The sequence below is a fragment of the Streptomyces sp. NPDC048182 genome, from assembly GCF_043202555.1.
Lineage (GTDB): Bacteria > Actinomycetota > Actinomycetes > Streptomycetales > Streptomycetaceae > Streptomyces.
In genome coordinates this window covers 56,171-112,413 of sequence record NZ_JBIDAQ010000018.1, presented here as the reverse complement: position 1 = coordinate 112,413, position 56,243 = coordinate 56,171, and the positions used below count along the sequence as shown (strand labels likewise).

The following is a 56,243-nucleotide window of genomic DNA, read 5'->3' as shown; positions in this document are numbered from 1 at the left end:
CCAGGTCGCCGACGGCTACCTCGGCGACCTGCGCCGCACCGCCGACCGCTTCGTCCCCGACCCCTTCGGCGACGACCCGGGCGCGCGGCTCTACGCCACCGGCGACCTGGGCCGCTACCGGCCCGACGGCGTCATCGAGTTCCTCGGCCGCGCCGACCGCCAGATCAAGGTGCGCGGCTACCGCATCGAGCTGGAGGAGGTCGAGTCGGTGCTCGCCCGGCACCCGGCCGTCCGGCAGGCCGTCGTGCTGCTCCGCGAGGACACCCCGGGCGCCGGGCACCTCGCCGCCCACTGCCTGGCCGCCCCCGGCGGGCCCGCCCCGGACGAGGCGGAGCTGCGCGCCTTCGCCGCCGAGCGGCTCCCGGAGTACGCGGTGCCGCACTCGGTGCGGGTCATGCCCGAGTTCCCGCTGATGCCCTCGGGCAAGGTGGACCGGGCGGCGCTCGCCGGCCTGCCGGCGCAAGTACCGGTGGCGGCGCCCTACTTGGCGCCCCGCGACGGCCTGGAGCGGATGGTCGCCGGGGTGTGGGCCGAGGTCCTCGGCGTGCCCCGGGTCGGCGTCCGGGACAACTTCTTCGACCTCGGCGGCCATTCGCTGCTCACCCTGCGGGTCCAGGCCGCGCTCGAGCGCGAACTCCGCCGCCGGGTACGGGTCGTGGACCTCTTCTCGCACCCGACCGTGGCCGACCTTGCCCGGCTGCTCGACACGGCCCAGGACACCCACGGCACCCCCGGCCCCGCCGAGACCGCCGGTGCCGACGGAGCGGCCGGCGCCGAGGCGGCCCGCGTCGAACGCCGCCGCGCCGCCCGCGACCGTACCGCCGCCCGCCGGACCGCGCACCGAGGAGCACCCCGGACATGAGCGACGACCTCCAGCAGCCCGACCCGTACGAGGCCCCCGGGCAGCCCGACCCGTACGAGGCCCTCCAGCAGCGCGCACCGCAGGACGCCCCCGAGCAGCCCGCCCCGTACCCGGAGTTCGGCATCGCCGTGATCGGCATGGCCGCGCGCTTCCCGGGCGCCGACACCGTCGAGGAGTTCTGGGACAACCTGGTCGCCGGCCGCGACAGCCTCACCCCGCTCACCGACGCCGACCACCTCGCCGCCGGCGGCGACCCCGCCCTGCTCGACGACCCGTACCACGTGCGCGTCGTACGGGAGATCCGCGGCGCCGACCGCTTCGACGCCGACTTCTTCGGCTACCGCCCCACCGAGGCCGCCCTGCTCGACCCGCAGCAGCGTGTCTTCCTCGAAGTCGCCCAGCACGCCTTCGAGGACAGCGGCCACGTCCCCGCCCGCCACCCCGGGCCGGTCGGTGTCTACGCCGGCGCCGGGCTGAGCCGCTACTACACCGCCAACCTCGCCCCCTGGTACGCCGGGCAGCCCGGCTCCCTCGACCAGATGGCGGCGCTCTCCGGGAACTCGCCCGGCACCCTGTCAACCCGCGTCTCCTACCTGCTCGGCCTCACCGGCCCCAGCGTCAACGTGCAGACCGCCTGCTCGACCTCGCTGGTCGCCGTCCACCTGGCCTGCCAGGACCTGCTCGCGCACCGCTGCGACCTGGCCCTGGCCGGCGGGGCGGCCGTCAACCCGCAGGCCCGGCTCGGCTACCGCTGGGTGGAGGACGGGCCGTACGCGCCCGACGGCCGGGTCAGGCCCTTCGACGCGGACGCCGCCGGCATGAGCCAGGGCGACGGCGCCGGGGCCGTCGTCCTCAAGCGCCTGGAGGACGCGCTCGCCGACGGCGACACCATCCGCGCGGTCGTCCTCGGCACCGCCGTCAACAACGACGGCGCCCGCAAGGTCGGCTTCTCCGCGCCCAGCGTCCAGGGGCAGACCGAGGTCATCCGCGACGCGCTCGCCGAGGCCGGCGTGCCCGCCGCGAGCATCGGCTACGTCGAGACGCACGGCACCGGCACCCCGGTGGGCGACCCCATCGAACTGACCGCGCTGCGCGAGGCGTTGGGCAACTCCCACGCCGGCGCCTGCCTCATCGGCTCGGTGAAGTCCAACATCGGCCACCTGGACGCCGCCGCGGGCATCGCCGGCTTCGTCAAGACCGTCCTCGCCCTGGAGCACGGCCTGGTGCCCGCCACCCTGCACCACCAGCGGCCCAACCCGCTCTTCGACTGGGCCGACGCGCCCTTCGAGGTCGCCACGGCGAACGGACCCTGGCGGACCCCGGGACCGCGCCGCGCCGCCGTCAGCTCCTTCGGCATCGGCGGCACCAACGCGCACGCCGTGCTGGAGCAGCCGCCGGCCACCGGCACCCCGGAGGTCCCGGAGGTCCCGGAGGACGACGCCCCCACCCTCCTCACCCTCTCCGCCCGCACCCCCGCCGCCCTCGACCGCGCCGCCCACGCCCTGGCCGCCCACCTCGACACCCACCCCGGCCTCGACCCGCAGGACCTCGCCCACACCCTCGCCACCGGCCGCACCGCCCACCCGCTGCGCCGCACCCTCGTCGTGGGCGGCCCGCGCGAGGCCGCCGAGCGCCTGCGCACCCCGCCCCGCACACCCCCGAGCCCTGCCGCCGAGCGCTCCCTCGCGTGGCTGCTGGCCGGCGGCGGCGCCCACCACGACGGCATGGGCACGGGGCTCTACGCCCACGAGCCCGTCTACCGGGACGTCATCGACGAGTGCGCCCGCATCCTGCGCCCCGTCCTCGGCCACGACCTGCGCACCGCGCTCTACGGCCCGCCGGGCGGCCACACCGGGCCGGGCGCGGGCACCGGGCCCGGCGAGCACACCGCCCGCCTCGACGGCACGGCCACCGGACTGCGCTCCGCCGCCTTCCCGGCCCTCGTCGCCGCCAACTACGCGCTGGTGCGGCTCCTGGAGAGCCACGGCCTCGCGCCAGCCGCCCTGCTCGGGCACAGCCTCGGCGAGTACACCGCCGCCTGCCTGGCCGGGGTCATCGCCCTGGAGGACGTGCTGCCCCTGGTCGCCGAGCGCGAGCGCCTGATGGGCTCGGTCGGCGGTCTCACCCTCAGCGTCCGGGCCGGCGCGGACCGGGTGGCGCCGCTGCTCGGCCCGGACACCGCCGTCGCCGCCGACAACGCCCCCGAGGCGTGCACCGTCGCCGGCACCACCATGGGCGTACTCGCCCTGGAGGAACGGCTGGCCGCGGCCGGCGTCGACCACCACCGGCTGCGCATCCCGTCCGCCGTGCACACCCCGCTCCTCGACCCCGTCCTCGACGAGTTCCGCGCCCTGGTCGCCGCCCTGCCCCTGAAGGACCCCCAGCTGCCCTACGTCTCCAACGTCACCGGCACCTGGGTCACCGCCGACGAGGCGACCGACCCCGACCACTGGGTCCGGCACTGCCGGCAGACCGTCCGCTTCGCCGACGCCCTGCGCACCCTGGGCGCCGGCGACCCGGCCCCGCTGCTCGTCGAGGCCGGACCCGGCGGCGGCCTCGGCAAGCTGGCCCGCCAGGTGCTCGGCCCGGACACGCCGGTCGTGCCGGCCACCCGCCACGCCTACGCCGAGCAGTCCGACGAGGTGTTCCTCCTCGAGGCGCTCGGCGCGCTGTGGCGGTACGGCGCCGACCCGGCCGGCGGCGCCTGGCGGCTCTCCGGCCGCCGCACCCGGCGGCCCCGGCCGGTGCCGCTGCCCGGCTACCCTTTCGAACGCCGCCGCCACTGGATCGACCCGCCGCCGGCCGGCCGCGTCCCGCAGGGCGGGCCCGTGCTGTCGATGCCGTCGGACGAGGCTTCCCACCACCTCGCCGCACCAGCCGAGTCCGCCGTCGGGGCACCCGTCGGCGACCACCGGCTGCGCCAGGTCATCGCCCGCTGGGAGCGCCTGCTCGGCATCGAGGGCATCGCCCCGGACGACAACTTCTTCGACCTCGGTGGCGACTCCCTGCTCCTCATGCGCCTCGCGGCCGAGGTGCGGGACCTGCTCGGCACCCGGCTCTCCGTGCGCCGCCTCTACCTCGACCAGCGGCTGACACCGGCCGGCTTCCTCGCCCAGGCGGACGAGCCCACGCCCGCCGCCTCCGACCCGCCCGCCTCGGACCCGCCCGCCCCCGACCTGCCCTCCACCGCCACCTCGGCCGACCAGGACAAGGACCACCGATGACCTCCTCGCCCTCCGCCATCCCGCCCCGCCTGCGCCTGATCGAGATCGTGTCGGCCGGCTGGATCTCCGCCGCCGTCTCCGCTCTCGCCGAACTCGGCGTCGCCGATCACCTGGACACCCCGAGCACCGCCGCCGAACTCGCCGCCCTGACCGACGCCGAGCCCGAGGCGCTCAGCCGCTTCCTGCACGCCGCCGCCTCCGCCGGTGTGCTGACCGTCGAGGAGGGCGAGCGGTTCGCGCTCACCGACGTCGGCCGGGTGCTGCGCACCGACAGCGCGGACAGCATGCGCCACATGTGCCGGCTGACCGGCCGCGAGGAGTTCGCCCGGACCTGGGGCAACGCGGCCCACACCGCCCGTACGGGGCTCCCCGCCTTCGACGCCGCCTTCGGCCGTCCCGCCTGGGAGTACATGTCCGACCCCGCCCACACCGACTTCTCCGGCGCCTTCCACCGCGCGATGGCCGAGTCGGCCGCCGGGGCGACGGTCAACGCCCGCTACGACTTCGCCGAGGGCGCCCACGTCGTGGACGTCGGCGGTGGCCGCGGCGCCATGCTGGCCCGGCTGCTCACCGAGCACCCCCGGCTGACCGGCACCGTCTTCGACCTGCCCAACGCGGTGCGCGGCGCCGACAAGCTGCTCGCCGACGCCGGGGTGGCCGACCGGGCCGCCGTCGCCGCAGGCAGCTTCTTCGACGGCGTCCCCGAGGGCGGCGACGTCTACCTGCTGTCCCGCGTCATCGGCAACTGGAACGACGAGGAGTCCGTCCGCATCCTGCGCGCCGTCCGCGCCGCCATGCGCCCCGACTCCCGGCTGGTCATCGTCGGCCACATGCCCACCGGCGAGGACCGCACCCACTACGTGCGCGCCCTGGACCTCTACATGTTCGTGCTGTTCCAGGCCCGGCTGCGCAGCCCCGAGCAGTACGGCGCCCTGTTCGAGCAGGCGGGCCTCACGCTCTCCCGCGCCGACCTCAACCCCGACGCCGAGTCGCTGATCGAGGCCCGGCCGGTCTGAGCCGGCGAAACCCCGAAGACCTCGAGCCAGCAGACCTCCAGGCGGAAAGGATCCTCATGGCGGACGGTTTCGTCCCCTGGCCGGCCCACGAGGCCGAGCGGTACCGGCGAGCGGGCCACTGGCGCGGCGCCCCGCTCGGCCGCCTGCTGCGCGACGCGGCGGCCGAGCACGGCGGGCGGACGGCCCTCGTCGACGCCGGCACCCGGCTCACCTTCGCCGCGCTGGACGCCGAGGCCGACCGGGTGGCCGCCGGTCTGGCCGCGCTCGGCGTCCGCTCCGGCGACCGGGTGCTCGTGCACCTGCCCAACCGGGCCGAGTTCGGGGTGCTGCTCTTCGCCCTGTTCCGCCTCGGCGCGCTGCCGGTGCTCGCGCTGCCCGGCCACCGGGAGAGCGAGCTGCGGCACCTGTGCGACCTGGCCGAGGCCGTCGCCTACGTCGGCGTGGCCGAACTCGACGGCGAGGACCACCGGCCGCTCGCCCGCGCCCTGCTCACCGCGTGCCCCTCACTGCGGCACCTGGTGACGGTCGGCGATACCGACGGCCTCGCCGGGGTGACCGCCTGGGCCGACCTGGCCCGCGACCCGGTGCCGCTGCCGGATCCCGACCCGTCGGGCCCGGCGCTGCTCCTGCTCTCCGGCGGCTCCACCGGCCTGCCCAAGCTCATCCCGCGCACCCACGACGACTACGCCTACAACGCCCGCACCATGGCCGCCCTGTGCGGCCTCGGCCCCGCCGACGTGCACCTCGCGGTGCTGCCGATCGGGCACAACTTCCCGCTGGCCTGCCCCGGCCTGCTCGGCGCCGTGACCGCCGGGGCGGCCACCGTGCTGGCCGGCAACGCCAGCCCGCCCGAGGTGTTCCCGCTGATCGAGGCCGAGCGGGTCACCGTCACCGCGCTGGTCCCGCCGCTGGCCGCGCTGTGGACCAAGGCCGCCGCCTGGGTCGATGCCGACCTGTCCAGCCTGCGCCTGGTCCAGGTCGGCGGCGCCCGGCTGCCCGAACCGGTCGCCCGGGAGCTGCCCGGCGCGCTCGGCTGCGACCTCCAGCAGGTCTTCGGCATGGCGGAGGGCCTGCTCTGCGCGACCCGCCCCGGCGACCCCGCGGAGACCAAGGCGACGACGCAGGGTCGGCCCGTCTCCCCGGACGACGAGGTGCGGATCGTCGACGCCGACGGGGTCGAGGTCCCCGACGGCGAGCCCGGCGAGCTGCTCACCCGCGGCCCGTACACCCTGCGCGGCTACTACCGGGCGCCCGAGCACAACGCCCGCGCCTTCACCCCGGACGGCTTCTACCGCTCCGGCGACGTGGTGCGGCGCATGCCCGAGGGGGGCCTCGTCGTCGTGGGGCGGGTGAAGGAGCAGATCAACCGGGGCGGGGAGAAGGTCTCCCCGGAGGAGGTGGAGCAGCACCTCCTCCACCACCCGGACGTGGCGCAGGCCGTGGTGATCGGCGTCCCCGACGACGTCCTCGGCGAGCGCGTCTGCGCCTGCCTCGTCCTCACTCAGGCCCCGGCCTCCGCCCCCGACCCCGCCGCGCTCGGGGAGTTCCTCCACGGCCGCGGCGTCGCCGCCTTCAAGTGGCCGCAGCAGGTCGAGACGGTCACCACCTGGCCGCTCACCGGCGTCGGCAAGATCGACCGCCGCGCGCTCACGGTGCTGGCCGCGGGACACGTCCGGACCACGCGCTGATACCACCCACCCCACAGCCAGGGAGTTCAGGGATGTCCACCACCCACCGCTACCGCACCAGCACCGTACCCGTGACCGGGGACCCGCTGGCGGCGGCCGTACGCGTCACCGAACGGGCCGGCGAGGAGCCCTCGGTCCTCTACGAACGCCGGGAGACCGCCTCGGTGGCGCTCGGCGCCCTCGTCGAGGTCACCGTCACCCCCGGCGCCGTCCACCGCACCGGGCCCGACGGCGAGCACACCCTGCCGTGGCGCGACGACCCCGCCCCGGCCCTGCGCGAACTCCTGGCCGGCGTGCCGGTCGAGGGCTGGCGGGCGTACGGCACCGCCGCCTTCGAACTCGCCCACGCCGGCACCCCCGCCCTCGCCGAACTCCCCCCGGACACCGTGCTGCTGCACCTCGTCGTGCCCCGCACCGAGATCCACGTGCACGGCGACACCGCCACCGTGCGCACCCTGGACCCCGCCCACGCGGCGCCCGCCGTCGAGGCCCTGGCCGCCCCGGACGCCCCGGAGCCGGGCCGGGCGGCACCCCTGGTGGAGGTGGACCTGGAGGACGAGGGGGAGCTGTACCGCAAGGCCGTGCACAGCGCCGTGCGGGACATCCGCGACAGCGCCCTGCGCAAGGTCATCCTCTCCCGCGTGGTGCCGATACCCGAGCCCGTCGACCTCGCCGCGACCTACCTCCGCGGCCGGCGCCGCAACACGCCCGCCCGCTCCTTCCTGCTCCACCTCGGCGGGCTGCGCGCCGCCGGGTTCAGCCCGGAGATCGTCCTCGCCGTCGACGCCGAACGCCGGGTGCGCACCCAGCCGCTGGCCGGCACCCGCGCCCTGACCGGCACCGACGAGGAGGACGCCCGGCTGCGCGGCGAACTCCTCGACGACCCGAAGGAGGTCTACGAGCACGCCGTGACCGTCCGGACCTCCTTCGACGAGCTGGAGGCGGTCTGCGACCCGGGCACCGTGCGGGTCTCCGAGTACCTGACCGTCAAGAGCCGCGGCACCGCCCAGCACCTCGCCTCCGACCTGTACGGACACCTCGCCCCGGGCCGGGACGCCTGGGACGCGCTGCGCGCCCTCTTCCCCGCGGTCACCGTCGCCGGCATTCCCAAGCCGGCGGCGTACGAGGCGATCCGCCGCTACGAGACCGAGCCGCGCGGCCTGTACGGCGGGGCCGTCCTCACCCTGGACCAGGACGGCTCGGCCGACGCCGCCCTGGTGCTGCGCTCGGTCTACCAGCGGGGCGGCCGCACCTGGCTGCGCGCGGGTGCCGGGATCGTCGGGCAGTCGGTGCCGGAGCGGGAGTTCACCGAGACCTGCGAGAAGCTGCGCAGCGTCTCGCGGAGCGTGGTCGCCGCGGTGGCCGCCGAACAGACGGCGCTGGGGCTGCCGGTGATGCTCCGCGACGTCGCCGAGGTGCTGCGCCGCCCCGAGGCGGAGATCGACCCGGCGCGGAGCCTGATCGCCCAGGGCCTCGACTCGGTCGGCCTGATGACGGTGGTCAGCAAGTGGAGCGCGTACGGGGTGCGGCTCAAGCTCGCCGACCTCGCCCGCGACCCCCGGCTCGACGCGTGGGCGGAGCGGGTGCGCGAGCAGCAGGCCGGCTGACGCCGTACCCCAGTGCCGGGGGCCGGGGCGCCCCCCCCCCCCCCCCCCGCGCCCCCCCCCCCCCCGGCGCGGGGGCCCCCCCCCCCCGGCCCCCCGGCGCCCCCACCCGGCCGGGCGCGGTCCCACGGGCAAGGCCCGAGTGCCCGTGGACCACGCCCGGCCCCTCACGGGGCGGCGACGGAGCGACCGCCGCCGCCCCGGTCCGTGGGCCCCGCCGCACCGCCGCCGGCGGGGGCGCGGGCGGTCAGCCCGTCCAGGACCAGGTCCAGCTTCCGGGCGAACCAGGCCCGCGGCTCCGCCGTCACCACGTCCTCGATCAGGCCGCGCAGCCGCGGGTCGAGCAGCGGGGCCGCCGCCGCGACGCGGGCCCTGCGGTCCTCGCCGCCCGCCCCGCCGTGCGGCTTGCCGGCGATCCGGCCGAGCAGGAACGTGTCCAGGGCCAGCTCCCCGACGACGTCCACCGCGAGCACCGCGTCGGCCGCGGCGAACCCCAGGTCGAGCAGGCGGGCCGCCGCGCCGTCGATGCGCCGGGTCAGCGCGGGCGGCGTGGTGGGCAGGGCGGTCACCGCCTGGGCGAGCCCCGGATGGCCGGCGTACACCTCCCACAGGCCCCAGGCGTGCGCCGCCAGGCAGCCGCGCCAGTCCGCGCCGTCCTCGGCGGCCGGCCCGGGCGGGTCCGCGAACCGCGCGTCCACCGCGTCCGCCAGCAGCTCCTCGCGGGTGGCGAAGTAGCGGTAGAGCGTGGACGGGCGCAGCCCGAGGCGCTGGGCGACGGAGGACACGGTGATCTCGTGGAAGCCCAGTTCCGCCACCGTGTCCAGGACCCGCTCCCGGTCCACCAGGCGGCGCCGGCCCGGCCGCCCGGGCCGGGCCGGGGCGGTCCGCCGGGGGGAGCCGCCCGCCCCGGCGGACCGCCGGTCCTCGTCCGGCGCGGGGCCGGTCACGCGCTGCCCTCCACGGCGAGCGGGGCCCGCGCCGGCTCCGGGTCCTGGTGGCCGATCCGCCAGTCCTGGGACCGGCCGCGCTCGCGCCAGAACTCGGCGTAGCGGCCGCCCAGCGCGAGGAGTTCGGTGTGCGTGCCGGTCTCGGCGACCCGCCCGCCGTCCAGGAAGACGATCCGGTCGGCGCCGACCACCGTCTGCAGGCGGTGCGCGACCACGACCAGGGTGCGCAGGCCGGCCAGCGAGTCCAGCGTCTGCTGCACGGCCGCCTCGTTGGCCGGGTCCAGCGAGGACGTCGCCTCGTCCAGCAGCATCACCGGCGCGTCCTTGAGCAGCGCCCGGGCCAGCGAGACGCGCTGGCGCTCCCCGCCGGAGAGCGCGGTGCCGCCCTCGCCGACCGGGGTGTCCCAGCCCTGCGGCAGCCGCGCCACGATCTCGTCCACCCGGGCGAGGCGCGCGGCCTCCTCGATGGCCTCGTCGGAGGCGTCGGGGCGGCCGAGGAGGACGTTCTCCCGGATGCTCGCGTCGAACAGGTACACGTCCTGGAAGACCATGGAGAACCGGTCCGTCAGCGTCTCCGAGGCCACCTCCCGCACGTCGGCGCCGCCGACCAGGACCGCGCCCTCGGTCACGTCCCAGAAGCGGGCGAGCAGCCGGATCAGCGTGGTCTTGCCGGATCCGGAGGGGCCGACCACGGCGGTGGTGGTGCGGGCGGGCAGCCGCAGGGACACGCCGTCCAGCACCGGCCGGTCGCCGCCGGGTCCGCCGGCGCCGTAGGAGAACCGCACGTCCCGCAGCTCCAGCGACCCGTCGGCCGGGATCCGCCCCGGGGGCGCCGGCTCCGGCAGCGGGGGCTCCGAGAGGACCTCGTCCAGCCGCTTGAGGGCGCCGCGCGCGGCGCGCAGGCTGCCGCCCAGCTCCGCCATCCCGGAGACGGGCTCCGCGAAGCGCACCACGAGGACCAGGAGCGCGACGAGTTCGGCGACGCCCACCGAGCCGTCCAGGCCGAGCGCCGCGCCGACGACCACGACGGCCGCGACCGCGAGGTGGACGACCGCGATGAACGCCGTGCGGCCCGGGGCCATGGCGGCGGACTGCCGGCGTCCGGCGGCGTCCTGCTCGCGCAGCGCCGACTCGAGGAGCGCGCGGCCCCGCGGACCGCTGCCGGTGCTGCGCAGCACCGGCTGGCTGCGGACGAACTCCACCACCCGGTCGTTGGCCTCCGCGCCGGCCTTGTCGGCCGCCTCGTCGGCCCGCGCGACGGTGCTCATCGCCCACCGGTAGGTGAGGTACATGACCGGCGCGCCCAGCGCCGTGGCCAGCGCGAGCCGCCAGTCGAGGAAGGCCATCGCCACCACCACGGTCAGCGGCGTCACCACCGCCGTGCACAGCGGCTGGAGCAGGTGCGCGAGCAGCGACCTGACCTGCGGCACCCCACGCGCCGCCAACTGGCCGAGTTTGCCGACCTGTTCGCCGGAGAACCAGCCCAGCGGCAGGGTGGAGACGTGGTCGCCGAGGCGATGGTAGAGCCGGTGCGAGGCGGCGAGGGCCACCTGGAAGCCGAGCATCTGCTGCGCGTAGTACGCCACCGCCGTGGCCAGCGCCACGCCGGCCAGCGCCCAGGCCCACGGCCAGGCGGCGTCGGCGTCCCCGTCGAGCAGGCGCCTGAGCACCGGGACGACCAGGACGAACGCGGCGCCCTGGAGCAGGCTGTAGCCGAGCAGGACGAGGAGCTGCGCGGTGAGCCGGCGGCGCAGCGCCGGGCCGACCACGTGGAAGAGCTGCCTGATCACCGGGTGACTCCGATCTGCTCGTGCCCGGCGCGCTCGCCGAGGTGCCCGGCGTCCGGCGCCGGCGTCCGGCCGTCCGCCGCCGCCGCGTGCCGCCGGTAGGTCCGCCACATGGACGCGTACAGCCCGTCCGCGGCGACCAGCGCCTCGTGCCGGCCCTGCTCCACGACCCGCCCCCCGTCGAGGACGACGATGTTGTCCGCGCCGGTGATGCTGCCGAGGCGGTGCGCGACCACCAGGACGGTGCGGCCGGCGATCAGCCGGGACAGCGCCCGCTGCACGGCCGCCTCCGACTCGGGGTCCGCGTATGCGGTGGCCTCGTCCAGGACGAGCACCGGCGTGTCGGCGAGCAACGCCCGCGCGATGGACAGGCGTTGGGCCTCGCCGCCGGACAGCAGGGCGTCCTCGCCGACGACGGAGTCGAGCCCGCGCGGCAGCCGGCCGATCCGCTCGTCCAGGACCACCGCCCGCAGTACGTCGGCGAGTTCGGCGTCGGTCGCCTCCGGGCGGGCCAGGCGCAGGTTGTCCGCGACGGAGGCGCGCAGGAAGCGCACGTCCTGGAGGACGAAGCCGATGTGCCGGTACAGCTCCTCGGAGGCGATCTCCCGCACGTCGGTGCCGCCGAGGAGCACCTGGCCCGACTGGGGGTCGGCGAAGCGCGGCAGCAGCCCCGCCAGGGTCGACTTGCCGGCGCCCGACGGGCCGACCAGGGCGGTGACGGTGCCCGCCTCCAGAATGGCGCTGACGTCGTGCAGGACGGGGGAGTCGGCGTCGTAGCCGAAGGTCACCCCGCGCAGCTCCACCCGGTTGCCGGCCGGCAGGCGCGGCGCGGCCGGCTCGGGCAGCGGGGCGACGGCCAGCAGGTCGCCGACCCGGCCCGCCGCCTGGCGGGCGCTGCGCAGCGAGTTGCCGGCCAGGCCGACCACCAGGACGGGCGCGGTCAGGCCGAGGCCGAGGGTCAGGAAGGGCACGACGTCGACCGCCGCGAGCCAGCCCCGGCTGACGAAGAGGGTGCCCGCGAGGGCGACGATCAGCAGGGTGGCGGCGGGGGAGAGCAGGCCGGTGCTGAGCGACTGGACGCGCAGCAGCGGGCGGTTGGCGGTGCTGAACGCCTCCAGGTAGTCGTCGGCGGCGCGGGCGAAGCGGTTGTGGGCGCGGCGGGTCTGGCCGAACGCCTTCACCACCGAGATGCCCTGCACGAACTCCACGACGGCGCCGTTGAGCCGGCCCATCGCGGCGCCGATCGCGCCCATCCGGGAGCCGGCCACCCGGGTCATGACGCGGTGCCCGACCAGGTAGCAGGGGATGCCGACCAGGCAGACCAGGGTCAGCCGCCAGTCCACGAAGGCCAGGTAGACGACGGCCGCCAGCGGGGTGGAGACGGCCACGACGAAGTCCGGCAGGGCGTGCGCCACCAGGTAGTGCATGTCCTCGACGTCGTCCTGCAGGGTGCTCTTCAGCCGCCCCGCGCCGCGCTCGGAGATCCAGCCGAGCGGTGCCCGGGACAGGCGCTCGGCCATCGAGCGGCGCAGCAGCAGCTGCATCTCCATGTCCGCGCGGTGCGACAGCGACACGGCGGCGCCGTGGCAGAGGAACTGCGTGACGACCGAGGCGAGCGTGATGCCGACGATCCACCACACCTCGGTGTGGTCGGGCTCGGCCGCCGAGAGCGCGATCGCCAGCCGGTACACGGCGACGAACGGCACCAGCGAGGCCAGGCCCGCGACCGCGGCGAGCACCGAGGCGGCGACGACGCGGGGGCGCACCTCGGCGGTCAGCTCGCCGAGCGTGCGGGGGGCTCCGCCGCCGCCCTCCGGCGGACCACCGGACGGAAGGGACTCCTCGGGCATGGGGCAACTCCTCGGCGACAGAGCGTGGATCGGCGGGCGCCCTCAGTTTGCAACATGCCGTCATTAATAAGCAAGGGAACCCTTGCTAGGGTGGTGTCCCGGCGCGTCCGGAGGGGGCGCGCCCCCGGCCGCCCGGAGGGACGCCGCCATGAACCGTCCGATGCTCTCCACCGCCCTGCACGTCGTCGGCGCCACCCGGGTCACGCCCCGCATGCGGCGCATCACCTTCGCCGGCCCCGGACTGGCCGGCTTCGCGTCGGTGGCGCCGGACCAGCAGGTGAAGCTGTTCTTCGCCCGGGACGGCGGCGTACCGGCGGTGCCCGACCCCGGGCCCGACGGAGACGTGGCCCGCTGGTACCGCGCCTATCTGGCGGTCCCCGAGCCCGAACGCCCCTGGATGCGCTCCTACACCGTCCGCCGGCACCTCCCGGAGACGGAGCGGCTGGAGATCGACTTCGTGCTGCACGACCACGAGGGGGGAGCGGGCCCCGCCACCCGCTGGGCCGCGCGGGCCCGCCCCGGCGACACCGTCTGGATGTACGGTCCCGCCGCGAGCCGCCGGCCGGCGCCCCCGCCGGAGACCGGCTGGAAACTGCTGGCCGGCGACGCCTCCGCGCTGCCCGCCATCGGGGCCCTGGTCGAGTCCCTCGCGCCGGGGGAGCGGGCCCTGGTCTGCGCGGAGGTGGCCGACGCGGGCGAGGAGCAGAAGTGGGAGAGCGCGGGCGACGTGGAGGTGCGCTGGGCGCACACCGGCGGCCCCGGCCTCCTCGACACCGTACGGTCCGCCGGCCTCCCCGCCGACGCACCGGGCTACGCCTGGCTCGCCGGCGAGGCGTCCCTGGTCCGGGCGCTCCGCCGCCACCTGATGGACGAACGCGGCCTGGACCGCCGCACGGTCGCCTTCACCGGCTACTGGCGCCGCCACCTCACCCAGGACGACGCCCTGACGGAGGAGGACGAGGCGGACCGGACGGAGGCGATGCGGCAGGACTAGGGCCTGTCCGGCGGATCAGGTCGCGGGTTAGGAACGGCGCCTGATCGGCGCCGGTGAGTGGGGTCTGGGGCGTCCAGCTGCAAGGCGGAGGAGGGCGGCGACGCGGTGGGGGTGCCCCCTGCTCGTAGAGCTTGGGGGAGTCGGCAACCGACGACAACGCCGCAGATGGGCGTCCCAGACCCCGCGTCCGCGACATGATCCGCCGGACAGGCCTTAGGAGGTCTCGGGGCGCCCCCTCCGTCAGCACGCACTGTCACCCGCCGGGACCGGCCCTGCGGGCGTCCTCCGTCAGGCGGCGGGAGATCGCGCGGGCCGTGGCCCGGACGGCGGGGCTGTAGCCCGCGTCGGGGAAGTCGGGGCTGGGCGCGACCACCGACAGCGCCGCCACCACCTCGTCGCCCTGCCGGACCGGCGCCGCCACCGTGGCCACCGCCCAGGGCCGGCTCTGGTGGCCCGAGGCGTGGTCGCCGCGCCGCACCTCCGCGAGGACGCGGCGCAGGTCGGCCGGGGTCCGCACGTCGTCGTGGCCCCGCCCCGGCACGTACCCCTCGACGGCCCGCGCCTGGACGTCGGCCGGCGCGAAGGCCAGCAGCACCAGGCCCACCCCGGTGGCCGTGAACGGCAGCCGGCCCCCGACCCGATAGAGCACCGGGCTCGCGTCCCGCGCCGACAGCCGCTCGACCAGCAGCGCCTCCTCCCCGTCCCGCACCGCGAGCAGCACGTGCTGGCGGGTGACGTGGAAGAGGTCCTCCATGTACGGCATGGCCACCGACCGCAGCCCGTGCCCGCGCGGCGCCAGCGACGCGGTCTCCAGGAGCCGCAGCCCCACCACGTACCGCCCGTCCTCCAGCCGCTCCAGCGCACCCGCCCGCACCAGCGACCTGGCCAGCCGCAGCGCGCTGCTGGGCGGGGTGCCGCTGCGCCGGGCCAGCTCGCCCAGCGGCAGCGCGCGGTGCTCGGCGTCGAACGCGCCCAGCAGGGCGAACGCGCGGTCGATCACCGGCTGCCCCTCGGCCGGCCGCCCGCCGCGCCGGGGCCGGCCACCCTCGCCCGGCGTCGCCGTTTCATTCATCGGAATCACCCATGCCGCTCAACGGTCCCGCTTCCTAGCGTGGCATGTGTCGTCACGGGCCTCACCCGCACCCGACCGAGCCGCACCAGGAGAGCCGCATGACCTCGACCGCACCCACCGGACTCGTGGACGTCCACGCGCACTTCGTCACCGAGGGCTACGTCGCCGCCGCCCGGGCGGCCGGCGTCGAGCACCCCGACGGCATGCCCGGCTGGCCCGACTGGAGCGTCGAGCGGCACCTGGACCTGATGGACCGCGGCTCCATCGCCAAGTCCTACCTCTCCATCTCCTCCCCGGGCGTGCACTTCGGCGAGGACGCCGCCGCCCGCACCCTCGCCCGCGAGGTCAACGAGTTCGGTGCCGGAGTCCGCGCGGGCGACCCCGGCCGCTTCGGCCACTTCGCCTCGCTGCCCCTGCCCGACGTGGAGGGCTCGCTCGCCGAGGCCGCCCACGCCCTCGACGTGCTCGGCGCGGACGGGGTGACGGTGGAGAGCAACCACCACGGCGTCTACCTCGGCGACCCCCGCTTCGAGCCGCTCTGGGCCGACCTCGACCGGCGCGGCGCCGTCGTCTTCGTGCACCCCACCTCGCCGCCCAACGCCGACGCGGTCTCCCTCGGCCGCCCCCGCCCGATGCTGGAATTCCTCTTCGACACCGCCCGCACCGCGAGCGACCTGCTCTTCCGGGGCGTCCTCGCCCGCTACCCCGGCATCCGCTGGATCCTGACCCACGGCGGCGGCGCCCTCCCCCTGCTCGCCGACCGGATGGAACTGTTCCGCGGCCTGCTCGGCGGCCCCGCGGACGCGCCGAGCACCGTGGAGCAGCTCGGCCGCGTCTGGTACGACATGGCCGGCACGCCCTTCCCGCGCCAGATCCCCGCCCTCGACGCCGCCTTCGGCACCGAGCGGCTGCTCTACGGCAGCGACGACTGCTGGACGCCCGCCGAGGCCGCCCTCGCGCAGGTCCGCTCGGTCGACGCGGCGCGGCAGCCGTCCGCCGACGACACCTGGCGCGACCTCACCACCCGCAACGCCGGACGCCTGTTCACCCCGGACGCCTGATGCCCGCCGCACCCGACGCGGCCCTGGTGCTGCGCTCCGCCGACCTGGTCCTCCTCGACGCCGACCCGGTCACGGACGTCTCCCAACGAAAGGCCAGAGGAATGACGGACATCGACGAGGTCACGCAGCTCGTGCTGCGTGAGCGACAGGGCCGGGACCGGGGCTGGTGGGACCAGATGCGGGCCTGCTACTGGCCCGACTCGACCGTGACCGTGAGCTGGTACCGGGGCGACGGGCCCGGCTTCGTGGACGGCTCCGAGGCCATGTCCGGCCGGGGCGACCTCAGCGTCCACCGCCTGTCGCCGCCGGTCGTCCAGATCGTGGCCGACCGCGCGTTCGTGGAGGTGCCGGCCGCGATCGAGGTGCGTACCGAGATCGACGGCGTCAGCGCCGACCTCGTCTCCTACACCCGCATCGTGTACCGCGCCGGGCGCCGCGAGGGCCGCTGGGGCATCCTGCGCCTGGACTGCGTCTACGAACGCGACACCGCGCAGCCCGCCGTCCCCGGCACGCGCCTCGCCATCCCCCCGGAGGAACTGGCCCCCTACCGTCCCCCGTACGCCATCCTCGCCCGGCAGCTGGCCCGCCGCGGCTACGACGTCAACACCGACCTGCTGGGCGACGACCAGCCGGAGCGCACGGCGGCCTTCTACGCCGAGGCGCTCCGCTGGCTGCGCGGCTGACCGAAGGGCACCCGATGAAGGCAGTCCGGTTCGACCGCTTCGGCGGCCCGGAGGTCCTCCGGCTGGCCGACCTGCCCGACCCGCGTCCGGGACCGGGGCAGATCCGCATCGCGGTCCGCGCGGCCGGCGTCAACCCGAGCGACTGGAAGAAGCGCCGGGGCCTGATGGACGAGGGCCTCCCGCAGACCCTGGGACACGAGGCGGCGGGTGTCGTCGACGAACTCGGCCCGGGCGTCACGGACATCGCGGTCGGCGACCCCGTCTTCGGCCTCTCGGCCGAGGGGGCGGCCCAGGCCGAGCTGGCGGTGCTCTCCTTCTACGCCCCCGTCCCGCCGTCCCTCGACTTCGCGACCGCCGCCGCGCTGCCGACGGCGGTGGAGACGGCGACCCGCGCCCTGGACCAGCTGGGCGTGGAGGGCGGGAGCACCCTGCTCGTCAGCGGCGCCTCGGGCAGCGTCGGCAGTGCGGCGGTCCAGCTCGCCGTGGCCCGCGGCGCGACGGTGATCGGCACCGCGAGCCCGCCCCACCACGCCTACCTCCGCTCCGTCGGCGCCCTCGCCACCGCGTACGGTCCCGGCCTGACCGAGCGGTCCGCGCCCTGGCGCCCGACGGTGCCGACCTGGCCCTCGACGTGGCGGGCAGCGGCATCCTGCCCGAGCTGATCGCCCTGACCGGCGCCGCCGCCCGCGACCTGACGGTCGCCGACTTCCAGGGCGCGCGGACGCACGGGGTGCGCTTCAGCAGCGGCGACGCCGGCCGCGCGGTGCACGCGCTCGGTGAGATCGGCGCGCTGATCGAGACCGGCCGCTTCACGCCCCCGGCGATACGGACGTACCCGCTCGCGGAGGTGGCGCAGGCGCACCGGGCGGGGGAGCGCGGCGGGGGCGGCGGAAAGCTGGTCCTGCTGGTCGACTGAGCCGGCTTCAGGGAGCCGGGACCGGCCCGCCGGGCCGGAACCGCTCCACCCCGACGATGTGCCGCACCTTGACCGGCCGCACGATCACCGCCACCCGCTCCTCACCCGGCATGATCCACTCGAACCGCTCGCTGCTTAGGTACTTGCGGGCCAGCCGGTCCATCCGCTCGTGCGCCTCGGCGCCCTCCACGAACCGCGAGACGACCCCGCTGATCTGCACGCGGTCGAAGGGGTCGGTGGCGTCGGCGTGCGAGAGGTACACGCGGCCGTCGTGCCGCAGGTTCTCCTCCTTCACCCGCCCCACGGAGGTGTTGAAGGTCAGCTCCCCGTCCCCCTCCAGATCGACCCACATGGGACTGACCTGAGGTGCCCCGTCGGGGAACACGGTGCCGACGTACCAGATGTTGGGCGCGAGCAGTCGGCCACGGACGGCTTCGTCGAACGTCGCAGTCATCCGAGCAGGCTAACAGCCATGATCACCACCGGGACCGCCCCCCGGATCCGACCGGGAACCGTCAGTCACCGCGGGCATGGCCTCCTGCTAGCGTCGTGCGGTGATCTCTCTGGGGGAGCCCGCGTTCTTCACCCGCCTGCGTGACGCGCGGCGGATTCTCGTCGCCGGGGCGGGCGGCGGCTTCGACGTGTACGCCGGACTGCCGCTCGCACTGGCGCTGCGGTCGGCGGGCAAGGAGGTGCACCTCGCCAACCTGTCCTTCGCCGACCTGTACGGTCTGAGTCCTGACGTCTGGGTGGCCGAGGATGTCGCGGCCGTCGGGCCCGACACCCCCGTGCGCGGTGACTACTTCCCCGAACGCACACTCGCCCAGTGGCTGGAGACGCAGGATCTGCCGCCGGTCGTCCACGCCTTCCCGAGCATCGGGGTGGGCCCGCTGCGGGCGGCATACCGGGCGCTGATCAAGCACCTCGGCGGCGTCGACGCGGTCGTGCTGGTGGACGGCGGGACCGACATCCTGATGCGCGGTGACGAGCACGGTCTCGGCACCCCGGAGGAGGACATGGCGAGCCTGGCGGCGGTGAGCGGGCTCGACGAGGTCCCGCAACGGCTGGTCGCCTGCCTCGGCTTCGGAGTGGACGCCTACCACGGCGTGAGCCACTCCCTGGTGCTGGAGAACCTGGCCGCCCTGGACCGGGAGGGGTCCTACCTCGGCGCTTTCTCACTGCTCGGGTCCGGGCAGGAGGGCGCGCTGTATCTCGACGCGGTGGCCCATGCCCAGCACCACACCGCAAGTCACCCGAGCATCGTGAACGGGTCGATCGCCGCCGCCGTGCGCGGTGACTTCGGCGACGTCCGGTTCACGGAGCGGACCAAGGGCAGCGAGTTGTTCGTCAACCCGCTGATGGCGATGTACTTCTGCGTCGACCTGCCCGGCCTGGCCCGCCGCAATCTCTACCTGGACCTGCTGGAACGAACAGCGCTGATGCGGCAGGTGAGTTCGGCGATCGAGGCCTTCCGCACCACGCTGCCCCACCAGCGCCCACCGCGGGCCTTCCCGCACTGAGCGTCCTCTGTTCCGGCCAGGTCGGCGAATGCCCCGGCCCCGCCGGCGTCCGGGAGGCGTGAGAGGGTCTTGGGCGTGAGTGAGACGCCGTCGAACACCCTGCAATACCGCTTTGACGGGCCGGAAGAGGCCCCCGTCCTGATCCTGGGCCCCTCCCTCGGCACCACCTGGCACATGTGGGACCGCCAAGTCCCCGAGCTGACCCGGCAGTGGCGGGTGCTGCGGTTCGATCTGCCGGGGCACGGTGGGGCGCCGGCGCGTCCGGTCGGGTCCGTCGCCGAGGTCGCCACGCGGTTGCTGGCCACGCTGGACGGGCTCGGGGTGCGGCGGTTCGGGTATGCCGGGTGTGCGTTCGGCGGGGCCGTCGGGGTCGAGCTGGCGTTGCGGGTGCCCGAACGGCTGGCCTCGCTCGCGCTGATCGCCGCCTCGCCGCGGTTCGGGACCGCCGACGAGTTCCGGCAGCGCGGGGTGATCGTGCGGACCAACGGGCTCGAGCCGATCGCCCGCAGCGCGCCCGAGCGGTGGTTCACCGGCGGGTTCGCCGCCGCGCAGGCTGCCATCACCGAGTGGGCGGTGCAGATGGTGCGCACCACCGACCCCGGCTGCTACGCCGCCGCCTGCGAGGCGCTCGCCGGCTTCGACGTGCGGGGCGAGCTGGGGCGGGTCGGGGTGCCGACGCTCGTGCTCGTCGGGTCCGACGACCAGGTCAGCGGGCCGGGGGAGGCCCGTACCCTCGTCGCCGGCATCCCGGACGCCCGGCTCGCCGTCGTACCGGGCGCGAGCCACCTCGTGCCGGTCGAGCAGCCGGCCGCCGTCACCGACCTGCTCGTGAACCACTTCGGCAGCGCCTGGGAGCCCGGCCCCGATCAGACCGTCGCCCCCGGCTTCCCCGCACAGCCCGCCATGACCCCGCCCCCGCCCCCACCGGCTCCCGCCGCGCCGGTCGCGGAGATCGCCGCCCCCGCCGACGTCCCCCCGCCGGCGCCCGACGCCTACGACGCCGGGCTCACCGTGCGCCGGGAGGTGCTCGGTGACGCGCACGTCGACCGGGAGCTGGCCGAGGCCGACGGCTTCTCCGCGGAGTTCCAGGGCTTCCTCACCCGTGTCACCTGGGGCGAGGTCTGGAGCCGGCCGGGCCTCGACCGCCGCACCCGCAGCTGCGTCGCCCTCACCGCCCTCACCGCCGCCGGACACACCGAGGACCTCGCCGACCACGTCCGCGCCGCGCTGCGGGGCGGGCTCACGCCGGGCGAGATCGAGGAGGTGCTGATCCAGAGCGCCGTCTACTGCGGGGTGCCGGCCGCGAACCGCGCCTTCCGGGTGGCCCGGCGGGTGATCCGCGAGGAGACGACCCTGCCGGACCGATCCGAGCGGGGCAGGATGGACGGATGAGGTTCATCAAGAAGTCGCACTCCTGCGTCCGCCTGGAGAAGGACGGCCAGGTGCTCGTCGTCGACCCCGGCGGGTTCAGCGAGGAGGACGCCGCCCTCGACGCGGACGCCGTCCTCGTCACCCACGAGCACCCCGACCACTTCGACGAGCTGCGGCTGCGCGCCGGGATGGAGGCCAACCCGGCCGCGCAGATCTGGACGCTCCGGGCCGTCGCCGAGCAGATCTCCGCCGCCTTCCCCGGCCGGGTGCACACCGTCGGGCACGGGGACACCTTCACCGCGGCCGGCTTCGACGTCCACGTGCACGGCGAGCTGCACGCCGTCATCCACCCGGACATCCCGCGCATCACCAACGTCGGCTACCTGATCGACGGCGGCAAGGTCTTCCACCCCGGCGACGCCCTCACCGTCCCCGACCACCCGGTCGAGACGCTGCTGCTGCCGGTCATGGCGCCCTGGAACAAGATCTCCGAGGTCATCGACTACGTACGGGAGGTCAGGCCGCACCGCGCCTACGACATCCACGACGCCTTGCTCACCGACCTGGCCCGCCCGATCTACGACCGCCAGATCGGCGACCTCGGCGGCGACGCGCGGCACCTGCGGCTGACGCCGGGGGAGTCCGCCGACCTCTGACGCCCGCGGCCGGCAGGGCGGCCGTGGCGGATCCGGCCGCGCTGTCGGTGGTGCCGGGTAGGTTGGACGGCATGCGCATCGCCACCTGGAACGTGAACTCGATCACCGCCCGCCTGCCACGGCTGCTCGCCTGGCTGGAGAGCAGCGGCACCGACGTGCTGTGCCTCCAGGAGGCCAAGGTCGCCGAGGAGCAGTTCCCCTTCGCCGAGCTGCGCGAGCACGGTTACGAGGCCGCGGTGCACGCCACCGGCCGGTGGAACGGCGTGGCGGTGCTCTCCCGCGTCGGCCTCGCCGACGTCGTCAAGGGCCTGCCCGGCGACCCGGGGTACGAGGGCGTGAGCGAGGCCCGCGCCCTGTCCGCCACCTGCGGCCCGGTCCGCGTCTGGTCGGTGTACGTGCCGAACGGGCGCGAGGTGGGCCACGCGCACTACGCCTACAAGCTGGAGTGGCTCAAGGCGCTGCGCGCCGCGGTCGCCGAGGACGCGGCCGGCGAGCGTCCGTTCGCCGTCCTGGGCGACTACAACGTGGCGCCGGCCGACGACGACGTCTGGGACCGCGCCGCCTTCGAGGGCGCCACCCATGTCACCGACGCCGAGCGCGCCGCCCTCGCCGAGCTGCGCGAGGCCGGCCTGTCGGACGTGGTCCCGCGCCCGCTCAAGTACGACCACCCGTACACGTACTGGGACTACCGCCAGCTCTGCTTCCCCAAGAACCGCGGCATGCGCATCGACCTGGTGTACGCCAACGCGGCCTTCACCAAGGCCGCCCAGGACGCCTACGTGGACCGCGAGGAGCGCAAGGGCAAGGGCGCCTCCGACCACGCGCCGGTCGTCCTGGACCTGGACCTGGACCCGGACCCGGCCGCGGGCCCGAGCGCGCCCGCGGAGGGCTGACCGTGCCGCCCTTCCCGCCCCGCTGGGGCCGGCGCCGCGCGGAGCCGCCGGCGCACGACGCCGAGGGCGTCGCCGAGCTGCTCGCCGACTGCGACCTGCTGCGCTCGCGGGCCGCGCGGGAGGGGGCCCCGCTCGACGACTCCCCGGAGTCGCTGGAGCGGCTCGACCAGCTGCTGCCGCGCTGGCGGGGCGACGCGGAGGCCGCCGACTGGCTAGGCAACGACGCCGGTCTGTACCTGGGCACGGTGCTCGTGCGCACCGTGCCCGGCGCCGCCTGGCACATCAGGGCCGACGGGCAGCCCGTGGTGCGGCTCGGCTCCGGCCGGGAGTTCGACGTGGTGGCGGCTGGCCAGGAGTGGGCCGCTGACGGTGTGCCGGAGCTGTCGCAGCTGTACGGCGAGGTCGCCGAGGCGTGAAGCTCTGGGGTCAACACGTGCGGTAAATAAGGCTTATGCCCGATTGGTGCGTGTCGGTGGCGGGTGCGCCGCTCACCCGGCTACGTTCGTCATCGGTCCGGGACACACGGCAGGCCCGGACCGGGCACACAGCAGGGCGCAGCCGGAGATCACTGCTCACGCGGCGGGCGGGACCCTCACGACGGGTCCGTCCGCCACGGAGGAGAAGGTCAGCTGCGCGCCGGTGCGGGGGCCGGCGGCCGGCTCGTCGCCGCACGGGTCACGTCGCCGACGAGTTCGACGACGTCCGGCCCGTACGCGTGCGAGTTGACCACCTTCAGCAGCAGCACGAAGGTGCGGGCGCCGTGCTTGCGGGCCAGCCGCTCGTGGTTGCGGGCGAGGTAGCGGGTGGCGGCCTGGTTGTCGATCGCCCGCTGCCCGCAGAACAGGAACGCCGGGCGGGCCTCGTGCCGGTCGCCCGCGGTGAGCCGGGCGAGCAGCACGTACTCCGTGATCCCCGGGTCCATCCGGTAGCGCTCGGCGCCGATCTGGAAGGCGCCGCGGTCCGGGCCCGGCTCCGGGTCGATGTTCATCCGCACGCCGGGCAGCATGGCCGCTATGTGGGCCAGCATGCGGCGATTCGACCCCGGCCCGCCCACGCAGAACTCCGTACGCTCCCCGAAGCCCTGGTGCACCGCGTCCTGCGTGATCACCTGGATGTGCGCGCCGCAGCTCTTGATCAGCGCGGACAGCTCAAGCAGCGCGAAGACGTCGAAGCGGTGCACCGCCGGCTCCGCAGCCGCCGGGTCCCGGTTGACGACGAGCAGCGACTCCGCGCCGTCCGGCAGCCCGAAGAACGCCTGCCGGCGGCGCAGCCGGCGCTTCCACAGGAAGGTACGCGCGAACCAGCCCAGCGCGGCGCTGATGCCGGACGCGGCCACTCCGAGGACGATGTTGCGTACGTCGTCAGTCATGGGCGCGCATGCTAGCGGCCCGCGGCGCACCCGTGTTCGAAACGCGCCCGGCGTTCGAAACGGGCGCGGCGGGGGAGACGTACCTGACGCGGCCATGACGGCCAACTAGGCTGCCCGGACGGCCTTTACCTGGAGGTGCGGATGCGTCGCCCTGTCGCACGGAATCTGACGGTCCTGGCGGTCTCGGTCGCCGTCGTCTCGGTGGGGGCCGCCGCGCCACCCGCGGCACCGCACAGAGCCGCCACCCCGAAGACCCCCGTCGCCGTCGGCTACGGCGGCGCCGTCTCCAGCGTCGACGCCGACGCCTCCGCGGCCGGCATCGAGGTGCTGCGCAAGGGCGGCAACGCCGTCGACGCCGCCGTGGCCACCGCCGCCGCGCTCGGCGTCACCGAGCCCTACTCGGCCGGCGTCGGCGGGGGCGGCTACTTCGTCTACTACGACGCCAAGTCCCGCACCGTCCGCACCATCGACGGCCGCGAGACCGCCCCGCGCACCGCCGACGAGCAGCTGTTCACCGAGAACGGCAAGCCGCTCGCCTTCGCCGACGCCGTCACCAGCGGCCTCTCCGTCGGCACCCCGGGCACGCCCGCCACCTGGCAGACCGCCCTCGACCGGTGGGGGACCCGCGGGCTCGGCTCCGTGCTGAAGCCCGCCGAGCGCCTCGCCCGCGACGGCTTCACCGTGGACGAGACCTTCCGCTCGCAGACCGCCACCAACGAACAGCGCTTCCGGTACTTCCCGGACACCGCCGAGCTGTTCCTGCCGCACGGGCGGCTCCCCGCCGTCGGCTCCACCTTCACCAACCCCGACCTGGCCCGCACCTACCGCGAGCTGGGCCGCGAGGGTGTCGGCGCGATCTACCGCGGCGACCTCGGCGCGGACATCCTCGATGCGGTGAACAAGCCGCCGGTCGACCCGGCGTCCGGCTGGAACGCCCGCCCCGGCGACCTGTCCCGGGAGGACCTCGCCGCCTACCGGGCGAAGGTCCAGGCACCCACCAGCACCTCGTACCGCGGCCTGGACGTGTACGGCATCGCGCCCTCCTCCTCCGGCGGCACCACCGTCGGCGAGGCGCTGAACATCCTGGAGCGCACCGACCTGTCCAAGGCGAGCCGGGCCCGCTATCTGCACCGCTACATCGAGGCCAGCCGCATCGCCTTCGCCGACCGGGGCCGCTGGGTCGGCGACCCGGCCTTCGAGGACGTCCCCACGAAGCAGCTGCTCTCCCAGCGCTTCGCCGACTCCCGGGCCTGCCTGATCCGCGACGACAAGGTGCTCACCAGCCCGCTCGCCCCCGGCGACCCGCGCCACCCGGCCGCCTGCGGCACCAAGGGCAAGGCGGCGCCCACCACCTACGAGGGGGAGAACACCACCCACCTCACGGTCGCCGACAAGTGGGGCAACGTCGTCGCCTACACGCTCACCATCGAGCAGACCGGCGGCAGCGGCATCACCGTGCCAGGGCGGGGCTTCCTGCTCAACAACGAGCTGACCGACTTCTCCTTCGCCCCGGCGAACCCGGCCGTCCACGACCCGAACCTGCCGGGCCCCGGCAAGCGGCCCCGCTCGTCCATCTCGCCGACCATCGTCCTGGACCGGCACGCGAAGCCGGTCGTCGCGCTGGGCTCGCCCGGCGGCGCCACCATCGTCACCACGGTCCTCCAGACCCTCACCGGCTTCCTGGACCGCCGCCTGCCCCTGGTGGACGCCATCGCCGCGCCGCGCGCCAGCCAGCGCAACGCCGCCCAGACCGAACTCGAACCGGCCCTCTACGACAGCGCCCTGCGCGGGCAGTTGGAGGCGCTGGGCCACTCCTTCAAGCTCAACCCGGAGATCGGCGCGGCGACCGGCGTGCAGCGCCTGCCGGACGGGCGCTGGCTGGCCGCCGCCGAGAAGACACGGCGGGGCGGCGGCTCGGCCATGGTGGTCCGCTCAGGGCACTGAGGCTCAGGACACCGGGTCAGGTCACAGCTCGGGGGCGGGCCGCTGCGGCTCCGGCGTACGGAACGCCAGCCGCCCGTCCTCGACGTCGACCACGACCCGGCCGCCCTCGCCGACCCGGCCGTCCAGGAGCAGCCGGGAGAGCTGGTTGTCGACCTCGCGCTGGATGGTGCGGCGCAGCGGGCGGGCGCCGTACTCCGGCTGGTAGCCGCGCTCGGCCAGCCAGTCCACGGCCGCGTCGGTGAACTCCACGCCGACGTCCTGCGCGTGCATCATGCGCCGGGTCTGCTCCAGGAGCAGGCTGGTGATCTGGCGCAGCTGGTCGCCGCTGAGCTGGCGGAAGACCACGATCTCGTCGATGCGGTTGAGGAACTCCGGGCGGAAGTGCTCGCGCAGCGGGCGCATCACCTGCTCGCGCCGGGCCTCCTCGTCCGCCTCCGTGCCGCCCTGGCCGAAGCCGATGCCGGCGCCGCGCCGGGTGATCGCCTCGGAGCCCAGGTTGCTGGTCATCACCACGACCGTGTTGGCGAAGTCGACCGTGCGGCCCTGGGAGTCGGTCAGCCGGCCGTCGTCCAGGACCTGGAGCAGGATGTTGAAGACGTCCGGGTGCGCCTTCTCCACCTCGTCGAGGAGCAGCAGCGAGTACGGGTGGCGGCGCACCACCTCGGTGAGCTGCCCGGCCTCCTCGTGCCCGACGTACCCGGGCGGGGCGCCGACCAGCCGGCTCACCGTGTGGCGCTCCTGGTACTCGCTCATGTCGAGCCGCACCATCCGGTCCTCGCTGCCGAACAGCGACTCGGCAAGCGCCCGCGCCAGCTCGGTCTTGCCGACGCCGGTCGGGCCGAGGAAGAGGAAGCTGCCGATGGGGCGGCCCGGGCTCGCCAGGCCCGCGCGGGAGCGCAGCACCGCGTCGGAGACGACGCGCACGGCCTCGTCCTGACCGACCACCCGCTCGTGCAGGTGCTGCTCCAGGCCGAGGAGACGGTCCTTCTCCTCCTGGGTGAGGCTGGCGACCGGGATGCCGGTCTGCCGGGAGACCACCTCGGCGATCGACTCGGTGCCGACGACCAGCTTCAGCCCCTCGTCGGCCTCGCCGTCGCCGGTGGCCTCCAAGACGCGCTGCTTCAGCTCGCCGATCCGGTCGCGCAGCCGCATCGCCTGCTCGTACTGCTCGTCGGCGACGGCCTGGTCCTTGTCCCGCACCAGCTGCTCGACCTCGCGCTCCATGGCCCGCACATCGGTGCCCTTGGTGCGGGCGCGCAGCCGGACCCGGGCGCCGGCCTGGTCGATGAGGTCGATGGCCTTGTCGGGGAGCCGGCGGTCGGTCAGGTAGCGGTCGGACAGCTCCACGGCCGCGACCAGCGCCTCGTCGGTGTAGCGGACCTGGTGGTGGGCCTCGTAGCGGTCCCGCAGGCCGCGCAGGATCTCCACGGCGTCGGCGGTGGTCGGCTCGGGGACCAGGATCGGCTGGAAGCGGCGGGCGAGCGCCGCGTCCTTCTCGATCCGGCGGTACTCCTCCAGGGTGGTGGCGCCGACGATGTGCAGCTCGCCGCGGGCCAGGGCCGGCTTGAGGATGTTGCCGGCGTCCATCGAGCCGCTCTCACCGCCGCCGCCCGCGCCGACCACGGTGTGCAGCTCGTCGATGAAGACGATCAGCTCGTCGGAGTGGGCGCGGATCTCGCCGACGATGGTGTTGAGCCGCTCCTCGAAGTCACCCCGGTAGCGGGTGCCGGCCACCACGCCGGTCAGGTCGAGCGCGACGACGCGGCGCCCGATCAGCACGTCGGGGACGTCGCCGTCGGTGATGCGCTGGGCCAGCCCCTCCACGATGGCGGTCTTGCCCACGCCGGCGTCGCCGATCAGCACGGGGTTGTTCTTGCCGCGCCGGGACAGCACCTCGACGGTCTGCTCGATCTCCTCCTCGCGCCCGATCACCGGGTCGATCCGGCCCTGCCGGGCCAGGTCGGTGAGGTCGCGGCCGTACTTGTCGAGCGTCGGCGTGCTGGACTCGCGGGCGGCGCCGTCCTGACCGCCCTTCGAGCGGGCCGCGCCCTCCTGCGCCTCCGGCGGCAGCCCCGAGGGCGCGAACCGGGCGGCGTTCAGGATGTGCCCGGCGGCCGAGTCGGGGTTGGCGGCCAGGGCGCTCAGCACGTGCTCGGGACCGATGTAGCCGGTGCCGGTGGTGCGGGCCAGCTCGTGCGCGTCGAGCAGGGCGCGCTTGACGGCCGGGGTGAGGGAGAGCGAGGTGGGCGGCGGGGCGTCGCCGGGGGCGTGCTGCGCCGGGCCGGTCCGCTCGTCGATCTGCGAGGCGATCGCGTCCGGATCGGCGCCGGCCCGGCTGAGCAGGCCGCGGGTCGGCTCGGTGCCGAGCGCCGCACGCAGCAGGTGCTCGGTGTCCAGGTCCCGGCTGCCGTGCTCGGCGGCGTACTGGGCGGCCCCGCGTACCAGCTCCCGGGCCGGCTGGCTGAGCAGCCGGCCGATGTCGATCTGCCTCGGCCGCGGGCCGCCGAAGAAGCGTGCCAGGAATTCCGCGAACGGGTCGCCCTCGGGGCCCATGAAGCCGCTGGTCATCGTGTCCGTTCCTCCGCTGCTTCGCTGATCGGCGTGCCGGGATCGGGTAACCCGGCCCGGGGGCGGTCATGCCCAACATGACACGTTCTGTGCCGGGGGGCACGTGGTGCGTGGGCCGTCCCGGCGGGGGCGTGCGGGGGCGCCGGTGGCAGGTCCTCGGCGCACTCGTCGGCGAGTACGGCGAGTACGCCTCCCGGCCTCGCCGCCGCCCCGGCGCACCCCGGCAGCCGGACCGCGCCCGCTTCCGTGGCCGGCGGCTCCGCGGAACGACGCCCGGCTCAGGGCTCCAGCCCCAGCTCGTCCTCGGATGTGAACCACCGCGGCACGGCCAGGCTGAGCGCGGCGACGGCGACGAGCAGCCCGACTTCGCGCTCTTCGGTGTGCTCGGCGACAGGTGACGCCCGCCGGGCGGACCTCTGTACCGGTATTTGAATCGGAGCGTAGACTCGCCGCATGGTACGCACCCCCCTGACTCCCGAGGAGCGCGAGCGCGGTGAGCGGCTCGGGCGGCTTCTCCGTGCGGCGCGCGGCCCGCGCAGCATGGTGGAGGTCGCCGCCGAGGCCGGTGTGTCACCGGAGACTTTGCGCAAGATCGAGACCGGCCGGGCCCCGACGCCCGCCTTCTTCACGGTCGCCGCGCTGGCCGGCGCCCTCGGGCTGTCCCTCGACGAGCTGGCCGGGAGCTGCGTTCCCGAGGTGGCGGCGGACGCGGCCTGACGATGTCGCCGCCGCGCGAAAAGCGGCCGTAGCGGCGGTGTAACACGGCTGGTGTTCCCTACCGACCTGAGACCGATGGGGGTCGGGAGCGGGGCGGGAGCCGAGCGATGTCCGTGGATCAACTGCCGGGTCCGGTGCGGGAGTTCGCCGGTCACCTCACCGAGCTGCTGGCCGGCCTCGACCAGGGCGCCGGCTGGTGCGGGGTGTTCTGGCGGCGCGACCCGGACGGCATGCGGGCCTGCGCCGCGGGGCGGGAGATACCGCCCTGGGACGTGGTGGAGTCCCTGCTCCAGGACCTCGCCGGACGCCCCGGTGCCGGGTGGCCGGCGGCCCGGACCGGCGCCCTCTACGCCGCCGCGTTGCGGGCGTACGACGCCCTGCCGGGCGCGGCGGACGCCCTGCGGGACCGGCTCGACGCGCTGCGCCGCGAGCAACGCCGCGCCGCCGACCGCCGGGCCCGCCTCACGGCCCTGCTGGCGTCGGCCACCACCCCGGAGGCGGCCGACGCCCTGAGCCGGGACCTGTCCTGGACCCAGGACGACCACGCCCGGGCCACGGCACGCTGCACGGAACTGGAGTCCCGCCTGGCCTCCCTGCCCGCGTCCTGGCCCCCGGCGACCGTGCCCGACGCCCAGGACCCGCCCCCGCCCGGCCCGGCGGTCCGGCAGCCCGCCGCCGCTCCCGAGCAGTACCACCCCGCGACCCGCCGTCCGGCGCAGCCGGACTTCCCCGCGCGGGCCCCGGCCCCCGCCCCGTACCGGAACGCCTCCGAGGCTGCCACCCTGCCCCCGGCCGCCCTCGACGCGCACACCCCGGCCCGACACCTGAACGCCTTCGACACCCACCGACCGGCCCCCGCCCCGTACGGGCCCGCCTCCCGCGCCTCCACCCCGCCCCCGACGGACGCCCCCGCGCCGGCCCCCGCCGCCCCCGAGCCGTCCCGCCGCCGGCGCAGGGGCGGTGCCCGGTTCGGGGGCGTCGTCGAGCAAGGGGAGGCCGTGCTGCCCTCCGTGGCCGTGCCGGAGGCGGGGGCCGGGGGCCCGACCCTCCGCGGGGCCCGGTTCGCCGGGGCGGGGGAGGAGGGGTCGGTGAGCGCGCAGGCCGACCCGCGTGCCGAGCGCGAGGCCGCCGCCGGGGTCGTCCGCGCGCTGGCCCGGCTGCGCGGCGAGGGGCGTGGCGGCGAGGCGCACGCGGTGCTGGTCGACGCCGCGCGGGGGCCCGTCGCCCGGCTGCCCCTGCTCGCCGCCGAGCTGGTGGCGGCCGGGCTCGGGGCCGACTGGGCGACCCTGCTCTGGGAGGCGGCGGCGCTGCCCGCCCACCGGCTGGTCGCCGCCGCCGACGCGCTCGCCGCGGCCGGCCGGGCGGGCGACGGCGAGCAGGTGCTCCGGCAGGGCGTCGTACGGCCCCCCGCCGAGCTGGGCCGTGCCGCGCTCGGCCTGCTCGCCGAGGGCCGCCGGGGCGAGGCCCGCGCGCTGCTCGGCGCCGGCCTGCGCTTCCGGGGCCCCGAGGAGGCCGCCGCCGTCGCCGAACCCGACCCGCCGGTGCTCGTACCGCTGCTCCTGGAGGCGGCGCGGGAGGTCCCGGCGGAGCGGCACGGCAGCCTCCTGCACGCCCTCCGCGTCGCCGGTCACGGCACGTGACGCCGACACCCCATCAACCCCACCGGCCCCACCTCTCACCCACCGGAGTGCGAATCGCCCCCGACACCGGGTGCGGGGCGACGATGGTCTTGGCAAGCCACCCGCAGGGGCTTACGTTCGTCCCTCTACGTCCCTGCTCTACGGGCGTAGAGGCTCTGACGTCACGTCGAAGGAGCAGCTCATGGCCAACGTCGTACGTGCCGCTCTGGTCCAGGCCACCTGGACCGGCGACACCGAGTCCATGGTGGCGAAGCACGAGGAGCACGCCCGGGAGGCCGCCCGCCAAGGGGCGCGGATCATCGGCTTCCAGGAGGTCTTCAACGCCCCCTACTTCTGCCAGGTCCAGGACCCCGAGCACTACCGCTGGGCCGAGCCCGTCCCCGACGGGCCGACCGTCCGCCGCATGCAGGACCTCGCCCGCGAGACCGGCATGGTGGTCGTCGCCCCCGTCTTCGAGGTCGAGCAGTCCGGCTTCTACTACAACACCGCCGCCGTGATCGACGCCGACGGCACCGTGCTCGGCACCTACCGCAAGCACCACATCCCGCAGGTCGAGGGCTTCTGGGAGAAGTTCTACTTCCGCCCCGGCAACGCCGGCTGGCCGGTCTTCGACACCGCCGTCGGCAAGGTCGGCGTCTACATCTGCTACGACCGACACTTCCCGGAGGGCTGGCGGCAACTCGGCCTCAACGGCGCCCAGTTGGTCTACAACCCGTCCGCCACCCACCGCGGCCTCTCCGCCCACCTGTGGCAGCTGGAGCAGCCCGCCGCCGCCGTGGCCAACGAGTACTTCGTCGCCGCCATCAACCGGGTGGGGCGTGAGGAGTACGGCAGCAACGACTTCTACGGGACCTCGTACTTCGTGGACCCCCGGGGCAAGTTCGTCGGGGACGTCGCCGACGACGCCGAGGAGGAACTGCTCGTCCGCGACCTCGACTTCGGCCTCATCGAGGACGTGCGCAAGCAGTGGGCCTTCTACCGCGACCGCCGCCCCGACGCCTACGAGGGGCTGGTGCGGCCGTGACCCGCGACCTGCTCGGCCGGCACCGGGCCGTGCTGCCCGACTGGCTGGCCCTCTACTACGAGGAGCCGCTGGAGATCACCCACGGCGAGGGCCGCCATGTCTGGGACGCGGCCGGCCACCGCTACCTCGACTTCTTCGGCGGCATCCTCACCACCATGACCGCGCACGCCCTGCCCGAGGTCACCAAGGCCATCAGCGAGCAGGCCGGCCGGATCCTGCACTCCTCCACCCTGTACCTCAACCGCCCGATGGTCGAACTGGCCGAGCGCGTCGCCCAGTTGTCCGGCATCCCCGACGCCCGGGTCTTCTTCACCACCTCCGGCACCGAGGCCAACGACACCGCGCTGCTGCTCGCCACCACCTACCGGCGCTCCAGCACCGTCCTCGCGATGCGCAACAGCTACCACGGCCGCTCCTTCAGCTCCGTCGGCATCACCGGCAACCGCAGCTGGTCCCCGACCGCCCTCTCCCCGCTCCAGACCCTCTACGTGCACGGCGGTGTGCGCACCCGCGGCCCCTTCGCCCACCTGGACGACCAGGAGTTCATCGCGGCCTGCGTCGAGGACCTGACCGACCTGCTCGGCCACACCCGCGCCCCCGCCGCCCTGATCGCCGAGCCGATCCAGGGCGTCGGCGGCTTCACCTCCCCGCCGGACGGCCTGTACGCCGCCTTCCGCGAGGTGCTGCACGAGCGGGACGTGCTGTGGATCGCCGACGAGGTGCAGACCGGCTGGGGCCGCACCGGCGACCACTTCTGGGGCTGGCAGGCGCACGGCAGCAGCGGCCCGCCGGACATCGTCACCTTCGCCAAGGGCATCGGCAACGGCATGTCCATCGGCGGCGTCATCGCCCGCGCCGAGATCATGAACTGCCTGGACGCCAACAGCATCTCCACCTTCGGCGGCACCCAGATCACCATGGCGGCCGGCCTCGCCAACCTCACCTACCTCCTGGAACACGACCTCCAGGGCAACGCCCGCCGGGTCGGCGGCCTGCTCGGCGAGCGGCTCAGGTCCGTCGGCGCCCAGGTCCCGCACGTACGGGAGGTGCGCGGCCGGGGCCTGATGATCGGCGTCGAGCTGACCCACCCCGACACCGGCGCCGCCGCCCCCGAGGCCGCAGCCCACGTCCTGGAGGAGGCCCGCGCCGGCGGCCTGCTCGTCGGCAAGGGCGGCGGGCACAGCACCAGCGTGCTGCGCGTCGCGCCGCCGCTCACGCTCACCGTCGCGGAGGCCGAGGAGGGCGCCGCGATCCTGGAGCGCGCGCTGCGGAGCCTGTGACCCGGAGAGACCCGAGGCCCGCCCGACCGGAGGGAACAGCATGAGCAGCCGTACCGTCGTCCGCGGCGGACTCGTCGTCACCGCCGCCGAGGAGACCCACGCCGACGTCCTGATCGAGGACGGCCGCGTCGCCGCCCTCGCGGCGACCGGCACGCACGCCGCCGAAGCCTTCACCGCCGAACGCGTCATCGACGCCACCGGCAAGTACGTGATCCCGGGCGGCGTCGACGGGCACACCCACATGGAGATGCCCTTCGGCGGCACCTACGCGGCCGACACCTTCGAGACCGGCACCCGGGCCGCCGCCTGGGGCGGCACCACCACCATCGTGGACTTCGCCATCCAGTCCACCGGGCACTCCCTGCGCGAGGGCCTGGACGCCTGGCACGCCAAGGCCGAGGGCAACTGCGCCGTCGACTACGGCTTCCACATGATCGTCTCCGATGTGCACGAGGAGACGCTCAAGGAGATGGACCTCCTGGTGGAGGAGGGCGTCACCTCCTTCAAGCAGTTCATGGCCTACCCGGGCGTCTTCTACAGCGACGACGGCCAGATCCTGCGGGCCATGCAGCGCGCCGCCGAGAACGGCGGGCTGATCATGATGCACGCCGAGAACGGCATCGCCATCGACGTGCTGGTCGAGCAGGCCCTCGCCCGCGGCGAGACCGACCCCCGCTTCCACGGCGAGGTCCGCAAGGCCCTGCTGGAGGCCGAGGCCACCCACCGCGCCATCCGGCTCGCCCAGGTCGCCGGGGCGCCGCTGTACGTCGTGCACGTCTCCGCCCGGGAGGCGGTCGCCGAGCTGACCCGGGCCCGCGACGAGGGGCTCAACGTCTTCGGCGAGACCTGCCCGCAGTACCTCTTCCTGTCCACCGACAACCTCGCCGAGCCGGACTTCGAGGGCGCCAAGTACGTGTGCAGCACCCCGCTGCGCCCGCGCGAGCACCAGGCGGCGCTCTGGCGGGGGCTGCGCACCAACGACCTCCAGGTGGTCTCCACCGACCACTGCCCCTTCTGCTTCACCGGCCAGAAGGAGCTGGGCCGCGGCGACTTCTCCAAGATCCCCAACGGGATGCCCGGGGTGGAGAACCGCATGGACCTGCTCCACCAGGCCGTCGTGGACGGGCACATCAGCCGCCGCCGCTGGATCGAGATCGCCTGCGCCACCCCGGCCCGCATGTTCGGCCTCTACCCGAAGAAGGGCACCATCGCCCCGGGCGCCGACGCCGACCTCGTCGTCTACGACCCGCACGCCGAGCAGGTGCTCTCCGCCGCGACCCACCACATGAACGTCGACTACTCGGCCTACGAGGGCCGCCGGATCACCGGCCGGGTGGAGACCGTCCTCTCGCGCGGCGAACCGGTCGTCACCGACCGGGAGTACACCGGCCGCAAGGGCCACGGCGTCTACGTCCCCCGCACCACCTGCCAGTACCTGACCTGACGGCGCCCAGCAACTCGGAGTGTTGCGCATGGACTTCGGACTCGTCCTCCAGACCGACCCGCCGGCCTCCCGCGTGATCAGCCTGATGAAGCGCGCCGAACGGGGCGGCTTCCGCTACGGCTGGACCTTCGACTCCGCCGTGCTGTGGCAGGAGCCGTTCGTCATCTACAGCCAGATCCTCGCCAACACCACCAAGCTCACGGTCGGCCCGATGGTCACCAACCCGGGCACCCGCACCTGGGAGGTGACCGCCTCCACCTTCGCCACCCTCAACGACATGTTCGGCAACCGCATGGTCTGCGGCATCGGCCGCGGCGACTCCGCGATGCGCGTCGCCGGGCGCCCGCCCAACACGCTGGCCCGCGTCAGCGAGGCCATGAAGGTCGTCCGCGCCCTCGCCCGGGGCGAGGAGGCCGACCTCGGCGGCACCGTGGTCAAGTTCCCCTGGGTCGGGCCCGGCGCCGAACTCCCCGTCTGGATGGCGGCGTACGGGCCCAAGGCGCTCAAGCTGGCCGGCGAGGAGGCCGACGGGTTCATCCTCCAGCTCGCCGACCTCTACCTCACCGAGTACATGGTGAAGGCGGTCAGGGACGCCGCCGTCGCCGCCGGCCGCGACCCGTCCGAGGTGACCGTCTGCGTCGCCGCCCCCGCCTACGTCACCGCCGACGACTCGCCCGAGGCGCTCGCCCACGCCCGCGAGCAGTGCCGCTGGTTCGGCGGCATGGTCGGCAACCACGTCGCCGACCTGGTCGCCAAGTACGGCGCGCACACCGGCGCCGTACCGGACGAACTCACCGACTACGTCCGGGCCCGCGAGAGCTACGACTACGCGCACCACGGGCGCGCAGGCAACCCCTCCGCCGACTTCGTCCCCGACGAGATCGTGGACCGCTTCTGCCTGATCGGACCGCCCGCGCGGCACATCGAGAAGCTCAGGGCGCTGCGCGCGCTCGGCGTCGACCAGTTCGCCGTCTACGCCATGCACGACGCCCGGGAGTCCGTGATCGACGCGTACGGCGCCGACGTCATCCCGGCGCTGAGCGACTGAAGCCACCGACCCGCACCCCGCACGGCCTCTCCCGTCCCACCGCACGATTGGCCTGCCCATGACCGACACCGCGCCCGGCGCGATACCGCCGTCCGCCGACCTCACGCACCCCGACGGCCGGGTGGAACCGGCCCCCGGCTCCGCGCCGCCCGACGGCCCCTACGCCAACGAGGACCTGCTGCCGGTCCCCGTCGAGCGGCGCACCTGGACCACGTACAACTTCTCCGCCCTCTGGGTCGGCATGGCCCACAACACCGCCTCCTGGACGCTGGCCTCGGGGTTGATCGCGGTCGGTATGGACTGGAAGCAGGCGGTGCTCACCATCGCCCTGGCCAACCTGATCGTGCTGGTCCCGATGCTGCTGACCGGGCACGCCGGGCCCAAGTACGGCATCCCCTTCCCGGTGTTCGCACGCGCCTCCTTCGGCGTCCGGGGCGCCAACCTCCCGGCCGTGGTACGGGCGTTGGTGGCGTGCGGCTGGTTCGGCATCCAGACCTGGATCGGCGGCGAGGCCATCTTCTTCCTGGCCGGCAAGCTGATCGGCGACGGCTGGAGCGACGCCGGGCGGATCGGCGGGTACGCCTGGACCATGTGGCTGTCCTTCGCCCTGTTCTGGGTGCTGCAGGTGGCCATCATCCTGCGCGGCATGGAGACCATCCGGCGCTTCGAGAACTGGGCGGCCCCCTTCGTGCTGGTCGGCGCCTTCGTGATGCTGTGGTGGATGAGCGACAAGGCGGGCGGCTTCGGGCCGCTGCTCGACCAGCCCTCCCGGCTCGGCTGGGGCGGCGACTTCTGGAAGCTGTTCTGGCCGTCCCTGATGGGCATGATCGGCTTCTGGTCCACGCTGTCGCTGAACATCCCCGACTTCACCCGCTACGGCAGGAGTCAGCGGGCCCAGCTGCGCGGGCAGGCCCTCGGACTGCCCACCACCATGACCCTGTTCGCCTTCGTCTCCGTCCTGGTGACCTCCGGCTCCCAGGCGGTGTACGGGGAGACGATCTGGGACCCGGTCCAGCTCGCCGCGCGGACGGACAACGTGGTCGGGCTGCTCTTCGCGCTGGTCACCGTGCTGGTGGCGACGCTGTCGGTGAACATCGCCGCCAACCTGGTCTCCCCGGCCTTCGACTTCTCCAACGTCGCCCCGCGCCGGGTGAGCTTCCGGGCCGGCGCGCTGATCACCTGCGTGCTCGCGGTGCTGATCCGCCCGTGGAAGCTCTACGCCGACCCGCAGGGCTACATCTTCACCTGGCTCGGCCTGGTCGGCGGGCTGCTCGGCACGGTCGCCGGCATCCTCGTCGCGGACTACTGGATCCTGCGCCGCACCCGCCTCGACCTGGGCGACCTGTACCGGGCGGGCGGACGCTACTGGTACGCGGGCGGCTGGAACTGGCGGGCGGTACTCGCCTTCGCCGTCGGCGGCGTGCTCGCCGTCGGCGGCGCCGACTTCCACCCGTTGATCGACGGCCGCCCGGTCCCTGCCCTGGAACCGCTGGCCGACTACGGATGGGCGGTGGGCCTGGGCACCTCCATGGTGCTCTACCTGGCGCTGACGCTCACCACCCGCGCCGGCGGGCGCCGGGCGGCGGAGTCCGCCTGACTCAGCCGTCCGCCGTCAGGGCGGCCACGGCCTCCTTGGCCGTCCTGATGGCGCCCTTGTTGATCTCGTCCGTGCTCGGCGCCTTCTTCGTCTCGAAGTCGCTGCCGTTGAAGGTGATGACGACCAGCGCGTTGGAGGCGCGGACCAGCACGGTGCCCTCGCGGGTCTGCTGGCCGTCCTCGGTGGTCAGGTTGACCACCGAGTAGCCCGCGTCGCCGACCCCGGGGACCGTGCCGCCGCCGGAGCGGTCGGTGACCCGGTCCGTGTACGACTTCTTCGCGGCCTCCTCGGACTTCAGCACCTCGAAGGAGACGTCCAGCCAGCGGTAGTCGTACCCCTTGAGCGCGTTCCAGGAGCAGGTGCGGCGCACCGCCGTGTCCGTGGACGGTATCTCCTTGCCGGCCGGCTTCGCCCCCGGCACCAGCGAGGCGACCGTCTTCGCGGCGACGGCGGTGCAGGGCGCCGGGGCGGCCTCGTACGCCTTCGACTCCGCCTCGGTGGCCGGCGCGGACGCCGACGGCCCGGCCGCGCTCGGCGACGCCTCCGGACGGGCGGTCGCGTCGGACTCCGGGCCGGAGGAGAGCGCCCAGCCCGCCGTGGCCAGTACGGCGACGGGGGTCAGGCGGGCGATCAGGGCGAGCGGCAGGGGCAGAGACGGCACGGCGCACTTCTCGGGGGGACGGTGCGGAGGGGGTCCGCCGCACTGCGGACGGGGACGCCAGTGTCACACGAGTCCCGGCGGGGCGGAAGGCCCGCTTCGGTGCGTGGCCGCGCGGTGACGCGGGGAGGGCGGGGCGTCAGCCGTGGGTCTGCGGGATGAGGTACACGTCCATCGAGACCCGCTGCTCGGGCCGCGCCGAGGGGAACGGCGTGAACTCGACGTAGTACGGCAGCGGGGGGCGCACCGGGGTCTGCACGCCCCGGGCGACCGCGCTGACGGCGAGGTCCATATAGGTGAAGGGGATCAGCTCGGGCGGCCCGGTGTGCCGCATCGCGATGCCGGCGGAGGCCGGCACCACCCGCACGCCGGCGTCGTCCGGTGGGTGCGCGGGGAGGTGGTCCGGCCCGGGGCGGCACCCTGTCCGGCGGACCCGGGCGCCCATGAGGTGGTCCGGGTCGTCGCGGCAGACGCCCAGGGCCTTGGAGCGGGCCGGGCAGTGGCCCTGCCCGGTGAGCCAGGAGCGCAGCTGGTCCCAGGCGGAGTGCGGGGCGTCCCGCGCGCCGAAGCGGGACCAGCAGGCCACCTGGCGCTGCGGGAAGGAGGCGGGCCTGACCTGTGTGCCGGTGAACCCGGCGAGCGGCCGGGACGCCTCGGCGGGGCGTTCGCGCAGGTCGGAGGGTGGGACGCCGTAGGTGGCGCGGAAGGCCCGGGTGAAGGCGGCGTGCGAGTGGTAGCCCGCGTCGACGGCGATGTCGAGTACGCCTCGGTCGCCGAACACCAGCCGGTAGGCGGCGAGCGACATCCGCAGCCGGCGCACGAAGCGGTGCGGCGGCTCGCCGACCTGGTCGCGCAGGACGTGCCGCAGGTAGCCGGGGGCGGTGTGGGAGACCGCGGCAAGGTCCTCGAGCGAGACCGCGGCCGTGCCGTCGCGCACCTGGGCGACGATGTGCGGGATCACCCGTAACAGGCGCTCGTCGTGGCGGGTGAGCGTGTCCACCTTCACGTGCCGCGGCCCCTTCTCGTGAACGGGCCGCCAGGGTAGGAGGGTTGCTCCTCAGGTGTCCAGCACGGGCTGACGCAGCAGGGTGCGCTGCCGTTCGGGCGCGGTGCGGGTGTGGTCGGTGAGGTACAGCTCGTGGTGGCGGCCCGACGGGGTCAACTCCCCTTCCGCGAGGTACCGGTGGAGCCTCGCGACCGTCTCCGGCTCGGTCTCGAACGTGCCCTTGTGCAGGAGCTGCACGCAGCGGCCCTCCGCGAACCGCTCCGTGCGGAGCGCCGCCGCGGGCTCCTCGCCGGCCTTGGCGGCGGCCTTCTCCCGGGCGGCGGCGAGCTGTCCGTCGGTGAAGGGCAGGGGCTGGCGGATCAGCAGGGTCCAGCGCCAGCCGGAGCGGTCCCGGAAGGCGCCGGCGTCTCCACCGGTGAGGTCGGCGTACCGGTCGGTGTGGTGCCAGAGCCCTTCCAGGGGGAGCACGCCGTAGTCGGTCCCGGTCTCGGCGCGGAGGGCGAACTTCAGGGCGTACGCGGCGGTGCAGAGCGCGGTGACGGCGGTGGCGAAGCGGGGGTCGCGGGGGTCGCCCTCGCCGTCCACGGCCAGGAAGCACAGCTCCGGGACGTCCAGGGCGGTCGGGCGGGTGGTGGCGTGGTACAGCTCCTTGTTCTCCCGGCGGTAGTCGATTCTGGTGGTGGTCATGGTGTGCCTGCCCTCGTGCGGTCTCCTCGGACGAGGCATTCAACGAGCCCGCTCCGGAATCGGCCACCCGCCCGTCCGTTCATGTCCAAGACGGTCAAACGCCCGGCGCGGGCCGTTGTTAGGTTCGAACCATGAAGAACCAGCCCGGCACCGGCTCCAGCAGCGTGATGGCCACCTACTGCGTCAAGCACGGCGCCGAGGCGCGGGCCCGCGACATCATCGCCCGGCACTGGCCCGTCCTGCGCTGGCACGGCCTGGTCACCGACGAGCCGGCCACCGTCTTCCAGGCCCGGAGCGAGCACGGACCCGTCTTCCTCGAGATCGTCACCTTCAAGGACACGGACGCGGCCGACCGGGCCCGCCACCTGCCCGAGGTCGACGCCCTGTGGCGGGAGATGAAGGAGATCACCGAGGCCCGCGGCGGCCGGCCGGCGGTGGACCGCCCGGTCGTCTCCCGCATGGACTACTTCGACGACGTGCCCGACGAGCCGGAGGAACGCGCCTTCACCGGTCTCGCCCTCTACCTGGTCCGCCCGGACGCGGTCGGCGACTTCCACGACCTGATGCGCCGCGACTGGCCCATCCTGCGCGACGAGGGCCTGGTCACCGGCGACCGCGGCCGGGTCTGGTACGGCGCGGACCGCGGCGGCCCGTTCTTCCTGGAGGTCGTGCGCTGGTACGACCAGCGGGGCCCCGGTGTCGCCTACCGCAACGACGCCGTCTCCAGGGTCTGGCAGGAGGTCTTCCGCACCACCGAGGGCCGCGGCGCCCGGCAGGCCAACGAGTACCTGTGGGCGCGGGAGCTTGAGTTCGCCGACCACCGCGAGCGATGACCCCGGTGACGTAGCGTCAGACCGGCGCCCGGGCCCCGCCCCCGTGGGTCCGGGCACCTCCGCCCCCCGGCCGCACCGAAAGGCGCCACCGCACCGTGCCCGAACAGTCCGTCACCGACCTCGCCGGGCAGCTCCGCGACCGCCTGGAGCACGCCGCGGTGCCCGGCCGCGCGGCGGCGGAGAAGCGCTACCTCAAGAGCGACCTCGACCACGTCGGCGTGCCGCTGCCCGCCATGCGCGCCTTGGTGCGGTCCTTCGTGCGGGACCACCGGGAACTGGACCACGGCCGGGCCACCGCCCTCGCCGCCGAGCTGTGGTCCCGGCCCGTGCACGAGCACCGCTCCACGGCGCTCCTCGTGCTGGCCGGCTACACCGACCGCCTGGGAGCGGACGACGCCGCCCTCTTCGAGGCGCTGCTGCGCCAGTGCCGCAGTTGGGGCCACGTCGACCTGCTCGCGCCGTTCGTCGTGGGCCGGCTGCTGCCGCGCCACCCGGGCCTGGAGGAGGCGGTGCGCCGCTGGGCGGCCGACCCCGGGCAGTGGGTGCGGCGCGGCGGCGTGCTCGGCTTCCTCATGGTGCTGCGGGAGGAGGACGACTTCCCGCGCTGGTTCCCCGTCTTCGCCGAGGTCGCCGACCCGCTCCTCACCGACGAGCGGTTCTTCGTGCGCAAGGCTGTCGGCTGGGCCCTGCGCGAGGGCACCAAGCACCACCCCGACAGAATCGCCGACTGGCTCGCCGAGCGGCTGCCCCGGCTGTCCGGACTGACGCTGCGCGAGGCGTCCCGGCGGCTGCCCGAGCCCCGGCGGGCCCATCTCGCCGCGGCCCACGCCGACCTGCACCGGCGAGGCCGCGGCCGCGCCGGCTGAACGGCCCCCCTTGAGGGGCGGCGCCCTCGCCTAGCGGGCCGAGCGCTCCGCCGCACTCATCTCCACGCAGAACTCGTTGCCCTCGGGGTCGAACAGCGTCACCCAGCCGGTGCCGTCCGCCCTGCGGCGGTCGCCCTGGAGCGTGGCGCCCAGCGCGAGCAGGCGCTCGACCTCCTCGTCGCGGGTGCGGTCCTGGGGCTGGAGATCGAGGTGCACCCGGTTCTTCACCGCCTTGGCGTCCTCGACCCGGACGAACAACAGCGTCACCGACGCCGACCTGACCAGGGCCTCCGGGTCGCCGGGCAGGTCGTCGTCGGCGAGCGAGCCGTCCAGGGCGCCGGCCCAGAAGCCCGCGAGGGTGTAGGGGTCGGCGCAGTCGACGGTCACGTGACGGATCAGGGTGCTCATGGAGCACACCCGATCACGCGATCCCTCCGGCCGTCCAGGGAGTTGCTCGGCAGGCGGGACTTTGCGGACACGCCCTAGACCGGATACGCGTGCGTCTGCGCCGCCTTCACCGCCGCCCACACCTCCGCGCCCGGACGCAGGTCCAGTTGGGCGGCGGCGACGGTGGTCAGGTCGGCGGCCAGGGGGAGTTCACCGGTGAGGTCGGCGCGGATCTGGTCGCCGTGCGTCTCCAGGCCGGCCACCTCGCAGCGCCAGACGTTGCGGGCGCTGATGTCGGCGGGCCGGTCCCCGTGCAGGGTGACGGCGACCGGCGGGAACGCCACGAAGACCGGGCCCGCCAGGGACTCCGTCACGGTGACCTCGGCGCCCGTGTCCAGGCGCACGGTGTGGCCGTCGGCCCGGCCCCGGTAGAGGTTGAGGCCGACGAGCTGGGCGATGTAGTCGGTGCGGGGGCGGCGGGCGGTCTCCGCCGGAGTGCCCTCCTGCACGACCCGGCCGTCCTCGACGACCACCAGCCGGTCGGCGAGCACCATGGCGTCCAGCGGGTCGTGGGTGACCAGCACCGCGACCGCCTCGAACTCGGCCAGATGACGGCGCAGTTGGGCGCGCACCTCCAGGCGGGTGCGGGCGTCCAGGGCCGCCAGCGGCTCGTCCAGGAGCAGCAGGCGGGGCGAGGTGGCCAGCGCCCGGGCCAGCGCGACCCGCTGGGCCTGTCCGCCGGACAGCCGCCGGGGCCGGGCGCCGGCGTGCGCGGTCAGCCCGAGCCGCTCCAGCCACCCGGCGGCCCGCTCGCGGGCCTCGGCCTTGGAGGCGCCCCGGCAGCGCGGCCCGAAGGCGACGTTGTCCAGGGCGGACAGGTGCGGGAAGAGCAGGTAGTCCTGGAAGACCACGCCGACCGGCCGGAACTCCGGCGGGACGCGCTCCAACTCGATACCGTCCAGGCGCAGATGCCCGTCGGTGAGCGGTTCGAGGCCGGCCAGGGCGCGCAGCGCCGTGGTCTTGCCCGCGCCGTTCGGGCCGAGCAGCGCGACCACCTCGCCGGGCGCCACGGTGAGCGCCACGTCCAGGCGGAAGGCGCCGCGCTCCACCACGAGCCGCGCGTCGAGCCCCTCCAGAGGCCCCTCCAGAGGCCCCTCCAGGGGCCCCTTCGGGGTGGGGCCAGTCCCGGTCGGGCGGCTCACGAGGCCGTCATCCAGCGGTCGCGCAGCCCCGCCAGGACCGCCACCGACACCGCGAGCAGCACCAGGCTGAGCGCGATGGCCGCCTCCGGGTCGCTCTGCAGGGCGAGGTAGACGGCGAGCGGCATGGTCTGGGTCCGGCCCGGGAAGTTGCCGGCGAAGGTGATCGTCGCCCCGAACTCGCCGAGCGCCCGCGCCCAGGCGAGCACCGCGCCGGCCGCGATGCCCGGCGCGATCAGCGGCAGGGTCACCCGGCGGAACGCGGTGAAGCGGGAGGCGCCCAGGGTGGTGGCGGCCTCCTCGTAGCGCGGGTCGGCGGCGCGCAGGGTGCCCTCGACGCTGATGACGAGGAAGGGCATCGCGACGAACGCCTCCGCGACGACCACGCCCGTGGTGGTGAAGGGCAGGGTGAGGCCGAACCAGTCGTCCAGCCATCTGCCCGCCACCCCGTTGCGCCCGAGCGCCATCAGCAGCGCCACACCGCCCACCACCGGCGGCAGCACCAGCGGCAGGGTGACCAGGGCCCGCACCAGACCGCGCCCGGGGAACTCCACCCGGGCGAGCAGCCAGGCCAGCGGCACCCCGATCACCAGGGCCACCGCCGTCGCGGCGGTCGCGCACACCAGCGACAGGCGCAGCGCCTGCCACACCTCCGGGCTGGTCAGCAGGCCCGGCAGGCTGCGCCAGGGGGCGCGGATCAGCAGGGCGAGCAGCGGCAGCACCAGGAAGGCGAGGCCGAGCAGCGCCGGCGCGAGCAGCGGGAGCGGCGCGCCGCCGCGGAGCCGCGGGGCGCGCCGGTGGCGCGTGGACGTCACGGCTTGAGGAACCCGGCCTCGGTCAGCACCTTCTGGCCCTCGGCGGAACGCACCAGGTCGACGAAGGCCGTGGCCGCCGCCGCGTTGGGGGCGTCCTTGAGCGTGGCGATCGGATAGTCGTTGACGGCCTTCGCCGCCTCAGGGAAGTTCACGCCCTCCACCTTGTCACCCGCGGCGCGCACATCGCTCTGGTAGACCAGCGCGGCGTCGGCCTCCTTCAGCTCCACCTTGGTCAGGGCGCTCTTGACGTCCTGCTCGTAGGAGACCGGGGTGACCTTCACGCCGCCGGCGGCCAGCGCCTTCTCGGCGGCGGCGCCGCACGGCACCTCCTTGTCGCACAGCACCGTCTTCACACCGGACCTGCCGAGGTCCTTCAGCGAGGCGATCTTGCCGGGGTTGCCCGGCAGGGTGGCGATCTCCAGCTGGTTGCGCACGAAGGTGGCCGGCGTGCCGCTGGCGTCGCCCTTGTCCGTGACGATCTTCATCGTCTTGGGGCTGGCCGCCGCGAACACGTCGGCCGGGGCGCCGCCCGTGATGCTCGCCGCGAGGGCGTCACTGCCCGCGAAGTTGAACGTCACCTTGGTGCCGGGGTGCTGCTGCTCGAACTCCTTGCCCAGCATCGTGAAGCTCTCCTTCAGGGAGGCCGCGGCGAACACGGTGACCGTGCCGGACAGCTTCTGCGAAGAGGAGGAGCCGGCCGAGGAGGAGGCCGTCGAGTCCGCGGACGGCGCGTCGTCGTCGGAGGAGGAGCAGGCGCTGAGCGCCAGCAGCGCGGCGGCACCGACGCCGGCCACCTGGAGGGTACGGCGGGTGCGGCGCGCGGAACGGGTCATCACGGGAGTACTCCTTCTCACGGACACGTCAGGGTCATGCGAGGATCATACTGGCGCACCTGCGAACCGTACGTCTGCTGTCTCATCGCATGAGCTGGGCATTTGATCTCTGAGGCTGGTATGTGCGTTTGTACGGGGTGCCGGTCGGGGTAGCTCACCCGGGGAGGTGGTAGCCCGTGGACCAGTCCCTCGCACCGCTCGGTACGGCCGCCGAGGCGGTGGTGGAGATCGCCCTCACCGGCGACCTGGCCGGGCCGGCCCTGCTGTCCGTGCCCCGGCTGCGCGCCTATCCGCAGCACACGGCCCGGGTCGTCTTCGACTGCGCCACCAGCGGCAGCCGGCACCACACGTTCACCGGGCCGCTGCTGCACGACGTGCTCGCGGCGGCCGGCCCCCGCTTCGACGCCGCCCGGCGCAAGGACCGGCTGCGCTTCCTGATCGCCGTGCGCGGCGCGGACGGCCACCACGCGCTGCTGTCCTGGGCGGAGATCGACCCCGACTTCGGCCGCGCGCCGGTCCTGCTGGCGCTCACCCTGGACGGCGGCCCGCCGCCCGGCGCCCGCCCGCAACTGGTGCTGCCGCAGGACCGCTGCGGGGCGCGGTACGTCAGCGGGGTCGAGGCGATCCGGGTCGACGGCGGCTACCCCGGCTGGCCCTGACCGCCGCCGGCCTCGTCGCCGGACCGGTCGAGGGCGAGCCACACCCGGTCCCGGGTCAGCGGCAGCTCGGTGAAACGCGTCCCCGTCGCGTCCCGCAGGGCGGCGGCGAAGGCGGGGGCGACCGGGTTGAAGGGGCTCTCGCTCATCGACTTGGCGCCCAGCGGCCCGATGGTGTCCGTCGTCTTCATGAAGTGCACCTCGGTGCGCGGCACGTCGGCGAACTGCGGCAGCCGGTAGCGCCGGAAGGCGGCCGTGTCGACGGCGCCCCGCCCGTCGAGGCGGACGTTCTCGAAGAGCGTGGCCCCGAGCGCCTGCGCCACACCGCCCTCGACCTGCCCCCGGCACTGCATCGGGTTCATCACCTGCCCGGCGTCGGCGGCGTGCACGCTGCGCAGGATCCGCATCTCCCCGGTGCCGGGGTCGACGGCCACCTGGAACCAGTGGGCGTTGAAGGCGACCGAGCGGGGCGTGCCCCCGAAGCTCCCGTCCGCGGCCAGCTCCACGGTCACGGCGCGGGCGGCGGCGAACAGCTCCTTCAGCGCCAGCCGCCCGCCCGGGTGCACCACCGCGTCCTCCACCAGCCGGCACTCGGCGCGCCGCACCCGCAGCCGGGCGGCGGCGAAGTCGAGCAGCGTGTCGGCGAGGCCCCGGGCGGCGCGCAGCGTGGCCTTGCCGGCCACCACGGTGCCGGTGGAGGCGAACGCGCCGGTGTCGTGCCGTACGACGTCGGTGTCCGACTGGCGGACGGCGATGCGGTCGACGGTGGTGCCCAGCTCGCCGGCCGCGATCTGCCGGTGCACGGTCGTCGTGCCGTTGCCGAACTCGGAGGTGCCCACCGCGAGGTCGTACGTACCGTCCGCGAGCAGCGCCACCCGGACGTCCGCGAAGTGACCTCCGGGCGGTGCGGTGGCGATGGCCGCGAGCGCCGCGCCCTGGCCGACCAGCCAGCCCTCGGGAGCCGGGGAACCGGACTCGGCCCGCGCCCGGCGCACGATGTCCAGGCACTGGTCGAGGCCGTAACTGGCCACGTGCAGGTCGTCGTCGTGGCCGCCCGGGGCGCGCATCCCCTCGCCCGGGCCGATGATGTTGCGGGCCTTGAACTCCAGCGGGTCCAGGCCCAGTCGGCGGGCCAGTTCGTCCAGCGCCGACTCGACGGCGAACAGGGTCTGGCTGAGGCCGTAGCCGCGGAAGGCGCCGGCCGGGACGGTGTGCGTGTAGACCGCGAAGGCGTCGACCTTCTTGTGCGGCGCCCGGTAGACCGCCATGGACTCGCCGATGCCGTGGAACATCACCCCGGGACCGTGGTTGCCGTACGCGCCGGTGTTCGAGACCACCCGCATCTGGAGCGCGGTGAGCGTGCCGTCCCGGCGGGCGCCCGCCTTCACGCGGACCGCGAAGGGGTGGCGGGTGGTGGCGCCGAAGAACTGCTCGGGACGGGTGTACTCCAGCTTCACCGGCCGCCCGAGCCGCAGTACGGCCAGCGCCACGACGTCCTCGACCAGCATCTCCTGCTTGCCGCCGAACCCGCCGCCGACCCGGCCCGTCATCACCCGCACCTTGTCCAGGGGCAGGTCGTACAGCGCGCACAGGGCGCGGCGGGTCAGGAACGGCGTCTGCGAGCTGGTGCGCAGGGTGAGCCGGCCGTCCTCGTCCAGCCAGCCGATCGCGCCGTGCGTCTCCAGGCTGGCGTGCTGCACCCGCTGGGTGTGGAAGGTCTCCTCGTAGACGGCGTCGGCCTCGGCGAACCCGGCCTCGACGTCGCCGATCTCGCCGTGCGCCTCGCCGACGACGTTGTCCCGGGGCCGGGAGATGCGGGCGGCCGCCGCGTCCTTGTCGTGCACCACGGGGGCGCCGGGGCGCATCGCCTCCTCCGGGTCGAGGACGGCCGGCAGCACCTCGTACGCCACCTCGATCCGCCGGCAGCCCTCCTCGGCGGCGCCCTCGCTGTCCGCGACGACGGCGGCGACCCGCTGGCCGATGTGGCGGACGGTGTCGTCCAGGACGCGGGTGTCGTCCGGATCGTCGTCCGGGTTCTCGTGCCGGGCGGTGGAGTAGTGGCGGTCCGGGGCGTCGCGGTGGGTGAACACGGCGTGGACGCCGGGCACGCGCAGCGCGGCGGCGGTGTCGACGGCGGTGATCCGGGCGTGCGCGTGCGGGGAGCGCAGCAGCTTCATGTGCAGCAGCCCCGGCACGTCGACGTCGAAGGTGTAGCGGGCGGTGCCGGTGACCACCTGCGGCCCGGCCGGGGCGGGCAGGTTGCGGCCCACCGACTCACCGGGCGCCGGCTCCTCGACGTGCCGCACGCCCCGTATCGCGTCCTCGATGGCGCGGTAGCCGGTGCAGCGGCACAGGTTGCCCTTGAGCGCCCGGGGCAGGTCGGCGAGCTTCTCCTCGTCCAGGGCCGCCGTGGTCATCAGGAAGCCGGCCGTGCAGAAGCCGCACTGGAAGCCCTGCGCGTCGAGGAACCGCTGCTGCACCGGGTGCAGTTCGCCCTCCGGCGAGGCCAGGCCCTCCACGGTGGTGACGGCGCGGCCGTCGGCGCGGAAGGCCGGGTAGAGGCAGCTGTGCACGGGCTCGCCGTCCACGTGCACCGTGCAGGCCCCGCAGTCGCCCGCGTCGCAGCCCTTCTTCACCCCGAACCAGCCCCGCTCGCGCAGATACGTGCGCAGGCACTGGCCCGGACGCGGCTCCTCCTCGTGGGGGCGGCCGTTGACCTCGATCCTCATCGCGCCTCCTCGCGCAGCTCGCGGCGGATCTCCTCGGCGAACCGGAACGCCATGTGGCGCCGCCACGCGGGCAGTCCATGGATGTCGTCGAACCACTCCTCGTCCGCGACGGCGGCGGCGAGCGCCGACCGCAGCGCCGCCGCGGTGGGCGGCAGCGGGAACCACAGCCCCACCGGCCGGACGGTGGCCGCCGTCACGGTGATCGCCAGCGACCCGTCCAGCGGGTCCAGGGCGCCGATCACCAGCGCGGCCGACCGGCCGAGCCCGTAGAGCGACGCCTGCCGGTAGGCCGTGCGGCAGGCCAGGGCGCGGGCCGGCAGGGTCACCGAGCGCAGCAGCTCGCCCTCGCCGAGGACCTTGCGCCCGGCGCCGGTGACGAAGTCCGCGACCCGCACCCGGCGCCGGGTGCCGTCCTGGGCGAGCAGCAGGCACTCCCCGTCCAGGGCGGCCGTCAGCGAGATCATCGGCCCGGCGGGCAGGGCGTTGCAGAGGTTGCCGCCCACGGTGGCCATGTTCCAGATCTTGAAGGAGGCCAGGAAGGCCCGGCAGCACTGCTCGAACAGCGGGGCCGCCGGGGCGGCGAGCCCGCGCGCGAAGCGGGACAGCCGGGCGATCGTGCAGGTGGCGGCGATCTCCAGCGAGCCGTCCGCGAGCAGCCGCACGGGCGTCCAGCCGGTCCGGCTCAGGTCCACCAGGCGGCGCAGGTGGGGCTGGGGCTCGGAGAAGAGATAGGTGCCGCCGCCGAGGAAGGCGTCCCCCGGGCGCCAGGGCTCGGGCGCCCGGGCGTCCCGGATCCGCACCACCGTGTTCAGGTCCATGCCGGTCAGTGAAGCAACGCGACCGGGCCCGGCACGACTGGTGCGCCACACGGAAACGCGACCGGTTCCGGGGCGCCGGTTGGTGAATCGACCAACAGGCATACCGCTCGTGCGGCCTTGCACTTACCATGCGATGACTCGTGTTCGCCTGGCGGATGCGAGCCGCCGGGCACCGTACAGCCGTCCCGGCCGGGTGCGAGGAGCCGGATCACATGCACGTCGAACACCTCCTGTCGGACGAGAGCCTCGGGCTGCGCCCGCTGTGGGCGCCCGACCCCCTGCTGCGCCGGGAGATCAGCGGGGTGACCGTCACCGACCTGGAGGATCCCGCGCGCTTCGTGCGGGCGGGCGAGGTGGTGCTGAGCGGCCTCGTCTGGTGGACGCCGGGGGAGGGCCGGCGGCGCACCGAGCGGTTCGTCGCCGCGCTGCGCGACGCGGACGCCGCGGTGCTGCTCGCCGGCGAGGAGACGCACGGCTCGGTCCCGGGGGAGGTGGTGGCCGCCTGCGCGCAGCACGGCATACCGGTCGCGGCCGTGCCGGCCGACGTGATGTTCCGGGCCGTCACCGACACCGTCTACCTTCGGCAGTGGGGCGAGGTGAGCCGCGGGCACGCCCTGCCGGAGAACGTGCGCGGGCGGCTGGGCGCGCTGCTCGCCGAGGGGGCGGGCCCGGCGGAGGTCCTCGGCGCCTGCTTCGCGCACCTGCGGCCCGACGTCGTCGCCTACCTGCTGACGCCGGCCGGCCGCACGGTCGCGGCCACCGAGGGGGCGCCCGCGCTCGCGCCGGCCGAGGCGGCGGCCCGCCCGGCGGAAAGCGGCGGCGCCACGGTGCCCGTCGAGGCCGACGCGGTCGACCCGTACGGGTCCTGGCGCCTGTACCTGCCCGAGCCGGACGCGGTGCCGCCCCGGCTGTTGCACGAGGCGGCGGCCGTGCTGGCCCGCTGCCACGCGGCCGAGGCCCGCGCGGTGGCGGCGGACCGCCGGGCGGCCGACCGGCTCGGCGCGCTGCTCGCGGGCGCCGGGGAGGCCGCGTCGGGTGAACCGGCGTCCGTCGAGGGCGCGTTGCGGGACTGCCGGCTACCCGTGCAGGGCCCCTACCGGGTCCTGGTCGCGACCGCGGACCCGGTGGGCGGGGCGGGCGGCCCGGCCCCGGGCGCCGGGGCGACGGCGGCGCTCGCGGAGGTGCTGGCCGGCGCGGGCGCGGCGGCGGTCGGGGCGCTGCCCGACGGCACCGCCTTCGCCGTCGTCCCCGGCGACGCGCCGCCCGCCGGACCGGGCGCGGTGTGGCCGCTGGTCGCCGCGTGCGCGCCGGCCCGCGCGCTGCACGGCGGCACCGGCACACCGGCCGAGAGCCGCGCGGACCTGCCCGGCGCGCTGACCGAGGCACGCTACGCCCTGGACTCCGCGCGCCACACCGCCCCCGGCGCCTCGCTGCTCACCGACGCCGCCGGCCTCACCAGCGTCGGCGCCCTGCTCACCGGCGTCCCGGCGCAGGTCCGCGCCGCCTACAGCCGCGGCGTCCTCGGGCCGCTGCTCGACCCGGCGAACGCCTTCGCGCTGCCGCTCCTGGAGACCCTGGCCGTCTTCCTCAACTGCGACGGCTCCTGGGCCCGCGCCGCGGAGGCGCTGCACGTGCACGTCAACACCGTGCACTACCGGGTGCGGCGCATCGAGCACTTCACCGGCCGCGACCTGTCCCGGCTCGCCGACCGCCTCGACCTGTGGGCGGCCCTGCTGTGCCACGCGTGAGCGCGGGGGCGCCCCCTCCGTCCTCGTGGACCGGAGGAGACGCCCCCTGAGGCGCGCGGGCCGGATGATCAGGCGGCGTTGCCCGAGTTCCGGCGGCGCAGGACGACCAGCCCGCCGCCCAGGGCCAGCAGCACCGCCGCCGCGCCCGCGATGGCGGTGACGTTGCCGCCGCCGGTGTTGGCGAGGTCGTCGCCGGACGCCGGCGCGGCGGTCGTCGCCGACGCGGACGGGGCGTCGGACGGGGCCGCGGTGCCGGCGGCGGACGGGGTCGCGTCCGGGACGGTGCCGTCCGGCGCGGTGGCCGTGTCCGACGGCGCGGCCGTCGTCTCCGGCGTACTGGCGGCGGGCGCCGGGGTGGTCGCGCCGGGGGCGGGCTCCTCCGGGGCCGGGGTCGTCTCGGAGGCGCTCGGCGCGGGGGTGCTCACGGCGGTGCAGTCGCGGCTGCCGCCGTTCCACCAGCTGATGTTCTTCTCCTTGATGACCGCGCGGCCCGGGCCCTCCGGCAGCTCACCGTGGTCGAAGCCGTCCTCGGCATCCAGCAGCCCGTCGTACTTCACCCGGCCGCGGTACAGGTCCACCTGGGCGAAGCACCCGGCGTCGGGGACGGAGATGTCGAGCGAGTCGGTCCCGCCGCTCTTGACCGAGGCGGTGTCGAAGTCGTGGAAGACCTGGAGCCCGGAGGTGTTCCACGACGCGCCGTGGGTGCGGTACGAGGCGATGGAGACGGTGCAGGAGGCCCCGCCGGCGGCGGGACGCACCTGGAGGTGCACCTTGCCGTCGGCAGCCGGCCTCAGGGAGAGGTCGTCCACCTTGACGGCCGCGGCCCAGGCCGTGCCGTCCAGGGAGAACTCGCAGTCCCCGCTGGTGTCCTGGGCCGGCACCTTGTCCTCGGCCTGGTACGCGCCGGCGTTCCCGTTCCCCCAGCCGTCACCGCCCGGCTTGCCGTGCGCCCAGGCACCGGATCCGCCGGCGAGGACCAGACACACGGCGGCGGCACCGCCGACGACGGCGCGGCGCGCCACAACTGCTGCTGACATAAGAGGTTTTCGCTTCCGGGCAGGCCCCGGCCGGTGCCCCGGGCGCCGGGCGGCGCGGGCACGGACCGGAGGAAGGACGTGAACGGCCGAAGATCACTTGGGGCCGCGTTGATCGTCAGACAACCCGTTATGCGTGTCAACGCCGTGAGTGCTAACGAAAGCGTCACGGTCACCCGCGCGGCCGATCCCTGAGCGGGCGTCAGACCCGGTCGACGTGCACGTTCGTGGACTTCACCCGCGCGGTGGCCTCCATGCCGACCTCCAGGCCCAGTTCCTCCACGGCCTCCCGGGTCAGCAGCGACACCAGCCGGTGCGGGCCCGCCTGGATCTCCACCTGGGCGGCCACGTCGCCGAGCTTGATCGCGGTGACGATGCCGGGGAAGGCGTTGCGCACCGAGGTGTGCGAGGGCGTCTCCTCCACGCCGGCGCCCCGGGCGAGTTCGGCGGAGAAGGCGGCCAGGTCGCGGCCGTCCACCAGGCGCCGGCCGCCCTCGTCGCGATGGGTCGCCACCCGGCCCGCGTCCGCCCACCGGCGCGCGGTGTCGGGGCTGACGCCGAGCAGCCGGGCCGCCTGACCGATCGTGTAGGACTGCATGCCCGCCAAGATAGTCGAGCGGGGTGGGTCCGCCGCGCGGCGCCGCAGTGTAGGTTAGGTTAGGCAAGCCTAAGTAACCCTCACCGGTCACCGCTCAGTCCCCCCTCGCTTGGAGAGCCGGATGCGTCGTTCACCAGCCCGGACCACCGCCCGGAGCACCGCCGGGACCACCGCGCCCACCGCCGCGGAACGCGTCCGCTCCATCCTCACCACCGCCACCTCGCTGACCGTGGTGAGCGAGGGCGTGCGCACCGAGGTGTGCCGGCTCGGAGGCGAGGAGGCCCTCGGCCACTTCCACCTCCACGCACCTTCCGACGGCGCCCACGTCACCACGGGCCCCCGGGTCCCGGTCCGCCTCGAACTCACCGACGTCGCCCCCACCCCCGTCCGCGACCGGCTGCGCGCCCGGGTCACCCTCACCGGACTGCTGCCGGGCCCGTACGACCCGGACTCGCCGAAGAGCGCCTGCCTGGAGTTCGGCCAGGCGGTCCTGGAGGACGACGGCGGGCGGGTGTTCGTCACCCTCAAGGAGCTCCAGGACGCCGAACCCGACCCGGTCGCCGCCAACGAGGCGGACCTGCTGACCCACCTCGTGGACGGCCACGGCGAACTCGTGCCCCTGCTCCTCCGCCTGGTCCGCCCGCTGCGCGACCGGGGTGTGCTGCGCGCCCTCCCCGTCGGCATCGACCGCTACGGGCTCACCCTGCGCATCGAGTACCCCGACTCCCACCGCGACGCCCGGCTGCCCTTCCGCACCGCCGTCCGCCACCTCGACCACATCGGCGCCCAGCTGAACTCCCTGCTGACCGAGGCCCGCCGACTGGCCCACCCGGGGCGGCTGCTCGCCTGAGCCGGACGGCCGGGAGGTCAGGCGTACCGTTCCTGCGCCTCCCGCACGTACACCCCCGGCGTGCGGCCGAAGTGGCGGCGGAAGGCGAGGATGTAGCCGTTCGTGCTCACGAACCCGACCTGCGCCGCCACGGCGCCCACCAACTGCCCCTGGTCGAGGAGCGGCAGCGAGTGGTTCAGGCGCAGCCGGGTGCGCCACTCCGAGAAGGCCATCCCGGTCTCCGCGCGGAAGGCCCGGCGCAGGCTGGTGGAGCTGGTGTACAGCTCCGCCGCCCACTCGGTCGCCGTCCGCGCGTCCCCCGGTGTCCGGGCGAGCGCCGCCGCGACGGCCAGCGCGGCCGGGGTGACCGGCTGCGGCAGCGGCAGGCTGTGCGGGTGGCCCGCGGACAGCGCCGCGAAGACCTCCGGGTCGTCGTCGTCCGCCTCCGCGTCCCGGGTCCGGCCGAGCAGCAGCAGCCGCTGCGCCTCCGTGACGTTGACCGGGGTCGGCACCGCGCAGTGCAGGGCGAACCGGGCCGCGTCGAAGGTCTCCACCACGATCACGGCGTCCGCGCTGAACCGCGCGCTGTGCTCGACGCCCGCCGGGATCCACAGTGCCACCGACGGGGACATTTCGTGCGACCGGCCGAGCGCGGACACCGAGATCCGGCCGAGCGCCGGATACAGGAACTGGTGGAAGTCGTGCACGTGCAGCGGATGGCCGCCGGCCGTGATGAAGTCCTCGTCCATGAGCACCGGCCCGGCCGGCCCGGCCGCCGGTTCCGCAGCCGCCCCGCCGACCGTACGCAGCGCCCTGGTGGTCATGTACCGTCCCCATCTCCCTGGAGGCGGCCCGTTCTGACCCCTCACTGCGATCCGTCCGGCTCCGTCCTTGGACCGGCCGACGCGTCGGTAAGGCTAACCTAACCTGCACCGCGCCAGGTGAGGAGCCCCGAAACCGTCATGAACCCTACGGCCCCGCCGGCGACGTCCGCGCACGAGACCCCCGCACGCACGCGTGCCGCCCGGGGGTCGACCGCGCTGGTGCTCGCCGGCCCGATACTGCTGGCCCTCACGGTCGCGAGCGTGGGGCTCGGCGCCCGCGACATCTCGCCGCTGGACGTCCTGCGCATCCTGCTCGACCCCGCCGGCACCGGCTACGACCACGACGTGCTGTGGACCGAGCGGATCCCGCGCACCCTGCTCGGGCTCGCGGTCGGCGCCGCCCTCGGCGCGGCCGGGCTGATCATGCAGGCGGTGACCCTGAACCCGCTCGCCGACCCGGGGATCCTCGGCGTCGAGCAGGGCGCCGCCGCGGCCGTGGTGCTCGGCATCCTCTGCCTCGACGCGCAGGACGCGAGCACCTATTTCTGGCTCGCCCTGACCGGCTCGGCGCTCACCGCGGCGCTGGTGCACGCCATCGGGACCCGCACCAACACCGGCAGCACCACGGTGGGCCTGGTGCTCGCCGGGGTGGCCGTCGCCGCGGTGCTCTCCTCCGTCATCACCCTGCTGGTGGTGCGCGACGAGGCGGTCTTCTCCGCGCTGCGCTTCTGGTCCCTCGGCCAGCTCACCGGCCGCTCCCAGGTGCTGCCCGAGCTGGCCCCGTTCGCGCTCGCCGGACTGCTGCTCGCGCTGCCGCTCGGCCGCACGCTGAACATCCTCGCCCTCGGCGACGACGCCGCCCGCGGCCTCGGCGTCCGGGTGGCGCGGGCCCAGCTCGCCGCCGCCGCCGTCGCCGTCCTGCTGTGCGCCGCCGCCACAGCCGCCGTCGGCCCGGTCGCCTTCGTCGGCCTGGTCGCCGCGCACATGGCCCGGCTGCTGGTCGGCGCCGACCACCGCTGGGCGCTGCCGCTGGCCATGGCGGTCGGCGCGGCCCTGCTGGTCGGCGCCGACACCGCCGGCCGACTGGTCCTCGACCACGGCGAGATCCAGGTCTCGGTGATGACGGCCGCGGTGGGCGTCCCGTTCTTCGTCTGGCTGGCCCGCCGCCGCGACCTGGTCCGGATGTGACGACCGTGCCAGAACCCACCACCTCCACCGCCGAGGGGCGGCAGCGCCGCACGGCGCGGGACACCGCGCCGCACGCGTCCCCGTCGCCCCGAGCCCCCGACCCGGCCCCCGACGCCGCCGTCGCCCTCACCGCGCGCCGACTGCGGGACGCCCGGCGCCGGGCGAACCGCCGTACCCTCCTCGTCGCCTGCGTGCTCGCGGCCGCGCTGGTCGGGCTGCTGGCCTGCTCCCTGCTGCTCGGTGGGCTGCGGGGGATCGCCGGGCAGGACGTGGTGCCCGCCGCGTTCGGCCGGCGTACCGGGCTTGCCGACTACGTCGTGCACCGCATCCGGATGCCCCGCGCCCTCGCCGCGCTGCTGTCCGGCGCGCTGTTCGGCCTGTCCGGCGCCCTGTATCAGCGGCTGATCCGCAACCCGCTGGCCACCCCCGACATCGTCGGCATCTCGGCCGGCTCCGGCGCCGGTGCGGTCACCGTGCTGCTGTTCGCCGCGGAGCTGCCCTTCGGCGTCGAACTGGGCGCCCTCGGCGGATCGTTCGCCATGGTCGCCGTGCTGCTCGCGCTCAGCCGGCGGGCCGGCCGGGTGGACACCTACCGGCTGGTCCTGATCGGCATCGGCCTGGCCGCCGTGTGCACCGCCTACGTCGACTACCTGCTGACCATGGCCGGCGAGCAGAGCCGCACGCAGATGCTGCGCTGGCTGGTCGGCAGCGTCAGCGGCGCCGACTGGGACGGCGTCACCACCCTCGCCGCCGGGCTCGCCGCCTGCCTTCTCGCCGCCGCCCCGCTCGGCCGGGCGCTCGGCGCGCTGGCGGTCGGCGACCAGCTCGCCGCCGGGCTCGGCACCCGGGTCGGCGCGGCCCGTACGGCCACCCTGCTGCTCGGGGCCGCCGCAGCGGCGCTCGCCACCAGCGTCACCGGCCCGATCGGCTTCGTCTCCCTGGTCAGCGGCCCCATCGCCGCCCGCCTGGTGGGCGCCGACCGCGCCGTCGGCCTCGCCGTCCCGGTCGGCGCCGTCATCGTGCTGGCCGCAGACGTCGCCGCGCAGCACGCCCCGCAGATCTCCCCCGTGCCCACCGGCGTCCTCACGGCGCTGCTCGGCGCCCCCTACTTCGTCTGGCTGATCCTCCGGCGCGGACCAGGAGCCCCCTCGTGAACCACCCCGCCCCCGCACCCACCGACCCGGCCGCCCCCGCCGAGGGCCCCGCCCTTGCCGCCGACGCCGTGAGCGCCGGCTACGACGGCCGCACCGTCCTGGACGCCCTCTCCCTGGAGATCGCCCCGGGCCGCGTCACCGCCCTCGTCGGCCCCAACGCCTGCGGCAAGTCGACCCTGCTGAAGTCGCTGGCCCGGCTGCTCACGCCGGCCGCCGGCACGGTGCTGCTCGACGGGCGGGACATCCACGCCCTGCCCACCCGCGAGGTGGCCCGGCGGCTCGGCATCCTGCCGCAGTCGCCCATCGCCCCGGAGGGCATCACCGTCGGCGACCTGGTCTGGCGCGGCCGCCACCCGCACCAGCGCTTCGGCACCCGGCGCAGCGCCGCCGACGACCTCGCCATCGCCGCCGCCCTGGAGGCGACCGGCACGGCCGGGCTGATCGACCGCCCCGTCGACCAGCTCTCCGGCGGCCAGCGCCAGCGCGTGTGGATCGCCCTGGCCCTCGCCCAGGAGACCCCCACCCTCCTCCTGGACGAACCCACCACCTACCTGGACATCGCCCACCAGATCGAGGTCATGGACCTGCTCGCCGACCTCAACGCGC

49 protein-coding genes and 1 pseudogene (2 of these 50 running past the window's edge) are annotated in these 56,243 nt (G+C 75.2%); 31 read left to right on the top strand and 19 right to left on the bottom strand.

The features are described 5' to 3' along the window. The 5 genes in view from ACGFZL_RS28670 to ACGFZL_RS28650 are tightly spaced (at most 56 nt apart) and all read left to right on the top strand, a layout consistent with a single transcriptional unit that may run on beyond the window. Positions 1-862, top strand: partial view of an amino acid adenylation domain-containing protein gene (locus ACGFZL_RS28670; RefSeq protein WP_393696037.1) — the final stretch only. 2,579 nt of this gene lie to the left of the window's left edge; only the last 862 of its 3,441 coding nucleotides appear in the window; the start codon falls outside the window, past its left edge; its stop codon occupies positions 860-862. Further along, positions 859-4,086 (top strand): type I polyketide synthase, encoded by a 3,228-nt coding sequence (locus ACGFZL_RS28665; protein ID WP_393696035.1) that lies wholly within the window; start codon positions 859-861, stop codon positions 4,084-4,086. The genes ACGFZL_RS28670 and ACGFZL_RS28665 overlap by 4 nt, the downstream gene beginning before the upstream one ends. Further along, on the top strand, positions 4,083-5,102 hold the full coding sequence (locus tag ACGFZL_RS28660) for a methyltransferase (RefSeq protein ID WP_393696033.1): 1,020 nt from the start codon (positions 4,083-4,085) through the stop codon (positions 5,100-5,102). Before ACGFZL_RS28665 ends, ACGFZL_RS28660 begins: the two co-directional genes overlap by 4 nt. 56 nt (positions 5,103-5,158) lie before the next feature. Then, a complete protein-coding gene (locus tag ACGFZL_RS28655) occupies positions 5,159-6,790 on the top strand; it encodes a (2,3-dihydroxybenzoyl)adenylate synthase (protein WP_393696031.1) in 1,632 nt (543 codons plus the stop codon). A gap of 32 nt (positions 6,791-6,822) precedes the next feature. After that, positions 6,823-8,397 (top strand): salicylate synthase, encoded by a 1,575-nt coding sequence (locus tag ACGFZL_RS28650; protein ID WP_393696029.1) that lies wholly within the window; start codon positions 6,823-6,825, stop codon positions 8,395-8,397. Positions 8,398-8,561: 164 nt separating this feature from the next. On the opposite strand, the gene ACGFZL_RS28645 is transcribed toward ACGFZL_RS28650, so the two are convergent. Genes ACGFZL_RS28645 through ACGFZL_RS28635 form a run of 3 tightly spaced genes read right to left on the bottom strand, consistent with a single transcriptional unit; the run spans position 8,562 to position 12,978 of the window. After that, complete coding sequence (locus tag ACGFZL_RS28645) at positions 8,562-9,341, bottom strand: TetR/AcrR family transcriptional regulator (protein WP_355170001.1); 780 nt, start codon at positions 9,339-9,341, stop codon at positions 8,562-8,564. Then, on the bottom strand, positions 9,338-11,131 hold the full coding sequence (locus ACGFZL_RS28640; protein WP_393696026.1) for an ABC transporter ATP-binding protein: 1,794 nt from the start codon (positions 11,129-11,131) through the stop codon (positions 9,338-9,340). The genes ACGFZL_RS28645 and ACGFZL_RS28640 overlap by 4 nt, the downstream gene beginning before the upstream one ends. Continuing rightward, the gene (locus tag ACGFZL_RS28635; protein ID WP_393696024.1) at positions 11,128-12,978 is read right to left on the bottom strand and encodes an ABC transporter ATP-binding protein; all 1,851 of its coding nucleotides are present in this window, start codon (positions 12,976-12,978) and stop codon (positions 11,128-11,130) included. Before ACGFZL_RS28635 ends, ACGFZL_RS28640 begins: the two co-directional genes overlap by 4 nt. Positions 12,979-13,126: 148 nt before the next feature. On the opposite strand from ACGFZL_RS28635, the gene ACGFZL_RS28630 reads away from it, so the two are divergent. Further along, positions 13,127-13,972 (top strand): siderophore-interacting protein, encoded by an 846-nt coding sequence (locus ACGFZL_RS28630; protein WP_393696022.1) that lies wholly within the window; start codon positions 13,127-13,129, stop codon positions 13,970-13,972. A gap of 253 nt (positions 13,973-14,225) precedes the next feature. Here ACGFZL_RS28630 and ACGFZL_RS28625 read toward each other — a convergent pair whose 3' ends face one another. Continuing rightward, entirely contained in the window at positions 14,226-15,044 is an 819-nt protein-coding gene (locus ACGFZL_RS28625) for an IclR family transcriptional regulator (protein ID WP_393696020.1), read from the bottom strand. Between the two features lie 98 nt (positions 15,045-15,142). Here ACGFZL_RS28625 and ACGFZL_RS28620 point away from each other — a divergent pair, with 98 nt between their 5' ends. From ACGFZL_RS28620 to ACGFZL_RS28610, 3 genes and pseudogenes are all read left to right on the top strand, one after another. After that, positions 15,143-16,105: an amidohydrolase family protein gene (locus ACGFZL_RS28620; RefSeq protein ID WP_393696018.1), complete on the top strand. Its 963-nt coding sequence runs from the start codon at positions 15,143-15,145 to the stop codon at positions 16,103-16,105. Continuing rightward, positions 16,105-16,788, top strand: coding sequence for a nuclear transport factor 2 family protein (locus tag ACGFZL_RS28615; RefSeq protein ID WP_393696016.1), 684 nt, complete (start codon positions 16,105-16,107; stop codon positions 16,786-16,788). Before ACGFZL_RS28620 ends, ACGFZL_RS28615 begins: the two co-directional genes overlap by 1 nt. A gap of 14 nt (positions 16,789-16,802) precedes the next feature. After that, a pseudogene (locus ACGFZL_RS28610) lies at positions 16,803-17,704 on the top strand (NADP-dependent oxidoreductase). 7 nt (positions 17,705-17,711) lie between these two features. Here ACGFZL_RS28610 and ACGFZL_RS28605 read toward each other — a convergent pair. Next, a complete protein-coding gene (locus tag ACGFZL_RS28605; protein ID WP_393696014.1) occupies positions 17,712-18,158 on the bottom strand; it encodes a TIGR03618 family F420-dependent PPOX class oxidoreductase in 447 nt (148 codons plus the stop codon). 100 nt (positions 18,159-18,258) lie between these two features. Here ACGFZL_RS28605 and ACGFZL_RS28600 point away from each other — a divergent pair, with 100 nt between their 5' ends. The 5 genes from ACGFZL_RS28600 (at position 18,259) to ACGFZL_RS28580 (ending at position 22,560) form a co-directional block, all read left to right on the top strand. Continuing rightward, complete coding sequence (locus ACGFZL_RS28600; protein WP_393696012.1) at positions 18,259-19,224, top strand: DUF1152 domain-containing protein; 966 nt, start codon at positions 18,259-18,261, stop codon at positions 19,222-19,224. Positions 19,225-19,299: 75 nt separating this feature from the next. Then, a complete protein-coding gene (locus ACGFZL_RS28595) occupies positions 19,300-20,616 on the top strand; it encodes an alpha/beta fold hydrolase (RefSeq protein ID WP_393696010.1) in 1,317 nt (438 codons plus the stop codon). Continuing rightward, a complete protein-coding gene (locus ACGFZL_RS28590) occupies positions 20,613-21,251 on the top strand; it encodes an MBL fold metallo-hydrolase (protein WP_393696008.1) in 639 nt (212 codons plus the stop codon). Before ACGFZL_RS28595 ends, ACGFZL_RS28590 begins: the two co-directional genes overlap by 4 nt. 71 nt (positions 21,252-21,322) lie before the next feature. Then, positions 21,323-22,144 carry an exodeoxyribonuclease III gene (locus ACGFZL_RS28585; RefSeq protein WP_393696006.1) on the top strand — a complete coding sequence of 274 codons (822 nt, stop codon included), beginning with the start codon at positions 21,323-21,325 and terminating at the stop codon, positions 22,142-22,144. A gap of 2 nt (positions 22,145-22,146) precedes the next feature. Then, positions 22,147-22,560, top strand: coding sequence for a DUF6278 family protein (locus ACGFZL_RS28580; protein ID WP_355170031.1), 414 nt, complete (start codon positions 22,147-22,149; stop codon positions 22,558-22,560). Between the two features lie 209 nt (positions 22,561-22,769). On the opposite strand, the gene ACGFZL_RS28575 is transcribed toward ACGFZL_RS28580, so the two are convergent. After that, the gene (locus ACGFZL_RS28575) at positions 22,770-23,513 is read right to left on the bottom strand and encodes a hypothetical protein (RefSeq protein ID WP_355170033.1); all 744 of its coding nucleotides are present in this window, start codon (positions 23,511-23,513) and stop codon (positions 22,770-22,772) included. A gap of 141 nt (positions 23,514-23,654) precedes the next feature. On the opposite strand from ACGFZL_RS28575, the gene ggt reads away from it, so the two are divergent. Continuing rightward, positions 23,655-25,457, top strand: a complete 1,803-nt coding sequence (gene ggt / locus ACGFZL_RS28570) for a gamma-glutamyltransferase (protein ID WP_393696003.1) — start codon at positions 23,655-23,657, stop codon at positions 25,455-25,457. Positions 25,458-25,478: 21 nt separating this feature from the next. Here the strand turns inward: ggt and ACGFZL_RS28565 are convergent, their stop codons facing one another. Continuing rightward, positions 25,479-28,025, bottom strand: coding sequence for an ATP-dependent Clp protease ATP-binding subunit (locus tag ACGFZL_RS28565; RefSeq protein ID WP_393696001.1), 2,547 nt, complete (start codon positions 28,023-28,025; stop codon positions 25,479-25,481). A 77-nt stretch (positions 28,026-28,102) separates the two neighbouring features. On the opposite strand from ACGFZL_RS28565, the gene ACGFZL_RS28560 reads away from it, so the two are divergent. The 8 genes from ACGFZL_RS28560 (at position 28,103) to ACGFZL_RS28525 (ending at position 36,775) form a co-directional block, all read left to right on the top strand. After that, positions 28,103-28,423, top strand: a complete 321-nt coding sequence (locus tag ACGFZL_RS28560; protein WP_393695999.1) for a hypothetical protein — start codon at positions 28,103-28,105, stop codon at positions 28,421-28,423. Positions 28,424-28,478: 55 nt separating this feature from the next. Then, complete coding sequence (locus ACGFZL_RS28555) at positions 28,479-28,742, top strand: helix-turn-helix transcriptional regulator (protein ID WP_355170039.1); 264 nt, start codon at positions 28,479-28,481, stop codon at positions 28,740-28,742. Between the two features lie 107 nt (positions 28,743-28,849). Then, positions 28,850-30,382, top strand: coding sequence for a hypothetical protein (locus ACGFZL_RS28550; protein ID WP_393695997.1), 1,533 nt, complete (start codon positions 28,850-28,852; stop codon positions 30,380-30,382). A gap of 181 nt (positions 30,383-30,563) precedes the next feature. Further along, positions 30,564-31,406 carry a nitrilase-related carbon-nitrogen hydrolase gene (locus ACGFZL_RS28545; protein ID WP_393695995.1) on the top strand — a complete coding sequence of 281 codons (843 nt, stop codon included), beginning with the start codon at positions 30,564-30,566 and terminating at the stop codon, positions 31,404-31,406. After that, positions 31,403-32,686, top strand: coding sequence for an aspartate aminotransferase family protein (locus ACGFZL_RS28540; RefSeq protein ID WP_393695993.1), 1,284 nt, complete (start codon positions 31,403-31,405; stop codon positions 32,684-32,686). The genes ACGFZL_RS28545 and ACGFZL_RS28540 overlap by 4 nt, the downstream gene beginning before the upstream one ends. A gap of 40 nt (positions 32,687-32,726) precedes the next feature. Beyond that, the gene (hydA, locus tag ACGFZL_RS28535) at positions 32,727-34,130 is read left to right on the top strand and encodes a dihydropyrimidinase (RefSeq protein WP_355170047.1); all 1,404 of its coding nucleotides are present in this window, start codon (positions 32,727-32,729) and stop codon (positions 34,128-34,130) included. A 28-nt stretch (positions 34,131-34,158) separates the two neighbouring features. After that, on the top strand, positions 34,159-35,178 hold the full coding sequence (locus ACGFZL_RS28530; protein WP_393695990.1) for a TIGR03842 family LLM class F420-dependent oxidoreductase: 1,020 nt from the start codon (positions 34,159-34,161) through the stop codon (positions 35,176-35,178). Positions 35,179-35,236: 58 nt separating this feature from the next. After that, the gene (locus ACGFZL_RS28525) at positions 35,237-36,775 is read left to right on the top strand and encodes an NCS1 family nucleobase:cation symporter-1 (protein WP_393695988.1); all 1,539 of its coding nucleotides are present in this window, start codon (positions 35,237-35,239) and stop codon (positions 36,773-36,775) included. 1 nt (position 36,776) lies between these two features. On the opposite strand, the gene ACGFZL_RS28520 is transcribed toward ACGFZL_RS28525, so the two are convergent. From ACGFZL_RS28520 to ACGFZL_RS28510, 3 genes are all read right to left on the bottom strand, one after another. Then, the gene (locus ACGFZL_RS28520; RefSeq protein ID WP_393695986.1) at positions 36,777-37,436 is read right to left on the bottom strand and encodes a hypothetical protein; all 660 of its coding nucleotides are present in this window, start codon (positions 37,434-37,436) and stop codon (positions 36,777-36,779) included. Positions 37,437-37,572: 136 nt separating this feature from the next. After that, a complete protein-coding gene (locus tag ACGFZL_RS28515) occupies positions 37,573-38,439 on the bottom strand; it encodes a helix-turn-helix domain-containing protein (protein ID WP_393695984.1) in 867 nt (288 codons plus the stop codon). Between the two features lie 51 nt (positions 38,440-38,490). Further along, the gene (locus ACGFZL_RS28510) at positions 38,491-39,126 is read right to left on the bottom strand and encodes a GyrI-like domain-containing protein (protein WP_355170057.1); all 636 of its coding nucleotides are present in this window, start codon (positions 39,124-39,126) and stop codon (positions 38,491-38,493) included. A 131-nt stretch (positions 39,127-39,257) separates the two neighbouring features. On the opposite strand from ACGFZL_RS28510, the gene ACGFZL_RS28505 reads away from it, so the two are divergent. Together ACGFZL_RS28505 and ACGFZL_RS28500 are read left to right on the top strand one after the other, a co-directional pair. Next, on the top strand, positions 39,258-39,959 hold the full coding sequence (locus ACGFZL_RS28505) for a hypothetical protein (protein ID WP_393695981.1): 702 nt from the start codon (positions 39,258-39,260) through the stop codon (positions 39,957-39,959). Between the two features lie 95 nt (positions 39,960-40,054). Beyond that, entirely contained in the window at positions 40,055-40,825 is a 771-nt protein-coding gene (locus tag ACGFZL_RS28500) for a DNA alkylation repair protein (protein ID WP_393695979.1), read from the top strand. Between the two features lie 30 nt (positions 40,826-40,855). On the opposite strand, the gene ACGFZL_RS28495 is transcribed toward ACGFZL_RS28500, so the two are convergent. The 4 genes from ACGFZL_RS28495 to modA form a co-directional block, all read right to left on the bottom strand. Beyond that, positions 40,856-41,233, bottom strand: a complete 378-nt coding sequence (locus ACGFZL_RS28495; RefSeq protein ID WP_393695977.1) for a VOC family protein — start codon at positions 41,231-41,233, stop codon at positions 40,856-40,858. 74 nt (positions 41,234-41,307) lie between these two features. Continuing rightward, positions 41,308-42,372, bottom strand: coding sequence for an ABC transporter ATP-binding protein (locus ACGFZL_RS28490; RefSeq protein ID WP_393696120.1), 1,065 nt, complete (start codon positions 42,370-42,372; stop codon positions 41,308-41,310). Between the two features lie 38 nt (positions 42,373-42,410). After that, entirely contained in the window at positions 42,411-43,226 is an 816-nt protein-coding gene (modB, locus tag ACGFZL_RS28485) for a molybdate ABC transporter permease subunit (RefSeq protein ID WP_393695975.1), read from the bottom strand. Then, positions 43,223-44,059, bottom strand: a complete 837-nt coding sequence (gene modA / locus ACGFZL_RS28480) for a molybdate ABC transporter substrate-binding protein (protein ID WP_393695973.1) — start codon at positions 44,057-44,059, stop codon at positions 43,223-43,225. Before modA ends, modB begins: the two co-directional genes overlap by 4 nt. 176 nt (positions 44,060-44,235) lie before the next feature. Here modA and ACGFZL_RS28475 point away from each other — a divergent pair, with 176 nt between their 5' ends. Next, positions 44,236-44,718 carry a hypothetical protein gene (locus tag ACGFZL_RS28475; protein WP_393695971.1) on the top strand — a complete coding sequence of 161 codons (483 nt, stop codon included), beginning with the start codon at positions 44,236-44,238 and terminating at the stop codon, positions 44,716-44,718. Here ACGFZL_RS28475 and ACGFZL_RS28470 read toward each other — a convergent pair. Both ACGFZL_RS28470 and ACGFZL_RS28465 read right to left on the bottom strand, forming a co-directional pair. Next, on the bottom strand, positions 44,700-47,444 hold the full coding sequence (locus tag ACGFZL_RS28470; RefSeq protein ID WP_393695969.1) for a molybdopterin-dependent oxidoreductase: 2,745 nt from the start codon (positions 47,442-47,444) through the stop codon (positions 44,700-44,702). The two genes, ACGFZL_RS28475 and ACGFZL_RS28470, sit on opposite strands and share 19 nt — an antisense overlap. Continuing rightward, positions 47,441-48,262: an FAD binding domain-containing protein gene (locus ACGFZL_RS28465; RefSeq protein ID WP_393695967.1), complete on the bottom strand. Its 822-nt coding sequence runs from the start codon at positions 48,260-48,262 to the stop codon at positions 47,441-47,443. The genes ACGFZL_RS28470 and ACGFZL_RS28465 overlap by 4 nt, the downstream gene beginning before the upstream one ends. Before the next feature lie 212 nt (positions 48,263-48,474). On the opposite strand from ACGFZL_RS28465, the gene ACGFZL_RS28460 reads away from it, so the two are divergent. Next, positions 48,475-50,010 carry a PucR family transcriptional regulator gene (locus ACGFZL_RS28460; RefSeq protein WP_393695965.1) on the top strand — a complete coding sequence of 512 codons (1,536 nt, stop codon included), beginning with the start codon at positions 48,475-48,477 and terminating at the stop codon, positions 50,008-50,010. A 68-nt stretch (positions 50,011-50,078) separates the two neighbouring features. Here ACGFZL_RS28460 and ACGFZL_RS28455 read toward each other — a convergent pair whose 3' ends face one another. Next, a complete protein-coding gene (locus ACGFZL_RS28455) occupies positions 50,079-51,047 on the bottom strand; it encodes an LAETG motif-containing sortase-dependent surface protein (protein ID WP_393695963.1) in 969 nt (322 codons plus the stop codon). Between the two features lie 199 nt (positions 51,048-51,246). Next, positions 51,247-51,642, bottom strand: coding sequence for a helix-turn-helix transcriptional regulator (locus tag ACGFZL_RS28450; protein ID WP_355170083.1), 396 nt, complete (start codon positions 51,640-51,642; stop codon positions 51,247-51,249). A 121-nt stretch (positions 51,643-51,763) separates the two neighbouring features. Between ACGFZL_RS28450 and ACGFZL_RS28445 the strand changes: the two genes are divergently transcribed. Beyond that, positions 51,764-52,492, top strand: coding sequence for a DUF2470 domain-containing protein (locus tag ACGFZL_RS28445; protein ID WP_393695961.1), 729 nt, complete (start codon positions 51,764-51,766; stop codon positions 52,490-52,492). Between the two features lie 17 nt (positions 52,493-52,509). Here ACGFZL_RS28445 and ACGFZL_RS28440 read toward each other — a convergent pair whose 3' ends face one another. Beyond that, positions 52,510-53,295 (bottom strand): AraC family transcriptional regulator, encoded by a 786-nt coding sequence (locus ACGFZL_RS28440; RefSeq protein ID WP_393695959.1) that lies wholly within the window; start codon positions 53,293-53,295, stop codon positions 52,510-52,512. Positions 53,296-53,433: 138 nt separating this feature from the next. On the opposite strand from ACGFZL_RS28440, the gene ACGFZL_RS28435 reads away from it, so the two are divergent. The 3 genes from ACGFZL_RS28435 to ACGFZL_RS28425 all read left to right on the top strand — a co-directional run. Further along, positions 53,434-54,483, top strand: a complete 1,050-nt coding sequence (locus tag ACGFZL_RS28435) for a FecCD family ABC transporter permease (RefSeq protein WP_393695957.1) — start codon at positions 53,434-53,436, stop codon at positions 54,481-54,483. A gap of 5 nt (positions 54,484-54,488) precedes the next feature. After that, positions 54,489-55,637 carry a FecCD family ABC transporter permease gene (locus ACGFZL_RS28430; RefSeq protein ID WP_393695955.1) on the top strand — a complete coding sequence of 383 codons (1,149 nt, stop codon included), beginning with the start codon at positions 54,489-54,491 and terminating at the stop codon, positions 55,635-55,637. 68 nt (positions 55,638-55,705) lie between these two features. After that, on the top strand, positions 55,706-56,243 hold the 5' portion of the coding sequence (locus ACGFZL_RS28425; RefSeq protein ID WP_393696118.1) for an ABC transporter ATP-binding protein. 254 nt of this gene lie beyond the right edge of the window; the window shows 538 of its 792 coding nt (coding positions 1-538); its start codon is at positions 55,706-55,708; the stop codon falls past the right edge of the window.

Excerpts from the sequence above, each read along its gene's own strand:
- ACGFZL_RS28575 (WP_355170033.1), bottom strand. The coding sequence starts at position 23,513 with ATGACTGACGACGTACGCAACATCGTCCTCGGAGTGGCCGCGTCCGGC.
- ACGFZL_RS28635 (WP_393696024.1), bottom strand. The coding sequence starts at position 12,978 with ATGCCCGAGGAGTCCCTTCCGTCCGGTGGTCCGCCGGAGGGCGGCGGC.
- modA (WP_393695973.1), bottom strand. The coding sequence starts at position 44,059 with ATGACCCGTTCCGCGCGCCGCACCCGCCGTACCCTCCAGGTGGCCGGC.
- ACGFZL_RS28660 (WP_393696033.1), top strand. The coding sequence starts at position 4,083 with ATGACCTCCTCGCCCTCCGCCATCCCGCCCCGCCTGCGCCTGATCGAG.
- ACGFZL_RS28435 (WP_393695957.1), top strand. The coding sequence starts at position 53,434 with ATGAACCCTACGGCCCCGCCGGCGACGTCCGCGCACGAGACCCCCGCA.
- ACGFZL_RS28530 (WP_393695990.1), top strand. The coding sequence starts at position 34,159 with ATGGACTTCGGACTCGTCCTCCAGACCGACCCGCCGGCCTCCCGCGTG.
- ACGFZL_RS28615 (WP_393696016.1), top strand. The coding sequence starts at position 16,105 with ATGCCCGCCGCACCCGACGCGGCCCTGGTGCTGCGCTCCGCCGACCTG.
- ACGFZL_RS28585 (WP_393696006.1), top strand. The coding sequence starts at position 21,323 with ATGCGCATCGCCACCTGGAACGTGAACTCGATCACCGCCCGCCTGCCA.
- ACGFZL_RS28505 (WP_393695981.1), top strand. The coding sequence starts at position 39,258 with ATGAAGAACCAGCCCGGCACCGGCTCCAGCAGCGTGATGGCCACCTAC.
- ACGFZL_RS28465 (WP_393695967.1), bottom strand. The coding sequence starts at position 48,262 with ATGGACCTGAACACGGTGGTGCGGATCCGGGACGCCCGGGCGCCCGAG.
- ACGFZL_RS28455 (WP_393695963.1), bottom strand. The coding sequence starts at position 51,047 with ATGTCAGCAGCAGTTGTGGCGCGCCGCGCCGTCGTCGGCGGTGCCGCC.
- ACGFZL_RS28450 (WP_355170083.1), bottom strand. The coding sequence starts at position 51,642 with ATGCAGTCCTACACGATCGGTCAGGCGGCCCGGCTGCTCGGCGTCAGC.
- ACGFZL_RS28445 (WP_393695961.1), top strand. The coding sequence starts at position 51,764 with ATGCGTCGTTCACCAGCCCGGACCACCGCCCGGAGCACCGCCGGGACC.
- ACGFZL_RS28510 (WP_355170057.1), bottom strand. The coding sequence starts at position 39,126 with ATGACCACCACCAGAATCGACTACCGCCGGGAGAACAAGGAGCTGTAC.
- ACGFZL_RS28440 (WP_393695959.1), bottom strand. The coding sequence starts at position 53,295 with ATGACCACCAGGGCGCTGCGTACGGTCGGCGGGGCGGCTGCGGAACCG.
- ACGFZL_RS28555 (WP_355170039.1), top strand. The coding sequence starts at position 28,479 with ATGGTACGCACCCCCCTGACTCCCGAGGAGCGCGAGCGCGGTGAGCGG.
- ACGFZL_RS28470 (WP_393695969.1), bottom strand. The coding sequence starts at position 47,444 with ATGAGGATCGAGGTCAACGGCCGCCCCCACGAGGAGGAGCCGCGTCCG.
- hydA (WP_355170047.1), top strand. The coding sequence starts at position 32,727 with ATGAGCAGCCGTACCGTCGTCCGCGGCGGACTCGTCGTCACCGCCGCC.
- ACGFZL_RS28625 (WP_393696020.1), bottom strand. The coding sequence starts at position 15,044 with ATGAATGAAACGGCGACGCCGGGCGAGGGTGGCCGGCCCCGGCGCGGC.
- ACGFZL_RS28560 (WP_393695999.1), top strand. The coding sequence starts at position 28,103 with ATGACACGTTCTGTGCCGGGGGGCACGTGGTGCGTGGGCCGTCCCGGC.
- ACGFZL_RS28525 (WP_393695988.1), top strand. The coding sequence starts at position 35,237 with ATGACCGACACCGCGCCCGGCGCGATACCGCCGTCCGCCGACCTCACG.
- ACGFZL_RS28460 (WP_393695965.1), top strand. The coding sequence starts at position 48,475 with ATGCACGTCGAACACCTCCTGTCGGACGAGAGCCTCGGGCTGCGCCCG.
- ACGFZL_RS28630 (WP_393696022.1), top strand. The coding sequence starts at position 13,127 with ATGAACCGTCCGATGCTCTCCACCGCCCTGCACGTCGTCGGCGCCACC.
- ACGFZL_RS28665 (WP_393696035.1), top strand. The coding sequence starts at position 859 with ATGAGCGACGACCTCCAGCAGCCCGACCCGTACGAGGCCCCCGGGCAG.
- ACGFZL_RS28650 (WP_393696029.1), top strand. The coding sequence starts at position 6,823 with ATGTCCACCACCCACCGCTACCGCACCAGCACCGTACCCGTGACCGGG.
- ACGFZL_RS28495 (WP_393695977.1), bottom strand. The coding sequence starts at position 41,233 with ATGAGCACCCTGATCCGTCACGTGACCGTCGACTGCGCCGACCCCTAC.
- ACGFZL_RS28565 (WP_393696001.1), bottom strand. The coding sequence starts at position 28,025 with ATGACCAGCGGCTTCATGGGCCCCGAGGGCGACCCGTTCGCGGAATTC.
- ACGFZL_RS28550 (WP_393695997.1), top strand. The coding sequence starts at position 28,850 with ATGTCCGTGGATCAACTGCCGGGTCCGGTGCGGGAGTTCGCCGGTCAC.
- ACGFZL_RS28590 (WP_393696008.1), top strand. The coding sequence starts at position 20,613 with ATGAGGTTCATCAAGAAGTCGCACTCCTGCGTCCGCCTGGAGAAGGAC.
- ACGFZL_RS28545 (WP_393695995.1), top strand. The coding sequence starts at position 30,564 with ATGGCCAACGTCGTACGTGCCGCTCTGGTCCAGGCCACCTGGACCGGC.
- ACGFZL_RS28655 (WP_393696031.1), top strand. The coding sequence starts at position 5,159 with ATGGCGGACGGTTTCGTCCCCTGGCCGGCCCACGAGGCCGAGCGGTAC.
- ACGFZL_RS28605 (WP_393696014.1), bottom strand. The coding sequence starts at position 18,158 with ATGACTGCGACGTTCGACGAAGCCGTCCGTGGCCGACTGCTCGCGCCC.
- ACGFZL_RS28620 (WP_393696018.1), top strand. The coding sequence starts at position 15,143 with ATGACCTCGACCGCACCCACCGGACTCGTGGACGTCCACGCGCACTTC.
- ggt (WP_393696003.1), top strand. The coding sequence starts at position 23,655 with ATGCGTCGCCCTGTCGCACGGAATCTGACGGTCCTGGCGGTCTCGGTC.